At 65.4% G+C, this 57,409-nt stretch carries 45 protein-coding genes and 1 pseudogene (1 of these 46 running past the window's edge); 25 read left to right on the forward strand and 21 right to left on the reverse strand.

Going from position 1 to position 57,409, the window contains the following annotated elements; translation table 11 throughout:
• Window positions 1–29: 29 nt before the first annotated feature.
• Together ACODRW_RS14255 and ACODRW_RS14260 are read left to right on the forward strand one after the other, a co-directional pair.
• Window positions 30–314 (forward strand): annotated as a pseudogene (locus ACODRW_RS14255) (DUF3579 domain-containing protein); the annotation flags it as partial.
• A gap of 210 nt (window positions 315–524) precedes the next feature.
• Window positions 525–1,694: a porin gene (locus ACODRW_RS14260; RefSeq protein ID WP_107799426.1), complete on the forward strand. Its 1,170-nt coding sequence runs from the start codon at window positions 525–527 to the stop codon at window positions 1,692–1,694.
• A gap of 52 nt (window positions 1,695–1,746) precedes the next feature.
• Here the strand turns inward: ACODRW_RS14260 and ACODRW_RS14265 are convergent, their stop codons facing one another.
• The gene (locus ACODRW_RS14265) at window positions 1,747–2,631 is read right to left on the reverse strand and encodes a LysR family transcriptional regulator (protein WP_048412147.1); all 885 of its coding nucleotides are present in this window, start codon (window positions 2,629–2,631) and stop codon (window positions 1,747–1,749) included.
• 114 nt (window positions 2,632–2,745) lie between these two features.
• On the opposite strand from ACODRW_RS14265, the gene ACODRW_RS14270 reads away from it, so the two are divergent.
• From ACODRW_RS14270 to ACODRW_RS14280, 3 genes are all read left to right on the forward strand, one after another.
• Window positions 2,746–3,390, forward strand: coding sequence for an NAD(P)-dependent oxidoreductase (locus ACODRW_RS14270; protein ID WP_486637032.1), 645 nt, complete (start codon window positions 2,746–2,748; stop codon window positions 3,388–3,390).
• A 476-nt stretch (window positions 3,391–3,866) separates the two neighbouring features.
• Window positions 3,867–5,267, forward strand: coding sequence for an L-serine ammonia-lyase (locus ACODRW_RS14275; protein WP_488906017.1), 1,401 nt, complete (start codon window positions 3,867–3,869; stop codon window positions 5,265–5,267).
• Between the two features lie 85 nt (window positions 5,268–5,352).
• Window positions 5,353–5,883, forward strand: a complete 531-nt coding sequence (locus tag ACODRW_RS14280) for a GNAT family N-acetyltransferase (RefSeq protein WP_488906018.1) — start codon at window positions 5,353–5,355, stop codon at window positions 5,881–5,883.
• On the opposite strand, the gene ACODRW_RS14285 is transcribed toward ACODRW_RS14280, so the two are convergent.
• From ACODRW_RS14285 to ACODRW_RS14295, 3 genes are all read right to left on the reverse strand, one after another.
• Entirely contained in the window at window positions 5,871–7,043 is a 1,173-nt protein-coding gene (locus tag ACODRW_RS14285; protein WP_488906019.1) for an MFS transporter, read from the reverse strand. The genes ACODRW_RS14280 and ACODRW_RS14285 overlap by 13 nt on opposite strands.
• A gap of 160 nt (window positions 7,044–7,203) precedes the next feature.
• Window positions 7,204–7,605, reverse strand: a complete 402-nt coding sequence (locus ACODRW_RS14290) for an RNA-binding S4 domain-containing protein (RefSeq protein WP_488906020.1) — start codon at window positions 7,603–7,605, stop codon at window positions 7,204–7,206.
• Window positions 7,605–8,261: a fumarylacetoacetate hydrolase family protein gene (locus ACODRW_RS14295; RefSeq protein WP_488906021.1), complete on the reverse strand. Its 657-nt coding sequence runs from the start codon at window positions 8,259–8,261 to the stop codon at window positions 7,605–7,607. Before ACODRW_RS14295 ends, ACODRW_RS14290 begins: the two co-directional genes overlap by 1 nt.
• A 345-nt stretch (window positions 8,262–8,606) precedes the next feature.
• Here ACODRW_RS14295 and ACODRW_RS14300 point away from each other — a divergent pair, with 345 nt between their 5' ends.
• Both ACODRW_RS14300 and ACODRW_RS14305 read left to right on the forward strand, forming a co-directional pair.
• Window positions 8,607–10,304 (forward strand): PHA/PHB synthase family protein, encoded by a 1,698-nt coding sequence (locus ACODRW_RS14300; RefSeq protein WP_488906062.1) that lies wholly within the window; start codon window positions 8,607–8,609, stop codon window positions 10,302–10,304.
• Between the two features lie 313 nt (window positions 10,305–10,617).
• Window positions 10,618–11,796 (forward strand): acetyl-CoA C-acetyltransferase, encoded by a 1,179-nt coding sequence (locus tag ACODRW_RS14305; protein ID WP_488906022.1) that lies wholly within the window; start codon window positions 10,618–10,620, stop codon window positions 11,794–11,796.
• A gap of 72 nt (window positions 11,797–11,868) precedes the next feature.
• Here ACODRW_RS14305 and ACODRW_RS14310 read toward each other — a convergent pair whose 3' ends face one another.
• From ACODRW_RS14310 to ACODRW_RS14320, 3 genes are all read right to left on the reverse strand, one after another.
• Window positions 11,869–12,234 carry a DOPA 4,5-dioxygenase family protein gene (locus ACODRW_RS14310; protein ID WP_488906023.1) on the reverse strand — a complete coding sequence of 122 codons (366 nt, stop codon included), beginning with the start codon at window positions 12,232–12,234 and terminating at the stop codon, window positions 11,869–11,871.
• A gap of 299 nt (window positions 12,235–12,533) precedes the next feature.
• Window positions 12,534–12,662, reverse strand: a complete 129-nt coding sequence (locus tag ACODRW_RS14315; protein ID WP_254894653.1) for a hypothetical protein — start codon at window positions 12,660–12,662, stop codon at window positions 12,534–12,536.
• 145 nt (window positions 12,663–12,807) lie between these two features.
• Window positions 12,808–13,764, reverse strand: a complete 957-nt coding sequence (locus ACODRW_RS14320; RefSeq protein ID WP_235088985.1) for a LysR family transcriptional regulator — start codon at window positions 13,762–13,764, stop codon at window positions 12,808–12,810.
• Between the two features lie 303 nt (window positions 13,765–14,067).
• Here ACODRW_RS14320 and ACODRW_RS14325 point away from each other — a divergent pair, with 303 nt between their 5' ends.
• The 6 genes from ACODRW_RS14325 (at window position 14,068) to ACODRW_RS14350 (ending at window position 22,857) form a co-directional block, all read left to right on the forward strand.
• Complete coding sequence (locus ACODRW_RS14325) at window positions 14,068–15,498, forward strand: amidase (protein WP_488906024.1); 1,431 nt, start codon at window positions 14,068–14,070, stop codon at window positions 15,496–15,498.
• Window positions 15,488–17,002 (forward strand): aldehyde dehydrogenase, encoded by a 1,515-nt coding sequence (locus ACODRW_RS14330; RefSeq protein WP_488906025.1) that lies wholly within the window; start codon window positions 15,488–15,490, stop codon window positions 17,000–17,002. Before ACODRW_RS14325 ends, ACODRW_RS14330 begins: the two co-directional genes overlap by 11 nt.
• A gap of 64 nt (window positions 17,003–17,066) precedes the next feature.
• Window positions 17,067–18,440 (forward strand): aminotransferase class III-fold pyridoxal phosphate-dependent enzyme, encoded by a 1,374-nt coding sequence (locus tag ACODRW_RS14335; RefSeq protein WP_488877887.1) that lies wholly within the window; start codon window positions 17,067–17,069, stop codon window positions 18,438–18,440.
• A 121-nt stretch (window positions 18,441–18,561) separates the two neighbouring features.
• Complete coding sequence (locus ACODRW_RS14340) at window positions 18,562–19,944, forward strand: APC family permease (RefSeq protein WP_488906026.1); 1,383 nt, start codon at window positions 18,562–18,564, stop codon at window positions 19,942–19,944.
• A gap of 151 nt (window positions 19,945–20,095) precedes the next feature.
• Complete coding sequence (locus ACODRW_RS14345) at window positions 20,096–21,883, forward strand: aminopeptidase P family protein (protein WP_488906063.1); 1,788 nt, start codon at window positions 20,096–20,098, stop codon at window positions 21,881–21,883.
• 41 nt (window positions 21,884–21,924) lie between these two features.
• The gene (locus ACODRW_RS14350) at window positions 21,925–22,857 is read left to right on the forward strand and encodes a LysR family transcriptional regulator (protein WP_227103577.1); all 933 of its coding nucleotides are present in this window, start codon (window positions 21,925–21,927) and stop codon (window positions 22,855–22,857) included.
• 207 nt (window positions 22,858–23,064) lie between these two features.
• Here ACODRW_RS14350 and ACODRW_RS14355 read toward each other — a convergent pair whose 3' ends face one another.
• The 6 genes from ACODRW_RS14355 to ACODRW_RS14380 all read right to left on the reverse strand — a co-directional run bounded on the left by ACODRW_RS14355 (window position 23,065) and on the right by ACODRW_RS14380 (window position 31,756).
• The gene (locus tag ACODRW_RS14355) at window positions 23,065–24,036 is read right to left on the reverse strand and encodes a polysaccharide deacetylase family protein (protein ID WP_253314931.1); all 972 of its coding nucleotides are present in this window, start codon (window positions 24,034–24,036) and stop codon (window positions 23,065–23,067) included.
• A gap of 27 nt (window positions 24,037–24,063) precedes the next feature.
• On the reverse strand, window positions 24,064–24,771 hold the full coding sequence (locus tag ACODRW_RS14360) for an SDR family oxidoreductase (protein WP_488906027.1): 708 nt from the start codon (window positions 24,769–24,771) through the stop codon (window positions 24,064–24,066).
• Entirely contained in the window at window positions 24,768–25,292 is a 525-nt protein-coding gene (locus tag ACODRW_RS14365; protein ID WP_488906028.1) for an ester cyclase, read from the reverse strand. The genes ACODRW_RS14360 and ACODRW_RS14365 overlap by 4 nt, the downstream gene beginning before the upstream one ends.
• Before the next feature lie 328 nt (window positions 25,293–25,620).
• The gene (gene tldD, locus ACODRW_RS14370; protein ID WP_107798766.1) at window positions 25,621–27,063 is read right to left on the reverse strand and encodes a metalloprotease TldD; all 1,443 of its coding nucleotides are present in this window, start codon (window positions 27,061–27,063) and stop codon (window positions 25,621–25,623) included.
• 14 nt (window positions 27,064–27,077) lie between these two features.
• Complete coding sequence (locus ACODRW_RS14375; protein ID WP_488906029.1) at window positions 27,078–27,887, reverse strand: carbon-nitrogen hydrolase family protein; 810 nt, start codon at window positions 27,885–27,887, stop codon at window positions 27,078–27,080.
• On the reverse strand, window positions 27,884–31,756 hold the full coding sequence (locus ACODRW_RS14380; protein WP_488906030.1) for a YhdP family protein: 3,873 nt from the start codon (window positions 31,754–31,756) through the stop codon (window positions 27,884–27,886). The genes ACODRW_RS14375 and ACODRW_RS14380 overlap by 4 nt, the downstream gene beginning before the upstream one ends.
• 57 nt (window positions 31,757–31,813) lie before the next feature.
• On the opposite strand from ACODRW_RS14380, the gene glnE reads away from it, so the two are divergent.
• The 6 genes from glnE to ACODRW_RS14410 all read left to right on the forward strand — a co-directional run bounded on the left by glnE (window position 31,814) and on the right by ACODRW_RS14410 (window position 38,266).
• Window positions 31,814–34,504: a bifunctional [glutamate--ammonia ligase]-adenylyl-L-tyrosine phosphorylase/[glutamate--ammonia-ligase] adenylyltransferase gene (glnE, locus tag ACODRW_RS14385; protein WP_488906031.1), complete on the forward strand. Its 2,691-nt coding sequence runs from the start codon at window positions 31,814–31,816 to the stop codon at window positions 34,502–34,504.
• A gap of 101 nt (window positions 34,505–34,605) precedes the next feature.
• Window positions 34,606–35,529 carry a branched-chain amino acid transaminase gene (locus ACODRW_RS14390; protein ID WP_107798762.1) on the forward strand — a complete coding sequence of 308 codons (924 nt, stop codon included), beginning with the start codon at window positions 34,606–34,608 and terminating at the stop codon, window positions 35,527–35,529.
• Window positions 35,530–35,572: 43 nt separating this feature from the next.
• Window positions 35,573–35,773: a zinc-finger domain-containing protein gene (locus tag ACODRW_RS14395; protein ID WP_019104039.1), complete on the forward strand. Its 201-nt coding sequence runs from the start codon at window positions 35,573–35,575 to the stop codon at window positions 35,771–35,773.
• A 130-nt stretch (window positions 35,774–35,903) separates the two neighbouring features.
• The gene (waaF, locus tag ACODRW_RS14400; protein ID WP_107798761.1) at window positions 35,904–36,941 is read left to right on the forward strand and encodes a lipopolysaccharide heptosyltransferase II; all 1,038 of its coding nucleotides are present in this window, start codon (window positions 35,904–35,906) and stop codon (window positions 36,939–36,941) included.
• Complete coding sequence (locus tag ACODRW_RS14405; RefSeq protein ID WP_107798760.1) at window positions 36,941–37,534, forward strand: TetR/AcrR family transcriptional regulator; 594 nt, start codon at window positions 36,941–36,943, stop codon at window positions 37,532–37,534. Before waaF ends, ACODRW_RS14405 begins: the two co-directional genes overlap by 1 nt.
• Window positions 37,535–37,657: 123 nt before the next feature.
• Window positions 37,658–38,266 (forward strand): hypothetical protein, encoded by a 609-nt coding sequence (locus ACODRW_RS14410; protein WP_107798759.1) that lies wholly within the window; start codon window positions 37,658–37,660, stop codon window positions 38,264–38,266.
• A 106-nt stretch (window positions 38,267–38,372) separates the two neighbouring features.
• Here the strand turns inward: ACODRW_RS14410 and ACODRW_RS14415 are convergent, their stop codons facing one another.
• The 4 genes from ACODRW_RS14415 to ACODRW_RS14430 are packed head-to-tail and all read right to left on the reverse strand — an operon-like array spanning window position 38,373 to window position 43,947.
• Complete coding sequence (locus ACODRW_RS14415; protein WP_488906032.1) at window positions 38,373–38,933, reverse strand: cob(I)yrinic acid a,c-diamide adenosyltransferase; 561 nt, start codon at window positions 38,931–38,933, stop codon at window positions 38,373–38,375.
• Window positions 38,926–41,970, reverse strand: a complete 3,045-nt coding sequence (locus ACODRW_RS14420) for a hypothetical protein (protein ID WP_488906033.1) — start codon at window positions 41,968–41,970, stop codon at window positions 38,926–38,928. Before ACODRW_RS14420 ends, ACODRW_RS14415 begins: the two co-directional genes overlap by 8 nt.
• 2 nt (window positions 41,971–41,972) lie before the next feature.
• The gene (locus ACODRW_RS14425) at window positions 41,973–42,395 is read right to left on the reverse strand and encodes a DNA polymerase III subunit chi (protein ID WP_048412222.1); all 423 of its coding nucleotides are present in this window, start codon (window positions 42,393–42,395) and stop codon (window positions 41,973–41,975) included.
• Window positions 42,382–43,947: a leucyl aminopeptidase gene (locus ACODRW_RS14430; protein ID WP_107798756.1), complete on the reverse strand. Its 1,566-nt coding sequence runs from the start codon at window positions 43,945–43,947 to the stop codon at window positions 42,382–42,384. Before ACODRW_RS14430 ends, ACODRW_RS14425 begins: the two co-directional genes overlap by 14 nt.
• Window positions 43,948–44,148: 201 nt before the next feature.
• Here ACODRW_RS14430 and lptF point away from each other — a divergent pair, with 201 nt between their 5' ends.
• The 5 genes from lptF to ACODRW_RS14455 all read left to right on the forward strand — a co-directional run bounded on the left by lptF (window position 44,149) and on the right by ACODRW_RS14455 (window position 51,710).
• Window positions 44,149–45,249: an LPS export ABC transporter permease LptF gene (gene lptF / locus ACODRW_RS14435; protein WP_488906034.1), complete on the forward strand. Its 1,101-nt coding sequence runs from the start codon at window positions 44,149–44,151 to the stop codon at window positions 45,247–45,249.
• 7 nt (window positions 45,250–45,256) lie between these two features.
• A complete protein-coding gene (lptG, locus tag ACODRW_RS14440; RefSeq protein ID WP_227103594.1) occupies window positions 45,257–46,333 on the forward strand; it encodes an LPS export ABC transporter permease LptG in 1,077 nt (358 codons plus the stop codon).
• 1 nt (window position 46,334) lies between these two features.
• Window positions 46,335–48,908, forward strand: a complete 2,574-nt coding sequence (locus tag ACODRW_RS14445) for a [protein-PII] uridylyltransferase (protein ID WP_227103596.1) — start codon at window positions 46,335–46,337, stop codon at window positions 48,906–48,908.
• A 429-nt stretch (window positions 48,909–49,337) separates the two neighbouring features.
• Entirely contained in the window at window positions 49,338–50,966 is a 1,629-nt protein-coding gene (locus tag ACODRW_RS14450) for a S53 family peptidase (RefSeq protein WP_488906035.1), read from the forward strand.
• Window positions 50,967–51,065: 99 nt separating this feature from the next.
• Entirely contained in the window at window positions 51,066–51,710 is a 645-nt protein-coding gene (locus ACODRW_RS14455) for a HugZ family pyridoxamine 5'-phosphate oxidase (protein ID WP_488906036.1), read from the forward strand.
• Window positions 51,711–51,774: 64 nt separating this feature from the next.
• Here the strand turns inward: ACODRW_RS14455 and ribA are convergent, their stop codons facing one another.
• Window positions 51,775–52,356, reverse strand: coding sequence for a GTP cyclohydrolase II (ribA, locus tag ACODRW_RS14460; protein ID WP_107798750.1), 582 nt, complete (start codon window positions 52,354–52,356; stop codon window positions 51,775–51,777).
• A 96-nt stretch (window positions 52,357–52,452) separates the two neighbouring features.
• Window positions 52,453–53,178, reverse strand: a complete 726-nt coding sequence (locus ACODRW_RS14465; protein WP_488906037.1) for a GAF domain-containing protein — start codon at window positions 53,176–53,178, stop codon at window positions 52,453–52,455.
• A 110-nt stretch (window positions 53,179–53,288) separates the two neighbouring features.
• Between ACODRW_RS14465 and ACODRW_RS14470 the strand changes: the two genes are divergently transcribed.
• Window positions 53,289–54,365: a hypothetical protein gene (locus tag ACODRW_RS14470; protein WP_488906038.1), complete on the forward strand. Its 1,077-nt coding sequence runs from the start codon at window positions 53,289–53,291 to the stop codon at window positions 54,363–54,365.
• Window positions 54,366–54,419: 54 nt separating this feature from the next.
• On the opposite strand, the gene ACODRW_RS14475 is transcribed toward ACODRW_RS14470, so the two are convergent.
• Window positions 54,420–57,086: a collagenase gene (locus tag ACODRW_RS14475; RefSeq protein WP_488906039.1), complete on the reverse strand. Its 2,667-nt coding sequence runs from the start codon at window positions 57,084–57,086 to the stop codon at window positions 54,420–54,422.
• A gap of 224 nt (window positions 57,087–57,310) precedes the next feature.
• Window positions 57,311–57,409: the end of an Hsp33 family molecular chaperone HslO gene (hslO, locus tag ACODRW_RS14480; protein WP_107798746.1), read on the reverse strand. The gene runs 783 nt beyond the window's last position; 99 of the gene's 882 nt are visible here — the last part of the coding sequence; its start codon lies beyond the right edge, outside the window — the gene reads right to left on this strand; it ends in the stop codon at window positions 57,311–57,313.

Consider the following 57,409-nt stretch of genomic DNA (forward strand, 5'->3'; position numbering starts at 1 on the left):
ACCAAAAGCAAATACTCCGGTCCACCGCCATGATCTGCAATCCATACGAAATAGTCATCCAGGGCATCACTTCCGAGGGGCGCACCTTCCGCCCCAGCGACTGGGCCGAACGCCTGGCCGGCATCCTAGCCTCCTTCGACGATCAGAAACTGCACTACCACGCCCATGTCCGCCCGATGATGCTGGACGGCGTGCGCTGCGTGGCGGTGGACAAGAAACTGGAGAAAATCAGCCCGCAGGTGTTTTGCTTTCTGATGGACTTCGCCAAGGACAACGATCTGCGCATCGTCGATTGCCGCACCCTGCTGGACGAGGTCTACCCCAATCAATTCTTGGCGTAATTGCAACACTACCCCTGTCCGAATTGTCTTGATGCAACAACATTGCAACACCCACGTCATATTTTGTGGCTAAACTAAGACATGTGTTGTGGCGATACCGCACTTATCTACTATAGATATTGCAGGTCCGCCAGCTTCGGCACCTGACTTTAGTAAAGCAAAAACTGACTTGGAGCATTCAAGATGCAAAAGAAAAATCTGGCAGCCCTGCTTGCCGCAATGTTCGCCTTGCCCGTTGTCGCCCACGCTGACGTAACCATCTACGGTTTCCTCAGCGGCGGCATCGAATCGAGCAAAGCCACCGGTTCCGGCGGCAGCGAATACAGCAGCCGCACCCGCATCGTCGACCACAACTCCCGCATCGGCTTCAAGGGCTTTGAAGACATCGGCGGCGGCACCAAGGCGATCTGGCAGGTGGAAAACAGCCTGCGCAACTTCGAACAAGGCGGCACCAACGACAAAGGTCAGAGCGCGACCTTCGCCACCCGCAACACCTTCATCGGCCTCGACAACGGCGATTTCGGCCGCGTGCTGCTGGGCCAACACGACTCCGCCTACAAGATGTTCACCGGCAGCAGCAACAGCGCGCTGGGCACCGACCTGATGGTCAACACCACCGCCGACAACTTCGGCAGCAGCTCGGTCAACAGCCGCGGCGAAGCGCGTATGGCCAACTCGGTTCACTACTTCTCCCCGAGCTGGGCCGGCTTCAAGCTGGGCGCGTCCTGGGGCGTGGACGAGAGCCGCGTATCCGGCAACGACTCCAAACGCATCTCCCTGGGCCTGGGCTACACCTGGCAAGGCCTGAACCTGGCCGCCGCCTGGGATCGCCAGTACGATACGGCCGTTATCGCCAACAGCAACTCGTACAACAACTCCAGCCCGGCGGTACTGTCGCTGAACTCCGGCAAGAACGTCACCTTCTACGGCCTGGCCGCCAGCTATAAGTTCGACACCGGCACCTTCGTCGGCGGCAACTACGAGTGGGGCACCTACGACCAGGTAGGCGGCGGCCAAGTTAAGCAAGACGACTGGCTGATCGCTCTGGGTCAGGACTTCGGCGCGGCTTCGGTCAAGCTGTCCTACGGCCAACTGGGCACGCTGAAGAACACTTCCGCCGGCGTTAACGGCGACGACTTCAAGGCCAAGCAATGGACTCTGGGCGGCACTTACAACCTGTCCAAAACCACTCAAGTGCTGGCTTACTACACCAAGATCAGCAACAACGCCAAGGCCAAGGCCAACTTCGCCAACAACCCGGTATACGATAGCAATCTGGGCGCCAGCAACGCTTCGTTGACCGCCGGCAACGACCCGCAAGCCTTCGGCGTAGGCTTCAAGATCGCCTTCTGATCCTGAACGACTGCCGTTCCAATCACGCCGCCGGCCCTGCCGGCGGCGTTTTTCATTTGCTCAGGCTGGCGCGCAAGGCCTCGATCGCGTAACGCACTTTGGCCGGCTGAATGTCGCGGCGCGGCGTCACCGCGTAAATCGCCAGCGGCGGCAAGCTCCACTCCGGCAATACTCGCAATAAGCGGCCGTCGGCCAGTTCCTGACGTATCTCCGGCTCCGGCTGCACCGCCACCCCCATGCCGGCCAGCACGAACTGGCGCGCGGCGACGATATTGTTGCTGACCAGGCGCGCGTCCGGCTCGGCGGTGAAGCGGCTGCCGTCCGCATGCTCGAAGGCCAGCCAACCCAGCTTGCGGTCAGACAAAGCCACCCACTGCAGCGCGGACAATTGCTCCGGCCGCGTGATCGCCGGCTGACGCGCGAGATAAGCCGGCGACGCGCACAGCACATTGGGCCAATCCGCGAGGTGGCGCGCCACCAGGCTGGAGTCCTTCAGCACGCCGGCGCGCAAAGCCAGATCGATGCGGTTGTCCACCAGATCTATCATTTCATCGTGGAAGAACAAACGCAGCTTCAGGCCCGAGTGCGCGCTCAGCAACGGCGTCAACGCCTCGCTCAACAGCGCGCCGGCAAAACCGGTGGGCGCGGCGATGCGCAGCTCGCCCACCGGCGCGTCGCGCAGCTCCAGCAAGCGCTGTTCGGCCAGCTGCGCCGCGGCCAGCATATCGGCGCAGCCCTGATAGAACAGACTGCCGGCCTCGGTCAGCGTCAGCTTGCGGGTAGTCCGGTGCAACAGGCTGACGCCATGCTGCTGCTCCAGCTTGCTGATGTGCTGGCTGACCGCCGACGGCGTCATGCCCAGTTCGCGCGCCGCGCCGTTCATCGAGCCCTTGTCCACCACCATGGCGAAGACCGCCATCCGTCTCAACGCATCCATTATTAAGTCCATCTAAACTATCAATCTTATTTTTGCCGGATTATCGCTCTATAATCAAGCTGCTATTCTGAACGCCATCAAACTTCATCACGTTTATCGCGAAAAGGAATCCCCATGAAAATCGCTCTGATCGGCGCCAGCGGCTTTGTCGGCTCGGCCGTCTTGCAAGAACTGCTGGCCCGCAAACATCAAGTCAGCGCCATCGTCACCACTCTGTCCAAGCTGCCGCAACACCCGCAACTGAGCGGCGTGGCCGCCGACGCCTACCAGGCCGGCCAGATCGCCGCCGCCGTGGCCGGCCACGACGCCGTGGTCAGCGCCTTCAATCCCGGCTGGGACAAGGCCGACATCCAGGCGCTGGCCGTCAAGGGCCACGACGCCATCGTCGCCGGCGTCAAGCAGGCGGGCGTCAAGCGCTTCCTGGAAGTGGGCGGCGCCGGCAGCCTGGAAGTGGCGCCCGGCGTGCAATTGGTGGACACCCCGGAATTCCCGGCGGAATGGAAGGAAGGCGCGCTGGGCGTGCGCGAGGCGCTGCGCCGCCTGCGCGAGGAAAGCACGCTGGACTGGACCTTCGTCTCCCCGCCGGCCTTCCTCCACCCGGGCGAGCGCAGCGGCAAATACCGGCTGGGCGGCGATCAGCTGCTGTTCAACGGCGACAAGCCGGCCGATATCAGCGTGGAAGACCTGGCCGTGGCCATCGTCGACGAACTGGAAAAACCGCAGCATCTGCGCCGCCGCTTCACCGCCGCCGCAGTCTAAGAGCGTGTTTACGATCTCGCGAGCTAGGGCGAGACAAGGCGTTGCGGCTGAGAAAGCGGAATGTACGCGTGGTACATGAGCATTTCGAAAGGGTACTCACCGTGTCACGTCTCACGACGCGCAGCAGATCGTAAACAGATTCTAAGCGCCAAGCCCGGCTCGCCCGGGCTTTTTCACGTCCTGTTCCCCTCCCCGTCTTGCCCCAAGGGCCTTCCGCCCGCCCGGTTCATGCCGTCCGAATGCGAAGCGGTTTCAACTCGTCGAATCCCCGACGCAACTTAGTCCTGACTCTATAATTCTAAATTGACAGCCGTCGCCGGCTTGTCTAGATTGCCCGGCTGCCGCAAGATGGCGAGGCGCAGGCCGGCCCTCGCGCCAAAGCCGTGCGAAACCATGACAACGACAATAATAAGGACGGTCCAGGCCGTCCGGACAACAACCCGCTTAGCGGGACACAGCCCTTAAAGAGAAGCATTATGGCCATCAGTGTTTTTGATTTGTTCAAGATAGGCATCGGCCCGTCCAGCTCCCACACGGTTGGACCGATGCGCGCCGCGCGCCAATTCATCGCCCGGCTGGAAAAAGACGAGTTGCTGGCTCAGACCGCCAGCGTGCGCGCCGAAATGTTCGGCTCGCTGGGCGCCACCGGCAAGGGCCACGGCACCGACGTCGCGGTCTTGCTGGGCCTGCAGGGCGAACAGCCCGACCTGGTGGACACCGACGCGGTGGACGGCATGCTGGCCGCCATCCGCGCCGACAAGTCCGTCGCCCTGCTGGGCAAGCAGACCGTGCCCTTCGTCGAAGGCGAACACCTGATTCTGCACAAGAAGAAAACCCTGCCCTACCACCCCAACGGCATGATTTTTGAAGCCTTCGACGCCGCCGGCGCCAGCCTGTCCAAGCGCGCTTATTACTCGGTGGGCGGCGGCTTTGTGGTCGACGAGGCCGCCATCGACGCCGGCTTCGTGCCGCCAGGCGTCACCAAGCTCAAGCACCCGTTCAAGAGCGCGGCGGAATTGCTGGCCTTGTGTCAGCGCCACGGCAAATCCATCAGCCAGATCATGCTGGAGAACGAGCTGGCCTGGCGCAGCGAGGAACAAGTGCGCGCCGAGCTGCTGAAGATCTGGCAAGTGATGCAGGACTGCGTCAAGCGCGGCTGCGAGCGCGAAGGCATCCTGCCCGGCGGCATGAAGGTGAAGCGCCGCGCCGCCGACATGCACCGCAAGCTGCTGGCCTCGCCCGAGGCGGCGCTGCGCGACCCGCTGACGGTGATGGACTGGGTCAATCTGTACGCGCTGGCGGTGAACGAGGAAAACGCCGGCGGCGGCCGCGTGGTCACCGCGCCCACCAACGGCGCGGCCGGCATCATCCCGGCGGTGATGCACTATTACGCCCGCTTCGTGCCCGGCGCCAGCGACGACGGCATTGTGCGCTTCCTGCTCACCGCCGGCGCCATCGGCGTGCTGTTCAAGCTCAACGCCTCCATCTCCGGCGCCGAAGTGGGCTGCCAGGGCGAAGTGGGCTCGGCCTGCTCGATGGCCGCGGGCGCCTTGGCCGAAGTGCTGGGCGGCACCCCGGAACAGGTGGAAAACGCCGCCGAGATCGGCATGGAGCACAATCTGGGCCTGACCTGCGATCCGGTGGGCGGCCTGGTGCAAGTGCCCTGCATCGAACGCAACGCCATGGCCTCGGTCAAGGCCATCAACGCGGCGCGCATGGCGCTGCGCGGCGACGGCCAGCACTTCGTGTCGCTGGACCGGGTGATCAAGACCATGCGCGACACCGGCATGGACATGAGCACCAAGTACAAGGAAACCGCGCGCGGCGGCCTGGCCATCAACGTCATCGAAGTGCCGGTGAATATTGTTGAGTGCTGAGCTGCAGGCCTGTTAGCATCAAAGCCGATAGCGCTTGCGCCGTCGGCTTTTTTTACGACCTCATCCCACGAAATCCGAACCAGCCATGCATCACATCGCCACCGCCAGACTGCAACTGCGTCCGCTGCAAGCCAGCGACGCCCCCTTCATGCTCAAGCTGCTGAACGAGCCGGCCTTCATCGCCAATATCGGCGACAAGGACGCCCATGATCTGCTCGGCGCGCTGCGCTATATCGAGGAAGGCCCGCAAACCAGCTATCGCAAGCACGGCCACGGCCTCTTGCTGGTGGAACGGCTGGACGACGGCGCCCCGGTCGGCATCTGCGGCCTGGTCAAGCGCGACGGCCTGGACTACCCGGACATCGGCTACGCCTTCCTGGAGCAATACTGGGGCTGCGGCTACGCCAGCGAAGCCGCGCTGGCCGCCATAGAGCACGGCCGCGAGCAACTGGGCCACGCGGTGGTGGTGGGCATCACCGCGCCGCACAACCTGGCGTCCATCCGCGTGCTGGAGAAAATCGGCCTGCTTTATCAGGGCCGTATCGAACTGCCCGGCATCGACGGCGACAGCTGTTACTTCGTGCCGCCGGCCCTGTTCAAAGATCAGCCCGCCTGAGCAGGCGCCGCCGGCCGCAGCCAGCGCCGGCACAGCAACACCCCCAGCGCGGCGGCGGCCGTCGACATCGCGAACGTCGTCGCCATGCCGCCGTGCGGCCACACCAGCCCGCCGATCAGGCCGCCGGCGCTGCCGCCAACCCCAAACGAGGCGATGATGTACAGACCCTGGGCGCGGCCGTGGTGATGTGGGTCGAACATGCGGTGGATCAAGCCCACCGAGGCGGCGTGGTGCAGGCCGAAAGTCAGCGCGTGCAATAGCTGCGCGCCTATCGCCACCCAGGCCAGCTCGGCCGCGGCGGCGATCAAGGCGAAACGCAGCGCCGCCGCCAATAGCGACGCCAGCATCAGCGTTTCCAAACGCGCGCGCGCCATGATCTTGGGCATCAACAGGAATACCGCCACCTCGCTGACCACGCCCAGCCCCCACAGCATGCCGATCGCGCCTTGCTCATAACCCGCCTGCTTCAGGCCGATGGAGAAAAAAGTGTAGTAAGGGCCGTGGGCGAAGGCCATCAGGAAGCAGCAGCCGAACAAGGCCATCACCTCCGGCCGCCGCAGCGTGGCCGCTATCGGCGCCGACGGTCCGCTCTTGCGCTCGGCGGCCACCTCCGGCACCCGCCAGGCCGCCGCGGCCACCAGGGCCAGCAGCGCGCACAGCGCCCAGGGCAGATTGCCAATGCCGATGCCGTCCAGCAGCAGGCCGCCGCTCATCGCCAGACAGACGAAGCCTATCGAGCCCCAGACCCGCACCCGGCTGTAACGCCCCGGCTGCGCGCGCGTCAGATGGGCGGTGCTGGCCTCCACCAGCGGCAGCGCCGCCGCCCAGAAGAAGTGGGACACCGCCAGGCTGACGAACACCCACCAGAAAGCGCGGTCCAGACCCACCAGCAGGAAGGCCGCCGCCGACAGCAGCGACGTCGTCAGGATGATGGCGCGCCGGCGGCCGCGGCGGTCCGCCAGCCAGCCCCAGAAGCCGGGCGCCACGATGCGCGCCAGCGTGGACAAGGCCATCAGCACCGAGATCTGCCAGGCGGAGAAGGACAGCGATTGCAGATAGAGCCCCCAGAACGGACTGAACAGGCCCTGGAAGGCGAAATAACTGAAATAGAACAGGCTGAACGGCAGCAGGGATACGGCGGGTGACACGGAAGACGACATGATCTGAAGCTCGGCCCTTGACGGGTTTCTGGTTGAAAATGGCGCGCAGACTTTGAGCGGCTTCTTAGAGCCTGTTCAAAGTCTCGCCAGCTAGAGCGAGACAAGGCGAAAACGTTTTCAACGCCGTATCGCCGACGCGCAGCGGACTGTGAACCGCCTCTTAAAATTGCCCTTTGAACTTGCCGATATCCCGCCGCGCCTTCTTGGTGGGACGGCCGTCTCCATGCGGGAAACTGGCGCGCTCCGCCTTCAACAGCAGCACCTGCTCTTCACGCGCGCGTTGCGAGGCCTCGTCCTCGCGATAGAGCAGCCGAGCCTCCTGCGCCGGGCGGCGCTGGGTGCTCAGCGCCAGCACCTCGACGCGGTATTCCAGCTGATGGATGCGCATCACTAGCTGGTCGCCCTCCTTGACCACCCGCGACGCCTTGACCTTGTCGCCGTTGACCTGCACCCGCCCCAGCTCCAGCGCTTCGTGCGCCAGTTGCCGGGTCTTGAAGAAACGGGCGGCCCACAGCCATTTGTCGAGACGGACCTTGCCCTCGTCCTCGCCTGAGGCCGCCATCAGAGCACGCTCCATTCGGCGGAGGCCAATCCATCCAGCTTCAAGCTAAGCTTGTCGCCGGAACGCACCGCCGCCACGCCCTCCGGCGTGCCGGTATAGATCAGATCGCCGGCCTGCAGGCCGTAGGTCCGCGACAGATAGGCGATAATGGCCGCCACCGGGAACAACATCAGCCCGGTATCGCCTTGCTGACGCAGCGCCCCGTTAACGCGCAACTCGAAGCTCAGCCGCTGCGGGTCGGCCACCTGGGCCGCCGGCGCCAGCCGCGACAGGCAGGCGGCGGAGGGAAAGCCCTTGGCCTTGGTCCAGGGCTGCCCCTTGCTCTTGGCCGCCGATTGCACATCGCGCGCCGTCATGTCCAGGCCGATGCCGTAGCCGGCCACATGGCCGAGCGCTTCGGACTCCGCAATGTCGCGGCCGCCCTTGCCGATCAGCAGCACCAGTTCGCACTCGTGGTGAACGTCGCGGGAATAGTCGGGCAAACGCAGGGGCTCGCCCTCTCCGGCCAGCGCCGACGTCGGTTTCAGGAACACCAGCGGCTCGTCCTCCAGCGGGTTGTTCAATTCCGCCGCATGGGCGGCGTAATTGCGCCCGATGCAGAAGATATTGCCCACCGCGACCTCCTGATCACCCAAGCGCGCCTTGAATGCCGTCATGACCATCCTTTCCCGTTCTGTTCAACGCCAAGCTTACCAGCTCGCGATTATCCCATAATTTCCACCCCCCCGGCATGCCAGGCCGAAAGGACAGCTAGGCAGATTGTGCACTGCGGCAACAAGATGCGGCTTTCGACGCGCCTTATCGTCCTCCTCCCGGTGAAAATGTCATGCAACCCTGTTACAGTCATGGCGTACCTTGCGACCGCACACTTTGTTACACGGTCCAATGCAGGAAAGCTTCGATAACGCTTCGGCACGTTTCAGGAGACAGCTTTGACCCAAGAAAGTACAAACCCGCTGGATAGTTTCTTCGCCAGCCTATCCGAGGCCAACCAACAATGGATGCAGCAGTTCGTCAACAACCTGCCGCTGCCGCCGCAACCTGGAAATGCTGAACTGCCGCTGGCCAACGCCTGGGGCGCCATGCTCAGCAACGCCGGCCAGCTGTTCGCCTGGCAAAGCAGCTTGTATCAGCAGCAGATGAATCTGTGGTCGCAATTCCTGGGCCAGGCACCCGCCAACGGCGACGCCTCGGCGAAAAAGGGCGATCGCCGCTTCGCCTCGCCGGAATGGGATGAACACCCGTTCTACCATTTCCTCAAGCAAGGCTATCTGCTCACCAGCAAATGGATGACCGAGCTGGTGGACAACGCCCAGCTGGAGGAAGAAGCCAAGGACAAGCTGGCCTTCGCCACCCGCCAATACCTGGACGCGGTCTCCCCCAGCAACTTCATGCTGACCAACCCGGACGTGATGAAACGGGCAATAGAGACCAAGGGCGAAAGCCTGGTCGACGGCATGAAGAACATGCTGGAGGATTTCCAGAAGGGCCATATCTCGATGTCGGACGAGAGCCAGTTCGAGATCGGCAAAAACATCGTGGTCACCCCGGGCGAGGTGGTGTTCCGCAATGAATTGATCGAACTGATCCAGTACACCCCCACCACCGGCCAGGTCTATGAAAAACCGCTGCTGATCGTGCCCCCCTGCATCAACAAGTACTACTTGATGGATTTGCAGCCGGACAACTCCATGGTCCGTCACTTCGTCGCCCAGGGTTACCGCGTATTCCTGATCAGCTGGCGCTCGGCGGAACCGGAGATGAAGCACTTCACCTGGGAAAGCTATATCGAGAAAGGCGTGATCGCCGCGGCGGAAACCGTGCGCAAGATCAGCAAGCAGGACAGCATGAACGCGCTGGGCTTCTGTGTCGGCGGCGTGATCCTGACCACCACCCAGTGCGTGCTGCAGGCGCGCGGACTCAAATACTTCGATTCCACCACCTTCATGACCTCGCTGATAGATCACGCCGAACCGGGCGAGATCTCCTACTTCATCGACGAGAATCTGGTGGCCAGCCGCGAAGCCAAGATCGCCGCCGGCGGCATCATCAGCGGCAAGGAGATAGGCCGCACCTTCGCCAGCCTGCGCGCCAACGATCTGGTGTGGAACTACGTGGTCAACAACTATCTGCTGGGCAAGACGCCGGCGCCGTTCGACCTGCTCTACTGGAACAACGACGCGGTGGACCTGCCGCTGCCGATGCACACCTTCATGCTGCGCCAGTTCTACATGAACAACGCGCTGACCAAGCCGGGTTCCATCACCCTGTGCGGCGTGCCCATCGACGTTTCCAAGATCGACATCCCTGTCTACATCTTCGCCGCGCGCGAAGATCACATCGTGTTGTGGAGCTCCGCCTACTCCGGCATCCACTACCTGACCGGCGCGCCGTCGCGGCGCTTCGTGCTGGGCGCCTCCGGCCATATCGCCGGTTCGATCAACCCGGTGACCAAGGACAAGCGCAATTACTGGGTCAACGACAAGCTGCCCCAGCACGCGGACGCCTGGCTGGAAACCGCGGAAAGCCGCCCCGGCAGCTGGTGGAAGGACTGGGACGCCTGGCTGGCCCCTCAATCCGGCAAGAAAGTCGCCGCGCCCAAGAGCCTGGGCAGCAAAGACTTCCCGCCGCTGCAAGCGGCGCCGGGCAGCTATGTGTTGGCCAAGGCCATGCCCAGCGTGGTGGCCAGCCTGCAATAAGAACCTGTTTACGATCCGCTGCGCGTCGGCGGGATGGATAGACATGGGCATTGAAACCGAGCTCAAAATGCTCATGTACCACGTGCACATTCCGCTTTTTCGCTCGTTTTCGCCTTGTCTCGCCTTAGCTCGCGAGATCATAAACAGGCTCTAAGAAAAACTGTTCAAAGTCTGCCGCGCCTCGGCGGGATAGTTGGGCAAGGGCGTTGAAAGCCGCTTCGAAACGCTTTAGCGGCTTCCCCGCCCCGCCGCCGGCGCGCTGGCCGACACACCGACCTTCGCGGTCACATTGAAGAGAGAGACGGAGAAAAACATGGAAGTCGTGATTGTCGCAGCAACCCGCACCGCCATCGGCAGTTTCGGCGGCGCGCTGGCCAAGATCCCGGCCCCGGAACTGGGCGCCACCGTCATCAAATCCCTGCTGGCCAAAACCGGCCTGAAACCGGAAGACGTCAGTGAAGTCATTCTCGGCCAGGTGCTGACCGCCGGCAGCGGCCAGAACCCGGCGCGCCAGGCGCTGATCAAGGCCGGCCTGCCGGTCACCACCCCGGCCACCACCCTCAACGTGGTCTGCGGCTCCGGCCTGCGCGCCGTGCACCTGGGCGCCCAGGCCATCGCCAACGGCGACGCCGACATCGTCATCGCCGGCGGCCAGGAAAGCATGTCCCTGTCGCCGCACATCCTGCCCGGCTCGCGCGACGGCTTCCGCATGGGCAACGCCCAGCTGATCGACACCATGGTCAACGACGGCCTGACCGACGCCTACAACGCCTACCACATGGGCATCACCGCTGAAAACGTGGCGGAAAAGTACGGCATCGGCCGCGAAGAGCAGGACGCGCTGGCGCTGGCCTCGCAGCAACGCGCCGCCGCCGCTCAGAAAGCCGGCAAGTTCAAGGACGAAATCACCCCGGTGCTGGTGCCGCAGCGCAAGGGCGATCCGCTGGCCTTCGACAACGACGAGTTCATCAAGCACGACGCCAGCGCCGAAGGCCTGGCCAAGCTGCGCGCCGCCTTCAAGAAGGAAGGCACCGTCACCGCCGGCAACGCTTCCGGCATCAATGACGGCGCCGCCGCGGTGCTGCTGATGTCGGCCCAAAAGGCGGACCAGCTGGGCCTGAAGCCGCTGGCCGCGATCAAGGGCTACGCGCTGACCGGCTGCGCGCCGGAAATCATGGGCATAGGCCCGGTGGCCGCCACCCGCAAGGCGCTGGACAAGGCCGGCTGGACCGTGGAAGAGCTGGATCTGGTGGAAGCCAACGAAGCCTTCGCCGCCCAGGCGCTGGGCGTGGCGCGCGAACTGGGCTGGGGCCCGGACAAGGTCAACGTCAACGGCGGCGCCATCGCGCTGGGCCACCCGATTGGCGCTTCCGGCTGCCGCGTGCTGGTCACCCTGCTGCATGAAATGCAGCGCCGCGACGCCAAGAAGGGCCTGGCCACGCTGTGCATAGGCGGCGGCATGGGCGTGGCGCTGGCGGTGGAACGGCGCTAAAACCGGTACCCGTCAATCACAAAACCCACCGGCTCCGGCCGGTGGGTTTTGTTTTGGCCGCGCCCTCCGCGGCTAGCCCGAGCGCCCGTTGTCGCCGTGCTGGCGCAGAAAGTCCATGTTCAACTCCAGCGGCACGCCCAGCCACATGGCGAAGTCGCTGTGGTCCTCGACATCGTCGCCGGTCAGCGGATGCAGCAGCACGCTCAGCCCTTCCCTGTTCAGCATCAGCCACGGCACGATCTCGCCGAACAAGGCCGGCGCGAAGGCGATCTGATACGCGCCCACCGGATGCGGCCCGTAAGCCTGCTCTCGCCAGCGCCCCAATTCCACGGCGAAGCGCTGCGCCACCACCTCGCGCAGCCGCCGCGCCGCGGCTTGCTGCGCCGCGTCGAAATACACATGGGCGTGATAGCCCGTCGCCTCGATGGCCTGTTGCATCGCCTGTCCCCCGCCCCCGCCGCGTTCACGGCGGCCGGCCCCGAATAAAGCCGGTAAAGCTATCGTCTCCGCCGAAAAAAATCAACAAGCATATTTTGGCCGCGCGCGCCTGCCCTTGATCCGCATTCAATCCGCGCCAAACAAAAACCTCCTGGCCGCAAAGGCAGGAGGTTTGGGCGATTGGCCGGCCCGCTGGCCGGCGTAGACGGTCGGATGGACCGTGAAGGGAAACAGCGCACGGATCAAAACCAGCGAGGCGCTCAGCACATCAAGGCAGCCGCATCGCCGCGGCGCTCGCCTTAGTGAGGGACAATGATGGGCGCCCCGTCCGGCCCATGCTTCTTCTGATGTTTGGCCGCCCGCTTCTCCTTGGGCGTCATCAACGGCTGTTTTTTGGCTTCCTTGCTGCTGTGTCTTGATTTACTCATGATCAGCTCCTTGGCGTGCATCGGCGGTGCCAATGCCGGCTCCAGTATAGACCTCATCCGGGCTTGCCATGGCGATAAAATACCCACCCGGGCGTCAAGGCCAGAGCGGCGGTTCCAATCGCCTTTTAAATGGTTCAATCTATACTTACACCTGAAACAAAGTCGCCGCCAAGGCCGGGATCGCCACGGCGAAACCCTCCGGCCCCAGTTGGCGAAAATGCTGCTGCGTCGCGCTAATAAAATCCTGGATGAAAGCGGGTTTTTCCCGACCATGTTTATCCTGCACGATCAGCGTGGGCGCGGGACTGAAATCGGCGAACGGTCTTCGTATCAACGCAGGTCCGTCCCGAGTGGCGCTGCCGGACGGGCACATATTCAGGATGGAACAGCCGAATCCCGCGGAAACCGCCGCGCGCACGGTTTCATAAGAGCGCGTCCTGAAGCGCACATGAGGCTGACAAGGCGATATGGCGAACAAGGCCAGCAAATACGCCGCCGTCTGCGGCAAATCCAACAATACCAGCGGCCGCAGCGCTAAATCAGCCAAGGAAACCGACTCTTGTTCCGCCAGCGGGTCTTGTCTCGACAGCAAGGCATGACAGGGCACTTTGCAGATACGGCTGACCTCCTCGTCCAAGTGAAAGCCGATATCGTAGGTCACGATCAAATCCACCTCGTCGGCCGCCAGCCAGCCGCGCAATTGCGACTGATCTCCTTCCCGCAGTTGGATGTCGACTTCGCCCTGGCCCTGTATATAGCGCTTCAGCACATCCGGCATGAATAAAGCGCCAAACGGCTCAAAACAGCCAATCCGCAATTGCACGGCGCCCGGCCGCGTCAGATTGGCGATGCTGCGATTAAACGTCGACTTCGCCTCCAACATATCCTGCGCCGCCAGCATGAATTGCTTGCCCGCCGGGGTGATTTTTACGCCTCGCGCCGGGCGGCGTTCAAAAATCCGAAATCCGATTTGGTGTTCCACATGAATGATGGCGCTCAACAAGGCGGATTTGGAAATCGGTATCGACTCCGCCGCCGCCGCGATGCTGCCCGTCAACGCCACCTCATAGACATAACGGATTTGTCTAATCGAAATATTCATGGCCCCGCCCCCTCGCCGGCATTGAGCAGCTTGTTAAAAGTCCGCCGCGCTTCAGCGATACGGCCTTGAAAACAGCTTGAGAATGCTCATGCACCGTATGACCATTCCGCTTCTTCAGCCGCAACGCTTTGTCTCGCTCTCGCTCGCAAGACTTTGAACAGGCTCTTACACATAAAAACAGCGCAACTTGCCGCGAAAAATGCGTTTTTCCGCGCCGCCCCGTTTGCTTACCATCATCGCCAGGCAACACCACCGCCCAGTCATGCCATTGCGGCCACGCCGCTCCTTGCCTTGGAGCTGAGTATGTCATCTATTTCTACAAATCCGCTGGCGGACGCGTCCCCGCTCTGCCGGCTGAACGTGCAAACCATGACCGCCCGCTACGCCGCGGCAAGCCTTTCTCCGCTTGAAGTCGCGGACGCGGCGCTGGCCAGGGCCTCGGCGGTCCAAGACCGATACAACGCCTTCGCTTCCATCGACCGCGCCGGCGCGCTCGCCGCCGCCGCCGCGGCCGATGAGCGTTGGCGGCGGGGCCGTCCCTTGTCGCCCATCGATGGCGTGCCGGTCACGATCAAGGACATCGTCCAGGTGCAAGGCTGGAGCGTGCGCTATGGCAGCCACAGCAGCAGCGCGGCGGTTTGCGACAGCGACGCGCCGTCGGTGGCTCGCTTGCGCGCCGCCGGCGCCGTCTTGCTGGGCATGACGACAACGCCGGAATTCGGCTGGAAAGCCGTCACCGATAATCCGCTGCATGGGATTACGCGCAATCCGTGGCGGCCTGAGCTGACGCCGGGCGGCTCTTCCGGCGGCGCGGCCGCGGCGGCCGCCGCCGGCGCGGGCGTATTGCACCTGGGAACGGACGGCGGCGGCTCCATTCGTATCCCGGCGGCCTTCTGCGGCCTGGTCGGACACAAGCCGAGCTTTGGCCGGGTGCCCGCCTATCCCGGCAGCGCCTTCGGCACCCTGGCGCATCTTGGTCCGATCGCGCGCTGCGTCGGCGACGTCAGCGCCATGCTGGACGCGATGAGCGGCCGCGACCTGCGCGACTGGCATCAGCCCATCGGCAACCCGCCCTCCTTCCCGCCCTTGGCGCTCAGCCGGGCCAGGGTGGCGTACTGGTCCACCCCGGCCTGCGGCCAGCTGCGGCCGGAAGTGGCCGCGGTCATGGAACAGGCCTTGAGTCTGCTGCGCTCCTTGGGGGTGGAGATCCAGCCATTCGAGCTCCCCGATATCGATCTGCTCGATGTTTTCCAAAAGCACTGGTTCAGCGGCGCGGCCAACCGGCTGTCCAGGATGGCGCCGGCCCTGCGCGGACAACTGGACCCGGGCTTTGTCGAGATAGCCGAACGCGGCCTGGCCCTGAGCGCGGCGGACTTGGTCGCGGCACAGACCCGGCGCGCCGAGTTTGGCGCCTTCATGGACCAGACGATGAGCCGGTTCGATCTGCTGCTGGCGCCGGCCACTCCCTTGGCGGCCTTCCCCATCGCCTCGCGACAGCCGGCCGGCGATGGCGCGGCCTGGACGGAGTGGGCGGGCTTCAGCTTCCCGCTCAATCTGAGCCAGCATCCCGCCTGCGTCGTCCCCTGCGGCCTGACTCCGGACGGCAGACCGCTTGGGCTGCAATTCATCGGCGCGCGCGGGGCGGACCGGCAATTGCTGTCGCTGGCCGGCCAGTTTGAAGCGCTGGGCGCCTTTCCCCATCTATTAGACTCAGGAGCCGACGATGAGCGCTGACCCCCTATCCGCCGCCGACTGGCACGCCCTGGCCAAGGAGCCGCCCTTGGAACTGGGGCTGTTCATTGACGGGGACTTTCGCCAGGCGCGTTCCGGCCGGCGCTTCGCCAGCGTCAATCCCAGCAATGACCAAATCCTGGCCGAGCTGCCCAGCGCCGATAGCCAGGATGTGGATCTCGCCGTCAATTCCGCGCGGCGCGCGTTTCAATCCGGCGCCTGGTCCAGACGGCCGCCGCGGGAGCGTATGGCCGTGCTCAATCGGCTCGCCGATTTGATCGAACGACATCAGCGCACCTTCGCCTTGCTGGACTGCCTGGACATGGGCAAGCCGATCAGCGACATGCTGACGGTGGACCTGCCCCTGAGCGTGCAATGCCTGCGCTTTACCGCGGAATCCATCGACAAGGTGCAGGGCACGGTGGGCGCAACCGCCCACCACATCCATAGCTTTGTGCTGCGTCAGCCCTTGGGCGTGGTGGCCTGCGTGGTGCCCTGGAATTACCCCCTGCTGATGAGCTGCTGGAAGATCGCGCCCGCGCTGGCGGCCGGCAACTCCGTGGTGCTCAAGCCGGCGGAGGAGTCTCCGCTCAGCGCTTTATGGCTGGCCAAGCTCTTCGTCGAGGCCGGCGGCCCGCCCGGGGTATTCAATGTGCTGACCGGCGATGGGCCTGGCTGCGGCCGGCCGCTGGCCTTGCATCGGGATGTCGACAAGATAGCCTTCACCGGTTCGGTGGAAGTGGGCAAGCTGATGCTGGGCTACGCGGGCCAGTCCAATATGAAGCAACTGTCCTTGGAGTGCGGCGGCAAGTCCCCCCATGTGATTCTGGCCGATGTCCAGGACCTGGAGGCCGCCGCGCGCTGGGCCGCCATGGGCGTATTCGGCAATCAAGGCCAGGTATGCTGCGCCGGCTCCCGCCTGTTGGTGGAGCAAAGCATTCTTCCCGATTTCCTCGACGCCTTCCTAAGCGCCGCGCGCAGCCATCACCTCCCGGGAGACCCGCTGGACCCGGCCACCAGCATGGGCCCGCTGGTGAGCCGCGGCCAGCAGCGGCGCGTGCTGGATTACATCGCGCTGGGCCGGCAAGCCGGCGCGCAATGCCTGTTGGGCGGCGACGCCCCGCGCCACCTGGAACATGGCGCCTACGTCAACCCCACGGTGTTCGCCGGCGTGGACAACGGCATGCGCATCGCGCGGGAAGAGATCTTTGGCCCGGTGGCCTGCGTGCTGCCGGTATCCGGCTTGGACCAGGCCATCGCCATCGCCAATGACAGCCGCTTTGGCCTGGCGGCGGGCATCTGGACCCAAAACCTCAACCATGCGCATCGCTTCGCGCTCGAGGTCGAAGCCGGCATGGTCTACGTCAACAGCTATATGGACGGCGATATGCAACTGCCGTTCGGCGGCTGGAAAGAGTCCGGCAATGGCCGCGACAAATGCTTTGACGCGTTGCTGGCCTACACCCAGACCAAGGGGGTGTGGATGACGCTGAATCAGGAGCAGTAGGACAGCAGAACGCCGGCCATCGAAACCAACCGGCGCCGCATCGTAAAACCGAGGAGAGAACATCATGAGCAGCACGGCCAATCGCCATCCCACCGGCCATCTCTTGTACCCCTTCGCCAATGCCAGCCATATTGCCGCGCATCCGCCGTTGCGGATCGATCGCGCTTCGGGTTGCCATGTCTTCGATCAAACCGGGAAACGCTATCTTGATGGGCAAGGCGGCTTGTGGAATGTGAACGTCGGGCACGACCATCCGGAAATCAAGGAGGCGATCACCCAACAATTGAACCAGCTGGGTTTTTATTCGATTTTTGGCGGCACCACCACGCAGCCGGCCCAGGCGCTGGCCGAACGCTTATGCCGGATGACGGAGCCGGAAGGCATGAGCGCCGCCTTTTTCTCCTCCGGCGGCTCGGAAGCCAATGAGGCGGCGTTTAAACTGGCCCGCCAGTACTGGCGGCAAAGCGGCGAGCCGGAGCGCCATAAAATCATCTCGCTGAAGCAGGCTTACCACGGCGTCACCCTGGGAGCCTTGTCGGCGAACGGCAGCACCGCTTATCGCCAGGCTTACGAGCCCTTACTGGCGGGCTTCAGCCAAGTGGACACCCCCCATCTATACCGCAACCCCTACACCGACGATTCAGACACCCTAGGCCGCTTATGCGCGCAATTGCTGGAGCGGGAAATCCTGCATCAGGGCCCCGGCAGCGTGGCGGCCTTCATTGCCGAACCGGTGCAAGGCGCCGGCGGCGTCATCGTCCCGCCCGCCAATTACTGGCCCTTGGTGCGCGAGGTGTGCGACCGCCATCGCGTGCTCCTGATCGCGGACGAAGTGGTCACCGGTTTCGGCCGCATTGGCAAGCTGTTCGGCAGCCGGCATTGGGGGGTGAAGCCGGACATCATGGTATTCGCCAAAGGGATTAACAGCGGCTACATCCCGCTGGGCGCGACTTTGATCAACCAGCGGGTGGAGTCGGCGTTTCACTCCAGCGACGCCCGCCAGTTCAGCCCAACCGCCTTCTATCACGGCAACACCTATGCCGGCCATCCGCTGGCCTGCGCGGCGGCGCTGGCTAATCTGGAGATCATCGAAAGGGACAAGCTGACGGCAAACGCGGCCAAGGTGGGCGGTCATTTATTGCAGCGCCTGACAAGGATAAAGAGCACGCATCCCCATATGGGCGATGTCCGCGGCCTGGGCCTGATGATAGGCGTGGAACTGGTGGCCGACCCCGTCGGCAAACAGCCTTTTGATCTGGATCTGGGCTTCGGCGCCTATATCTCCGACTACTGCCGTCAACATGGGGTGTTGATACGCAATCTGGCGGACACCTTCATCATTTCGCCGCCGTTGACCCTGAGCCTGGAGCAGGCCGACCTCATCGCGGACACTTTCGAGCAAGCCGTCGAGGCCGCGGAGAAAGCCTTGCTACGATAAGCGCCATGGATAGCAAGCGGCTTGAATCGACAACAATAGCCGGTCCCAAGAGACGGTTAACGACACGCAGCGGACTTTGGACAGGCGCCAAAGCGCTGACCGACAATAGAGGAGCATCATGATGCCAGGATCCCCCCCGTTCCCCATGACGGCGCCCGCGCAGCCCCTGCCCTACGCCGGATCGCTGCGCCGAGTCTTATCGCTGCCGGCGCTGACCTTGTTTGGTCTGGTCTATATGGTGCCCTTGACCGTATTCACTACCTATGGCGTGGTCACTCAAGTCACCGGCGGCCGCACCGCTTTGGCTTATCTGCTCACCTTGCTGTCCATTTTTTTCACCGCGCTGTCTTACAGCCGCATGGTCGGCCGTTACCCGGTTGCAGGCTCGGCCTATTCTTACGCCCGTAAAAGCTTTGGTCCGATGGCGGGCTTTCTGGCCGGCTGGTCTTTATTGCTCGATTACCTATTTTTACCGATGATCAATTATCTGGTGATCGGCATCTACCTGCATCAAAGCTTTCCTCAAGTGCCGGCCTGGGGCTTTATCGTGACCATGATCGCGCTGGTCACGGTGTTTAATGTGCTGGGCATTCAATCGGTGTCGCGTTTCGGCAATGTGCTGGTGGCCGCTCAACTCGTCTTTGTTCTGGTGTTTGTCGCGCTGGCCGCCCGGCAGATCATGACTCAGACCAGCGTGGATCTGCTGGCCCCGTGGCAGGGGGACGGCAGCGCCATCGGCATGGCTCCGGTGCTGGCCGGCGCGGCCATTCTGTGTTTGTCCTTTCTGGGCTTTGACGCGGTGTCCACTTTGGCGGAAGAGGCGCGGGAACCGCATCGCGACATCCCGCGGGCTATCATCATCACGACAATAGGAGCGGGGCTGCTGTTCATCCTGCTGGCGGCCATCAGCCAGCTGGCTTTCCCCGGCAGCCGGTTCCAGCATGCGGACTCCGCCGCCAATGAGGTGATGCAGCGCATCGCCGGCCCCTATTTCGTCAGTTTTTTCACCGCCAGCTATGTGGCCGGGGCTTTTGGATCGGCGCTGGCCTCCCAAGCCTCGGTCTCGCGCATTCTGTACAGCATGGGCAGGGATCGCGTCTTGCCGCACCGGGTCTTCGCCGGCCTGTCGCAACGCTTCAACACCCCGATCTGGTCGATACTGGTGGTATCCCTTTGTTCCCTGCTGGCGCTGGTGATGGATTTGGCCACCCTGGCCTCCCTGATCAGTTTCGGCGCGCTGGTGGCGTTCTCGGTGGTGAATCTGGCGGTGATCAAAACCTATCTGCTGGACGGCAAGCCGCATCCGTTCAGCTCCTGGCTGCGTTATGGCTTGCCGGCGGCGATTGGATTTGCCCTGACGCTATGGCTATGGACCAGCCTATCGGCGCTCACCCTGCAAATCGGCCTGGCCTGGCTCGCCGCGGGCGTGGCGTATCTGTTGTGCCTGACGCGCGGCCTGCGCAAAGCCGTGCCCACGGTTCAATTCGACGACAGCGGGTCTTGAACGGGGGCGGGCGTCCCGCGCCCGCGCCTCCAGCCAAAATGACATGGCAATCATCAGCTATGCTCATACTCTTGCGCCCCGGTTTCATTAGCCACAGAATGCATGGCATACATCCCCCGGAGCCGGCATGAACACCCTCGCAACCCCGCAATTGGACACCATTCCGCAACGCATCGCCTCCTTGCGCGCCGCCATGAAGAACGCCGGCGTCGACGCCTGTCTGGTGCCTTCCTCGGACCCGCATCTGTCGGAATACCTGCCGGCGCGCTGGCAGGCTCGCCAATGGCTGTCCGGCTTCACCGGCTCCATGGGCACGCTGATCGTCACCCGCGACTTCGCCGGCGTCTGGGCCGACAGCCGCTACTGGGTGCAGGCCGAGGCCGAATTGGCCGGCAGCGGCATCCAGCTGGTCAAAATCGTCAGCGCCGCCAGCGCCGACCACCTGGGCTGGATCGCCAAGACCCTGAGCGCCGGCCAAACGCTGGCGGTGGACGGCGACTCGCTGGGCCTGGCCGCGGCCAAGGCGCTGCAAGCCGCGCTGGAACAGGCCGGCGCCCGGCTGCGCACCGATCTGGACCTGATAGACGCCATCGACCCGCAGCGCCCGCCGCTGCCGGACGCGCCGGTCTATCAACATGAATCGGCCTTCGCGCCGCAAAGCCGCGCCGACAAGCTGGCGCGCTTGCGCGCCGCCATGGACGAGGCCGGCGCCGACTGGCACTTCCTGTCCACGCTGGACGACATCGCCTGGAGCTTCAATCTGCGCGGCAGCGACGTCAACTACAATCCGGTCTTCATCAGCCACGCGCTGCTGAGCCGTCGGCAGGCCACCCTCTTCGTCGGCGAAGGCAAGGTTTCCGCCGAGCTGCGCGCCCAACTGGCGGCCGACGGCGTCGAAGTTCAGCCCTACGCCCATACCAAGCCGGCGCTCGCCGCCTTGCCGGCCGGCGCCAGCCTGCTGCTGGACCCGCGCCGCGTGACCCTGGGCCTGCGCCAGGCGGTCAACCCGGCCGCCCGCGTGATCGAGGCGATCAATCCCAGCACCCTGTTCAAGTCCTGCAAGACGGAGGAAGAGGCCGCCCACATCCGCGGCGCAATGGAACAGGACGGCGCGGCCCTGTGCGAGTTCTTCGCCTGGTTTGAAGGCGAGGTCAACCGCAGCCGCGTCACCGAGCTGACCATAGACAAAGAAATCACCGCCGCGCGCGCGCGCCGACCCGGCTTCGTGTCGCCCAGCTTCGGCACCATCGCCGGCTTCAACGCCAACGGCGCGCTGCCGCACTACCACGCTACCGAAGCCGCCCACAGCGAGATCAAGGGCGACGGACTGCTGCTGATAGACTCCGGCGGCCAATACCTGGGCGGCACCACCGACATCACCCGCGTAGTGGCGGTCGGCGCGCCGTCCGCCGAGCAGAAGCGCGACTTCACCCTGGTGCTGAAAGGCACCATAGGCCTGTCCATGGCCCATTTCCCGCGCGGCACCCTGTCGCCGATGCTGGACGCGCTGGCGCGCGCGCCGCTGTGGCAGCAGGACATCGACTTCGGCCACGGCACCGGCCACGGCGTCGGCTATTTCCTCAATGTGCACGAAGGCCCGCAGAGCATTTCCCGCGCGGTGCCGGACGCCAATATGGCGATGCAGGAAGGCATGGTCACCTCGATCGAGCCCGGCGTCTACCGCCCAGGCCGCTGGGGCGTGCGCATCGAGAACCTGGTGCTGAACGTGGCCTCGTCGCAGAACGAATTCGGCGACTTCCTGCGCTTCGAAACCCTGACCCTGTGCCCCATCGACACCCGCTGCCTGGACTTCAACCTGCTGTCCCGCGCCGAGGTGGACTGGCTGAACCAGTACCACGCCGGGGTGCGCGCGCGCTTGCTGCCGCTGGTGGACGGCGCGGCGCGCGAATGGCTGCTGGCCAATACCGAAACCATTTAAACCCCTCCCCGCCCGGGCGCTGCCGCGCCCGGGCCACGTTCATGCTCGATCGACTCAACGACCTACGCCTCTTCCTCGACGCCGCCCAGCTGGGCAGCTTCTCCGCCGCCGGCCGCAAGCAAGGCCTGTCCCCCGCCGCCGCCAGCGCCTGCATCCAGCGGCTGGAGGCCGCGCTGGACAGCCGGCTATTCCAGCGCACCACCCGCCAGCTGCGGCTGACCGAGGCCGGCGAAGTCTTCCGCGACCACTGCCAGCGCGCGCTGGACACCCTTCAGCAAGGCCAGGACCGGCTGCAGCGCGAGCAGCGCGAACTCAGCGGCCTGATCCGGCTGTCGGCGCCGTCGGACCTGGGCCGCCACGCCTTGCTGGACTGCCTGGACGAATTCCGCCGCCTGCACCCGGCGGTGCATTTCGCCTTGCAGCTGGACGACACCCCGGCCGATTTGATCGGCGAGGACATCGACATCGCCATCCGCTACGGCCAGCCGGCGGACAGCAGCCTGATCGCGCGCGAACTGGCCGCCAGCCGCCGCGTGGTTTGCGCCGCGCCGGCGCTGCTGGCGCGCACCGGCATGCCCAGCCATCCGCGGCAGCTGGCCGAGCTGCCGACGCTGACCCTGGTCACCGGCGACGGCCCGATGCACGAGTGGCCTTACCGCGAGCACGGCCAGCGCCGCGCGCTGCGGCTGGAGCGCGCGCAGCAGAGCAACGACGGCGAGGTGATCCGCCGCTGGGCGCTGCAAGGCCAGGGCTTCGCCTACAAATCGCTGCTGGACATCGCCGACGATCTGCGCCAGGGCCGCCTGCTCACGGTGCTGGACGAATACTTCACCGACAGCGCGCCGCTGCACCTGCTCTACCCCGGCCAGCGCGGCCAGCCGCTGCGCATTCGTCGGCTGATCGATTTCCTGCGCGAGCGGCTGTCGACGCTGCCGGCCACCGCCCTGCTGCCGGAGGCCGGCGCCCAATTGTAAGAACCTGTTTACGATCTGCTGCGCGTCGGCGATACGGCGTTGAAAACGCTTTCAGAATGCTCATGTAACACCTGTACATTCCGCTTCTTCAACCGTTTTCGCCTTGTCTCGCCTTAGCTCGCGAGATCGTAAACAGGCTCTAAGAAAACCGCGGCGCGGCCAATGGCCGTCCCGCGGTTGTGGAACGCGACTCAAGACCCAAGGCTCTCAGTCCGCCGGCACCTTGTCCGCCTGCAAGGCGTAGCGCGCGATCTCGTCCTTGCGCATGAAGGCGACGCCGGCATGGCTCTGCGCATAGCGGATGAACTGCTCCAGCGCCTTGACCCGCGCCGGCGAGCCGGAAATGCGGTCGTGGGTGCTGATCGACATCATCCGCCGCCGCGAACCCGCCTCGGCGTAGAGCACGTCGAACTCAGCCTTCAGATCCGACAGATAAGCCTCATTGCTCAGCGCCGGCGAATCGAAACGCACGATGTCGTTGTTGCGCAAGGTATAGGGCACCACCACGAACGGCTTGCCCTTGACCGCCACCGTGAACGGCTCGTCGCGGCTGACGTTGTCGATGTGATAGAGAAAGCCCAGTTGCTGCAGAATGCTCAGGGTATTGGGCGTGCCGCGCAGCCAGAAGGCGTTGAAGCCCACCGGCCGCGTGCCGGTGGCGCGCTCGATGCTGGCGATATTGGCGCTGTAGGCCGCCAGTTCCTGCTCCGGCGTCATCGGGTATTGCGGCTCCCAGGTTTGGCCGTGCGCCGCCGCCTCGTGGCCGCGCGCCACGATCTCGCGCGCCAGCCGCGGGCTGCGGTCCACCGCCTGCCCCACCATGTGCGAAGTCACCTTGACCCCGGTGCGGTCCCACAAGTCCAGCAGCCGCGGAATGCCCTCCTTCACGCCGTAGTCGTACCAGCTTTGCATCGGCAGATCCGCGTACTTGGGGTCCAGTGGCGGAAACGGCCCGCTGGCGCCGCGCTCCGGCTGCGCGCCGGCCTCGAACTGCATGGAAATCGAAATCGCCAGGCGGGCGCCGTTCGGCCAGAAGGCGCCGCCGCTTGTTGAAATTGCCGTCATTTTGCTTGCTCCTGTCGCCGCCAGCGCCGCGCCGTGCGCCAGCATCAGCGCGGTGCCGCCCGCGGCCGCGCCGGCCAGGAACTGGCGACGATTAATGGGTAGGGTATCGGACATCTCGAGTCCTCTCTCTTGGGCCAGGGCCTACAACAAGGCCCCGCCCTCCACGTCCAGCACCGCGCCGGAGATGAAGCCGTTGGCCATCGCCAGCAGATAGGCTTGCGCCAATTCCCGCGGCTGGCCGACGCGGCCGACGGGCAGGCCCTGGCCGATGCGCGCCAGCGTCGCCTGGCGCGCGACCGAGCCGGCCTCGCCCCATAGCTCGGTGTCCACCACGCCGGGGCTGACCACGTTGACGCGGCGCGGCGCCAGTTCCTTGGCCAGATTCTTGGCCGCCGCCTCCAGCGCGGCGTTGACCGTGCTTTTCAGCAGGCCGCCGCTGGAGAATTTGCGCGCCAGCAGGCCGGAGGTGAAGGTCACCGACGCCCGCTCCGTCAGATAGGGCAAGGCCTCGCGCACCGCCAGCAGGCTGCCGAACAGCTTGACGTCGAAAGTCTGCCGCAAGGCCTCCTCGCTCAACTCGGCCAAGGCCGGCGCGCCGACCCGGGCGCCGGCGGTCAGCACCAGATGATCGATGCGGCCGATGTCGGCGAAGGCCCGGGCCAATGCCCGGCTGTCCGTCATGTCCGCCTGGATGCCTTCGCGATCCGCCTCGGATTGGGCGCTGCGTCCCAGCACATAGACCCGCGCGCCGGCCGCCGCGGCCGCGTCCGCCACCGCCCGGCCGATGCCGGAGCCGCCGCCCAGCACCGCCACGGTCTGGCCGTGGAAAGCAAAATCCCCCGCGCTCATGGCTTCACCACGCCCAGTTGCTGCATCAGGGTCAGATTGTCTTCCAGATGCCAGTTCTCGGCGATGCGGCCGTTCTTGACGCGGTACAGGTCGAAGGCCTGGAACTCCACCGGCTGGCCCTGGCCTTGCACGTCGCCGAAGCGGCCGCTGAAATGGCCCTGGAAATGCAGGCGCAGCGCGACGCGGTCGCCGGCCAGCACCATGTCGGTGACGTCCACCTTCAAATCCGGCACCGCGGCGCGGAACTGGCGCGAGGCCTGCAAGGGCCCGGCCAAGCCCTGCTGACGGCCGGCGGGCAGGGTGCGGTCGATGAAGTCGGGGTCCAAGGCCAGTTCGGCGTAACGCGGATCGCCGCTGTTCCAGAACGCCGCGTAGCGCAGCGCGGCCAGCTTCACCGCCGCCGTGCTGCCGGCCGGACGGTCCGCCCACACCCGCGCCGGTTGCGGCAGGTTTTCCGCCGCGCCGGCGAAGGCCGCGGTCAAGGCCAGGCCGAAGCCCAGCGCCAAGGTCAAAGCTTTCATCATCGTCTCCCGATTGCGGCGCCGCCAACACGGCGACACCGGACCAGCGCATTGTGTCGCCGCCGAAGGGATTTGATAATTGGCTTTAAATTTGGATGATCTGCTTGTTCAATTTGAAAATAGGCGTAAAAAAAGGCGAAGCTCCAGCGCTTCGCCTTTCTCAAAGAACCTGTTTACGCAGGTTCTTAGAGCCTGTTCACAATCTCGCGAGCAAGAGCGAGACAAGGCGAAAACGAGCGAAAAAGCGGAATGTACAAGTGGTACATGAGCATTTTGAGCTTGTTTTCAACGCTGTATCGCCGCAGCGCAGTAGATCGTGAACAGGTTCTTAGCCGCCGGTGCCGCCCACGGTCAGGCCGCCGTCTATGCGCAGCGTGGGCTGGCCCACGCCCACCGGCACGCTCTGGCCTTCCTTGCCGCAGACGCCGACGCCCTGATCCAGCTGCAAATCATTGCCTATCATGCTGACGTAGTTGAGCACGTCCGGCCCGTTGCCTATCAGGGTGGCGCCCTTGACCGGATAGCTGAGCTTGCCGTTTTCGATGCGCCAGGCTTCCGACGCGGAGAATACGAACTTGCCGCTGGTGATGTCTACCTGGCCGCCGCCGAAATTGACCGCGTACAGGCCGTCCTTGACCGAGGCGATGATTTCCTGCGGATCGTGCTGACCGGCCAGCATATAGGTATTGGTCATCCGCGGCATCGGGATGTGGGCGTAGGACTCGCGGCGGCCGTTGCCGGTGGCGCCCACCTGCATCAGGCGCGAATTCATCGCGTCCTGCATATAGCCCTTGAGCACGCCGTCCTCGATCAGCACGGTGCGCTGAGTGGGATTGCCCTCGTCGTCTATCGCCAGCGAGCCGCGACGCTCTTCCATCACCCCGTCGTCCACCACCGTGACGCCCGGCGCCGCCACCCGCTGGCCGATCTTGCCGGAAAAGGCCGAAGTGCCCTTGCGGTTGAAATCGCCTTCCAGGCCATGGCCTATCGCCTCGTGCAAGAGCACGCCGGGCCAGCCCGGCCCCAGCACCACGGTCATCTGGCCCGCCGGCGCCGGCCGCGAATCCAGATTGGTCAGCGCCTGATGCACCGCCTGGCGCGCGTAGCGCTCCAGCACCTCGTCGTCGAAGTAGGCCAGGTCGAAGCGGCCGCCGCCGCCGCTGGATCCCTGCTCGCGGCGGCCGTTCTGCTCGGCGATCACCATCACCGACAGCCGCACCAGCGGCCGCACGTCGGCGGCGCGCACGCCGTCGTGGCGCGCCACGTAGACCACGTCGTATTCGCTGGCCATGCCGGCCATCACCTGGATCACCCGCGGGTCCTGCGCCCGCGCCATCCGCTCCACTTTTTCCAGCAAGGCCACCTTGGCCGCCGCCTCCAGGCTGTGGCAGGGGTCCAGCGCCGGGTACAGCGGCTTGGGCGCGCGCCGGGTCTGCGCGCCGGCGGAACCGTCCCCGCCCGCCTGACCGATGGCGCGCACCGCGTCGGCGGAGCGGCTCAGCGCTTCCAGGCTGATGGCGTCGGAATAGGCGAAGGCGGTCTTGTCGCCGGCCACCGCGCGCACGCCCACGCCTTGGTCAATGCTGAAACTGCCGGACTTGACGATGCCCTCTTCCAGGCTCCAGGCCTCGCTGCGGGTGTATTGAAAATAGAGATCGGCGTAGTCGATGGCGTGGTGGCGCATGCGCGCCAGCGTGGCTTCCAAAGCCGCCTCGTCCAGACCGTAAGGCTTGAGCAGCAGGCTGTCTGCCGCGGAGAAAGCATCTTGCATAGTGTCGGGTTCTTTCACGCGAGTACGCGGTGCGCCAGCGCCGGCAGGCGGGTGCGCACCGACTGGATCAATGTCGGGTCGATTTCGGCGAGGATCACGCCCTCGCCCTTGTCTATTTCGGCCAGCACGCGGCCCCAGGGATCGATGATCATCGAATGCCCGTGGGTCTTGCGGCCGTTGTCGTGTTCTCCGCCCTGCGCCGAGGCCAGCACATAGCTCTGATTCTCTATCGCGCGCGCGCGCAGCAAGGGCTCCCAATGCGCCTCGCCGGTGGTGGCGGTGAAGGCCGCCGGCAAAATCATCAGATCATAGGGCGACAACTGGCGGAACAGTTCAGGGAAACGCAGATCGTAGCAGATGCCGAAGGCCATCTCGGCGAAGCCCAGATCCGCCTTGACCGGCTGTTCGCCCGGACGGATGGTGTTGGATTCGCAATAAGTCTCGCCCAGGCCGGAGAAGCCGAACAAATGGATTTTGTCGTAGCGGGCGCGCACTTCGCCGTCCGGGTCGAACAGCAAGGTGGTGTTCAACACCCGCTGCGGTTCCGGGCTGCGCAAGGGCACGGTGCCGGCCGCCAGCCACACGCCGTTCTCCTGCGCCATCCGCGCCAGCGCGCTCTGGATGGGGCCGTCGCCGTAGGCTTCGCACACGGCCACCTTATCGGTTTCCTGCCGCCCCATCAGGCAAAAATACTCGGGCAAGACCACCAGCCGCGCGCCCTTGCCGGCGGCTTCCGCCACCCAATGCGCGGCGCGCTGCAAATTGGCGTCCACGTCGGAGCCGGACACCATTTGCACCGCCGCCGCCAGGAATTTTTGCTTCATGGTTTCCCCCCTTTGTTCTGCTGTATCGGACCGATCGCCGTGCGCACCACCTTGGGGTCGCGCAAGGAGCCGCTCACTTCGTAATCCACCGACAGGATGCGGCCCACCGGATCGCGCAGCACTTTCTGCGCCGCCAGCGTGGCGATGCCCACCACCGGATTGAGCAGGGCCGCCCCCGCCGCCAGCGCCACGCTTTCCGCCAGCCGCGGCACCACGTGCACTTTCAAGGCCTGGCTTTCCTTGCCCAGGTCCAGTTCTCCGGAAATCGTCACGTCCGCGCCCGGCCCCTTCATCTCCACCTTGGACGAAGTGAACAGACCGTTGCGCGCCTGCGCCTCGCCTTTCAGGCTGTCGAAGGCGAAGCCGTCGCTGAACACGTCGGTGAAGTCCAAACGAATGCGACGCGGCAACGATTGCAGGCTGAGCGCGCCCAGGAGCTTGACCACGCCCGGGTCCACCTTGGCGAAGCGTCCGTCCTTGAAGTCTAGCGCCAATTCGCCGGATACCTTGGCCAAATCCAGATCGCCCAGGCCGCCGGGCCAATTCAAGCGGCCGTTGAGCGTGCCCTGGCCATTGCGGAAAATCTCGCCCTGACCCAGCCGCGTCAGCAGCTTGCCGGCGTCGCCGACGAGCAATTCGAAGCGGGCGTCGACATTGCCGGCGCCGCGCGCGTCCGAACGCACCGTGGCCTTCAGCGTGCCGTCGTTGGTGGTCAGCCGCAAGGGCGCCATCTGCCAGACGCTGCCGTCGCGGCGCGCCTCCAGCTCCAGCCGGCCCACCGAGCGCCCCTGCAACACCAGTTCGCCGACACGCACCTTCATCTCCGGCAGCCGGCGGTTCAGCACCGAGGCTTCGCCGCCGGGCGCGGCCTTGGCCTCCGCCGCGCCCTCCTTCTTCTCCGCCGGCAGGCTCAAGGCCAGACGGCTGAGGTTGGCCTGCAACAGACCGTTGCCTTCCGGCCGATAGCTGGCGTCGCCGCTCATCTCATTGGAGCGCAGCTGTACGGTCCAGGCCTTGGACAACTCGCGGTTGCCCAAGCGGGCGTTGACCTTGTGCAGGCTCAGGCCCGGCAACACCAGTTCCGGCGTTTCCAGTTCCAGCTGCAAGGCCGGCAGGGCCGCAGGCTCTCCGCCGCCGCTGGACTGCGCGGCGCCGTCGGCCAGTTTCAGCCAATCGTCCAGCACCACCTTGGGCTGCGCCACCCGCACCGCCAGGCCGGACGCCGCCGGCTCGCCCGGCGCGCGGCCCACGCCCAGCGCGCCGGCCTGCAAATCGCCGTGTTCGTTCAAACGCAGGCGGCCGGCTATCATGCCGTCCAGACTGAAGTCCAGCCGCTGGGTCTGGACGCCGCGCATCTGCTGCGGCCGCAGCTGCAGTTGCAGCGGCAAGGCCGCGCCGGCGCTCTTGGCCAGCGGCGGCGGCAAATCGAAGGCGGTGCCCTGCAAGTCCGAACTCACCGCCAGGCTTTCCAAGCCCTGCTTGACGACGAACTGCGCGCGGTAGCCGGACTTGCCCGACACCTGCTCCGCCAGCGCCGGCAGATACTGCTTCAGCACTTGACGCGAATCGGCCTGGCCGGCCAGTTCGAAACGCATGCGCTTGTCTGCGCCGGTGTTGGCCTTCAACTGGAACGGACCGCCGAAGCCGACGAACTGCAGGCCCGGGCTGTCCACGCCGCGTTCGGTAAAGGTCAGCCGGCCGCGCGCCTTGCTCAGCGGCGGAATCGGCAGGGATTTGAAGCGCAGCGCGTTGTCGGCGAAGCGGATGTCGCCGCGCACCGTCACGCCCTGTTCGCCGGCCAGCGGTATCCCCAGTTTCAAATCCAGGCTGGCGTCGCCGCCGGCTTCGATCTGGCCGGTGAAACCGTCCAGCCAGCCGTCTACCGGGCTTTGCGTGGTGAAGGCCAGCATGCGCTGCAGACGGTCGGCCGCGCGGCCCTCCACCGTCAGCATGGGCACGTTGGCGCCCAGATTGTCTATCACCGCCTTGACGCCGCTCAGCGGCACGCCCACGGTGACGGCGCGGCGCGCGTTCACCTCCATCCGTTCGTTGCGGAACAGCAATTGGGCGTCGATGTCGTCGATGCGCGGCCAGCCGGACTGATAGCTGAGACGCGCGCGCTCCACCTCGGCCTCCACCAGGAACTCGCCGCCCTTGCCGCCCACGAAGGGGAACTGCTCCAGATCGCCGCGCAGCTTCATCGTCGCCTGGCGCAGCTGCCCGCCCTGCAAGGCCTGGCGCAGCCAGCGCAAAGTGTGCTCGCCCACCTCGTGCGGCAGATACTCCGCCACCCTGGCCGCCGGCACTCCGGCGATGCTGGCGCGCAGATCGGCTACGCCGGCCCCGGCGCCCTGATGCCGATAACTGCCTTGCAGGCTGCCGGACAAATCGGCGTTGGAGAAGGCGGCCTGGCGGAAGTCCAAGACCACCGCCTGCCCTTCCCGCCGCCAGCCCACGTCGGCGGTCAGCTTGTCGAAATTCAACGGCGCGACGAACACCGAGGGATAGCTGACCTGGGACTTGCCGGTGTCCAGCTGCAGGCGGCCGCCTTTTTCGTCGAAGCTGATCGCGCCGCTGACGCCGGACACGCCGGGCAGCTCCCCGAACGGCTGCCAGGCCAGCTTTTCAAAACGGGATTTGAGTTTGAAGGCCTTGGGCGCTTCCAGCGCGCCCTTCCAGCTGACGGTCAGGTCGCGCAGCGCGCCGCTGGGGGAAAAACGCGCGAACAGCGGGTTGCGGTCGGCGCCCAGCGCGTGGATGAAGGGGGTCAGGTGGCTGAGGTCCACATTGTCCAGCGTCAGTTGGCCGAAGCCTTGCTCGCCGTAACGCCACTCGCCGTCGATATTGGAATTGTCGAAAGCCAGGCCGCTGGCGCTGGCCAGGCTCAGCCGGCTGGCCTTGACCTTATAGCTGCCGCTGAGCTGACGCGTCAGCTGCAACTCGCCCTGCAGCCGCGGCAGCACCAGTTCGTGGGAATCCGGCGGCGTGTAGGCGGCGTCGTGGACGTTGACGCTGGCTTTCAAGGCGTCGATGGCGCCGTCGGAGAAGGACATCTCCACCGTGCCGCTGCCCTCGCCGCTGCGCAGCATGCCCAGTTGTTGCAGATAACGCGTCCACGACCCCACCTTGGCGCCGTCCAGCGCCACCTTGAGCGAGCCCGACCACTGCTGCCAGGCGGCAATGTCGTCGCCGCGCCAGGACGCCGTCAGATCGAAGCCCTTGCCCAAGGACGCCGCCGGCTGGCCGGACAGCTTCAGGCCGTGGCCGAACAGGCCGGCGCTCAGCTTGAGCTGGCCCTGGCTCAGGTCCAGCCGCGGCAGGCCCAGCAATTCATCCTGCCAGCTCAGCCGCGCGTCGCTGATCTCCAAGCTGGGCTGGCGCAGCAGCCAATTGCCCAGACCGCTGTCGGCGGAGCCGGAACTCAGATCGAAGCCGTTCAGATAGATCACGCCCTGGCGCGAGCGCAGCAGCTCCACCGTCGGGCCCTTGACCACCACGCTGGCCAGCCGCGGTTCCAGCGCCAGCAAGGAACGCCACGAAGGCTCCAGCGACACCTGGCGCAAGGTCAGCGCCTTGCCGTCCTGCGGATTGGCGATGGTGACGCCGCCCAGCTCGAAACGCGGCCCCACGGTCAGCCATTCGCCGGACAAGGCCGCCACCTGCACCGGCCGCCCCAGCGACTGGCTCAGATAACGCTCCAGCGGCTGGCGAAACTGGTTCAGATTGGGCAGCACCCAGAAAGTGAACGCGCAAAAAGCCGCCAGCAGCAGCGTCAAGGCGGCGGCGGCGGCCATTCCCAACAGCGCACAGGTCCGTTTCAGGACCTTGATCACATGGATATGGGACAGAACGGAGAAGAGCTTTTCCAAATGCGGCAAACCGTTACAATGTGGCCATCAAGAATTGACATGCCGTAGAGGCCTATTATGCCAGCAAACACGGCCGCTGCCATTGCCCGCAGCCGCGAGTTCTCTCACTATCTGCAGCGTCTGCTGACCGCCCGCCCCGAAGAATTGGAGCGGCTGCAAGCCAGGCTAGGCCGGCCTTTCGACGCGGCGGAGATGGAAGCCTTCGCCGACTGGCGGGCGCTGAGCGACGCCGAGGGGCTGGCGCCGGCGCTGCGGCGGCTGCGCCAGGCGGTGGTGGCGCGGCTGATCTGCCGCGATCTCAACGGCCTGGCGGATCTGGACGAGGTGGTGTCCACCGTCAGCGCGCTGGCCGATTTCGCCGTCGAACGGGCGCTGGCCTGCGCCCGCGCCGGCCTCGCCCACTACGGCCAGCCGATAGGCGAGGACAGCGGCGAGGTCCAGCAATTGATCGTCATCGGCATGGGCAAGCTGGGCGGCGGCGAACTCAACGTCAGTTCCGACATCGACCTGATCTTCGTCTACCCGGAAAGCGGCGACACCGACGGCGCCGCCCATGGCGGCCGCGCCATCAGCAACCACGAATACTTCACCCAGGTGGGCAAGAAGCTGATCGCCCTGCTCAACGACGTCACCGCCGACGGCCAGGTGTTCCGCGTCGACATGCGGCTGCGGCCCTACGGCGACTCCGGCCCGCTGGCGATGAGCTTCGCCGCCTTGGAAAACTATCTGCTGAGCCAGGGCCGGGAATGGGAGCGCTACGCCTGGATCAAGGCCAGGCCGCTCAGCGGCGACGCGGCGGCGCTGGCCGACACGGCGCGCCCCTTCGTCTACCGCAAATACCTGGACTACAGCGCCTACGGCGCGATGCGCGAACTGCACGCGCAGATCCGCCGCGAAGTGGCCCGCCGCGACATGGCCGACAACATCAAGCTGGGCCCCGGCGGCATCCGCGAAGTGGAATTCATCGCCCAGGTCTTCCAGCTGATACGCGGCGGCCGCGACCGCAGCCTGCAACTGCGCGGCACCCGCGAAACCTTGCGCCGGCTGGGCGAATTGCGGCTGCTGGAACCCGCCGCCGTCGCCGAGCTGCAGGAAGCCTACGCCTTCCTGCGCAATCTGGAACACCGGCTGCAATATCTGGACGATCAACAGACCCAGACCCTGCCCGCCGCCGCGGACAACCGCGCCCGCATCGCCGCCGCCATGGGCTGCGCCGACTGGGAGCAGTTCATGAACCGGCTCAACCAGCAGCGCCGCAAAGTCACCCGCCACTTCGAACAAGTGTTCATCCTGCCCACCGAGGGCGCCGCCGATCATCCGCTCACCGAACTCTGGAGCGACATCGCCGAAGAATTGCCGGTGGAGAAGCTGCGCCAGCTGGGCTTCGCCGAACCGGAACAAGTGGCTCGCCAGCTGCAAAGCCTGGCCCAGGGGCAGCGCTACCAGCAGATGCCGCTGAACGGCCGCAAGCAGTTCGATCAATTGATGCCGGCGCTGATCGAAGTCGCCTCCCGCTTCGACAACGCCGACGCCACGCTGACCCGCATCATCGCCTTGATGGAAGCGATCAGCCGCCGCGCCTCCTACCTGGCGCTGCTGACCGAATACCCGCAGACCCTGCAACGGCTGGCCTCGCTCTACTCGTCCAGCGCCTGGGTTTCTGGCTATCTGACCCGCCACCCGATACTGCTGGACGAGCTATTGGACGCGCGCGTGCTCTACGCCACGCCGGACTGGCCGCAACTGGCGGAACAACTGGAACAGCAGCTGAGCCAGGCCGACGGCGACGTGGAGGCCAAGATGGACGCGCTGCGCCACTTCCAGCACGCGCAATCCTTCCGCCTGGTGGCGCAGGACCTGGCCGGCATGTGGACGGTGGAGGCGCTGTCCGATCAACTGTCGCTGCTGGCCGACATCGTGCTGGCGGCCACGCTGCGCCACGCCTGGCTGGACATCCCCAGCCGCCACTGCGACACGCCGCGTTTCGCCATCATCGGCTACGGCAAGCTGGGCGGCAAAGAGCTGGGCTACGCCTCGGACCTGGACCTGATCTTCCTCTACGACGACGAGCACCCGGACGCCGCCGAACTCTATTCGCGGCTGGCGCGCAAGATGTCCACCTGGCTGACCAGCGCCACCGCCGCCGGCGTGCTCTACGACATCGACCTGCGGCTGCGCCCCAACGGCGCCAGCGGCCTGCTGGTCAGCTCGGTCAACGCCTTCCGCCAATACCAGGAGCAACAGGCCTGGGTCTGGGAACACCAGGCGCTGACCCGCGCCCGCTACGTGGCCGGCGACGCCGAAGTCGGCGTCCAGTTCGAACAGGAACGCCACGCCATCCTGACCCGTCGGCGCGAGCCGGCCGTGTTGCGAGACGAGGTGCTGGCGATGCGCCAGCGCATGCTGGACAGCCACCCCGCCCGCGACGAAGACCCCAAAAACGCGCGCGGCGGCATCATAGACATCGAATTCCTGGTCCAATACCTGATCCTGGCCCACGCCCACGCGCTGCCGGCGCTGACCGCCAACGCCGGCAATATCGCGCTGCTGGCCACCGCCGCCGAGGCCGGGCTGATCCCCGCCTCCGACGCCGAAGCCGCGCGCAACGCCTACCGCCACTACCGCCGGCTGCAACACGCCGCCCGGCTCAACGAAAAGCAGACCGTGACGCCGGACGCCGCCTTGCTGGAGGACTACGGCCTCTGCCGATCCTTGTGGCGGCAAGTATTCGAGCAAGCGCTCAAATAAACGGTTCACAGCGTCATGGGGGCGAGATAAACTCATTGGATACGGTCGGACAAGATCCGGCCCCATCCCAAAGCGAAAACACAATATTGGAGAACACCAAGATGTCGATGGCTGATCGTGACGGAAAAATCTGGTATGACGGCGAAATGGTGGACTGGCGCGACGCCACCACCCACGTGCTGACCCACACCCTGCACTACGGCATGGGCGTGTTCGAAGGCGTGCGCGCTTACGAAACCCCCAAGGGTCCGGCCATCTTCCGTCTGGAAGACCATACCGCGCGGCTGTTCCGCTCCGCCAAGATCCTGGGCATGGCGCTGCCGTTCACGCCGGAACAGATCAGCCAGGCCCATCTGGACGTGGTCAAGGCCAACGGCCTGAAATCCTGCTATTTCCGCCCGATGGCCTTCTACGGCTCCGGCAAGCTGGGCGTGGCGCCGCTGAAGAACGACGTGCGCGTGATCGTGGCCGCCTGGCCCTGGGGCGCCTATCTGGGCGACGAAGGCCTGGAAAAAGGCATACGCGTGAAGACCTCCTCCTTCACCCGCCACCACGTCAACATCACCATGTGCAAGGCCAAGGCCAACGGCAACTACATGAACTCCATCCTGGCCAACAACGAAGCCACCGCCGACGGCTACGACGAGGCGCTGCTGCTGGACGTGGACGGTTTCGTGGCGGAAGGTTCCGGCGAAAACATTTTCATCATCCGCAAGGGCAAGCTGTACACTCCGGACCTGACCAGCGCGCTGGAAGGCATCACCCGCGACACCGTGGTGCAGATCTCCAAGGAAATGGGCCTGGAACTGATAGAAAAGCGCATCACCCGCGACGAGGTCTACAGCGCGGACGAAGCCTTCTTCACCGGCACCGCCGCCGAAGTGACCCCGATCCGCGAACTCGACAGACGCGCGATCGGCGACGGCAATCGTGGTACCATCACCGCCGAAATCCAGAAGCGCTACTTCGACATCGTCAAAGGACTGGATGCCGAACACCAGCACTGGCTGACCTACGTCAACTAAGCAAGACGAGCCGCCCGCGCGGCGGCTCCGCAAGGAATACAGAATGGCTGAACAGAAAGAAAACACTCAACGCGTGATCGAAGTCACCCAGCACGACCTGCCGCTGCATTGCCCGATGCCGGACATGGTGTCCTGGAACTCCCACCCGCGCGTGTTCCTGCCCGTGCACAAGACCGGCGAAGCGCTGTGCCCCTATTGCGGCACCCGCTACAAGCTGAACGGCCCGGCAGGCGGCCACCACTGAGACCGGCTCCGCGCCGGCAACGCAGCTAAGGTGTGGCGCGAGCCGCACCTTTTTTGCTTGCCGGCCCGCCTCGTCTGCAAACCCAAGCCGGGCCGCGCCCCGGTTTCGGTTTGCAATCGGAACATCTGCAATGAAGAAGAAAATCCTCGTCATCGGCCCTTCCTGGGTCGGCGACAGCGTCATGGCGCAACCGCTGTACCAAAGACTGCACCAACGCCACCCCGATCTGGAGCTGCACGTGTTCGCGCCGGCCTGGACCCTGCCCTTGCTGGCGCGGATGCCGGAAGTGGCCAAGGCTCATCTCAACCCCTTCGGCCACGGCGCGCTGCGCCTGGGCGAGCGCTGGAAAGTGGCGCGCCAGCTGGCCGCCGAACGCTTCGATCAAGCCATCGTGCTGCCCAACTCGCTGAAATCCGCCTTGATTCCGCTGTTCGCCGGCATCCCGCTGCGCACCGGCTTTCTCGGCGAATCGCGCTACTGGATTCTCAACGACGCGCGCGAACTGGACGAGCAGGCGCTGCCCATGATGGTGGAACGCTTTTGCGCGCTGGCGGAAGACAAGGGCGAGCCGCTGCCGCGGCCGCTCAGCCATCCGCGGCTGGCCCTCACCGACGCCAGCCAGCGGGCGGCGCTGGACAAGCTGCAACTGGACGCCGGTCGGCCCGCGGTCGCCTTCTGCCCCGGCGCCGAGTACGGCCCGGCCAAGCGCTGGCCGGCCCGGCACTTCGCCGAACTGGCCCGCCGCTTCGACGCCGCCGGCTACGCGGTGTGGCTGTTCGGCTCCGGCAAGGACCGCGAAGTGGGCGACGACATCAGCCGCCTGTCCGGCGGCCTGGCCGTCAACCTCTGCGGCGCCACCGGCCTGGAAGAAGCGATAGACCTGATAGGCCTGACCCGGCTCGCCGTCTGCAACGATTCCGGCCTGATGCACGTGGCCGCGGCGCTGGACAAGCCGCTGGTGGCGCTGTACGGCTCCTCCAGCCCCGACTTCACGCCGCCCTTGTCGACGCGGGCCGCCATCGTCTCCCTCAACCTGGATTGCAGCCCCTGTTTCGAACGGACCTGTCCGTACGGCCATACCGATTGCCTGGAAAAAATGGAGCCGGAACGGGTCTGGCAAGCCGCGCTTCCGCTGCTGCCCGCCCACTCCCAAGAAAAAACACAATAATGAGCACAGACAACACCGCACCCGTCGAAGAAAACAGCCGCCGCATGGAGCTGATCCGCGCCGCGGCGATACTGTTCCGCGACCAGGGCTACGAGCGCACCACGGTGCGCGACCTGGGCAACGCGGTCGGCATGCAGTCCGGCAGCCTGTTCTACCACTTCCGCACCAAGGAGGAGATCCTGGTCGCGGTGATGGCGCTGGGCATCACCAGCACCACCGAACAGCTGAAGCGCGCGCTGGACGCGGCCGGATCGCCGCGGGCCAAGCTGGCCGCGCTGTTCCGCGTCCACCTCAATTCGCTGCTGGGAGACAATCAGGCGGCGCTGGAAGTGATGCTCTACGAATGGCGCAGCGTGTCCGCCGCCGCCCGGCCCGGCCTGATCGTGTTGCGCGACCGCTACGAAGCGCTGTGGCAGCAAGCGCTGGACGAAGCCGCCGCCGCCGGCCTGGTCAAGCCCGACACCGCGCTGCTGCGCCGCACCCTGCTGGGCAGCCTGCACTGGTCGGTACAGTGGTACCGCTCCCAAGGGCCGCTGAGCGTGGATCAATTGGCCGAACGCATGCTGGAATTGGTATTACTGCCACAAATCTGACCTTTAGGCCTGAAAAAATTCGGCAATCCGGTAAAAAAGATTCTAGAATCAGCGATATAGGGCAACTGGGCTCTATACCGTCCTGCGCGACGGCAACGGCACCCACGGTTTGGAGAGAGCGATATGGCAAGCACCGGCAGCATAGGCAGCCTCAACTCTCTGCAGCAATTGCAATCGCTGCAGAACACGCGGCCTGAGCAAAAGACGCTGGAAGAACCGCGGTCCGCCACTCCTGCGGTTTCCCAGCAAAACGTCAGCCAGGCCGCGGTCCGGCAGAACCCCGACACCGCGCGGGTCGAACAGCAGCTGCAACGCCAGCTGAACACCGCGCAGACCAATGCCGCGCAAACCCGCAACGGCGAGCAGCAAAGGGTCAGCCAGGAACAGGCGCAAACCGCCGCCCTGGCCAGCTCCGCCGCGCCGGCCGCCGCGGCCAACGACACCCCGCGGGCTCAGCAGCGCGCGGCGGAAGCGGCCAGCGCCAATCGCGCCGCCAGCGCCCCGCCGGCGACGCCGCCGCGCCCGAACACGGTGCCGGCGGCCAATGAGCAGCAAGCCGCCAACAATCAGGCGGAACAGCAGACCAATCAGACCAACAACAACGCGAACAACGCGGTGGCCCGTTCCCAACAGCAGAACGCCAGCGGCCAGCTGGCGGTCACCCAGTACCAGACCACCCAGTCCCTGCTGCAGAACAGCACCTACCGTCCGCGGGTTTCGGAAGTGGCCTGAGGCCTCCTCACTGAAAAAAAACGGCAATCCATGCGGATTGCCGTTTTTCTTGCCGGATCGCCGCTCGGACCATCCCGCCGACGCGCAGCAGACATCGAACAGCCTCTCAGGCCTCTCCGGTTTTGCGCCCCGGTCGCCACAGCACGTCCGGCTCGCCGGCCTGACGGTTCAGATAGCGCGACAGCACGAACAGCAGATCGGACAGACGGTTCAGATAACGGCGCGCGGCGTCGGACACCGTCTCCCGCTGCGCCAGCGCCACCACCGCGCGCTCGGCGCGGCGGCATGCCGAACGCGCCTGGTGCGCCAGCGCCGCCGCCCGGCAGCCGCCGGGCAGGATGAACTCCTTCAGCGGCGGCAAATCCTCGTTGAGGAAGGCGACCACAGCCTCCAGCGCCTGCACATGCTCGGCGCCCAAGGCGCTGTAGCCGGGCACCGCCAGCTCCGAGCCCAGATCGAACAAATCGTGCTGCGCCTCAGACAGCCAGGTCCTGACCTCGTCCGGCAAGGTCTCCGCCAGCAACACGCCCAGCACCGAGTTCAGCTCGTCCACCTCGCCCAGCGCGCAAATGCGCAAGCTGTCCTTGCCCACCCTGCTGCCGTCGCCCAGGCCGGTGCTGCCATCGTCGCCGGTGCGGGTGACGATATGCGATAACCTATCACTCATCGCGTTTCCCATCCTTTTCAATCTTGCCCAAAGAATTGATGGTCTGGCGCAAGCTCTCCTTCAAGGCCTCGCCGAACAACATCTCGTAATCCTCCTTGAGCTGATGCATCACGCCGGACAACATCTGCTTGGCCTGCAACTCCAAAGCGTCCTGCAACCACAAGGACAGCTCCACCTTCATCCGCGGCAGCATTTTCTCGTACATGGACTGCAACAAGGCCTGCTCGTCTATCACCGCCACCGTGCCCGGCGGCGCATTCACCGCCTGAGGCGCCATCATCGCGGCGGCCGCGGCGGCCGAAGCCACCTCGGACACTTTCAAGACTTCCACGCCGCGCGCCGGCGGCGCGTCGGAAACGGCTTCCCGCTCGGGTTCTCCCGACGACGCCGCGCCGGCAGCCAGCGCCAGGCCCGCGGCGGCCAGCGCCCCGGCTCCCGCCGCCAACTCCGCGGCCCCCGTCCCATCCGTCTCGGTCTCGGGTTCGGACTCCAGCACCGTCAGTTCGGGAATCTCGCCCTCGGCCAGGGCCAAGGACTCGGGCTCGGCGTCCGCCAAGGGCATTGTCGGCTCAGCCGCTTGCGGCTCCAGCATTTGATCCAATACAGGTTCGGCTACCGCTTCGACTTCCGCCTGCTCGGCAAACTCAGCGTCCAGTTGCGGGGCTTCCGGCTCGGCGGCTTGCAGCTCCAACGCCTCGTCCAGCACAGGCTCGGCTACCGCTTCGGCTTCCGCCGACTCGGCAAACGCAGCGTCCAGATGCGGGGCTTCCGGTTCGGCAGCTTGCGGCTCCAGCGCCTCGTCCAGCACAGGCTCGGCTACCGTTTCGGCTTCCACCGGCTCGGCAAACTCAGCGTCCAGATGCGGGACGTCCAACTCGGCGGCTTGCGGCTCCAGCGCCTCGTCCAACACAGGCGCGGCTACCGCTTCGGCTTCCGCCGGCTCGGCAAACCCAGCATCCAGATGCGGGACTTCCGGCTCAGCGGCTTGCGACTCCAGCACCTCGTCCAGCACAGGCTCTGCTACCGCTTCGGCTTCCGCCTGCTCAGCAAACTCAGCGTCCAGCTGCGGGACTTCCAACTCGGCGGCTTGCGGCTCCAGCACATCTTCCAGTACAGGTTCTGCCGCCGCTTCGGCTTCCGCCGGCTCGGCAAACCCAGCGTCCAGCTGCGAAACGTCCAACTCGGCGGCTTGCGGTTCCAGCGCCTCGTCCAGCACCGGCTCGGCTACCGCTTCAACTTCCGCCGGCTCGGCAAACGCAGCGTCCAGCTGCGGAACTTCCGGTTCGGCAGCTTGCGGCTCCAGCACTTCGCCCAACTCAGGCTCGGCTACCGCTTCGGCTTCCGCCGGCTCGGCAAACGCCGCGTCCAGATGCGGGGCTTCCGTCTCAGCGGCTTGCGGCTCCAGCGCCTCGTCCAGCACAGGCGCGGCTACCGCTTCGGCTTCCGCCGGCTCGGCAAACGCAGCGTCCAGCTGCGGGACTTCCGACTCGGCGGCTTGCGGCTCCAACGCCTCGTCCAGCACAGGCTCTGCTACCGCTTCGGCTTCCGCCGGCTCGGCAAACCCAGCGTCCAGCTGCGGGGCTTCCAGTTCGGCAGCTTGCGACTCCAGCGCCTCATCCAGCACAGGCTCGGCTACCGCTTCGGCTTCCGCCGGCTCGGCAAATTCAGCGTCCAGATGCGGGACTTCCAACTCGGCGGCTTGCGGCTCCAACGCCTCGTCCAGCACAGGCTCGGCTACCGCTTCGGCCTCCACCGGCTCGGCAAACCCAGCGCCCAGATGCGGGGCTTCCAGCTCGGCCACTTGCGGTTCCAGCGCCTCGTCCAACACCGGCTCTGCCGCCGCTTCGGCAAACGCGGCGTCCATCATTGGCGCTTCCGTCTCAGCCGGAGGCTCATGCGCCTCCGCCTCAACGGCCTCCGGCATCGCCAAGACAGGCTCCGTCTGCAAGCCCGCCAGCGCCTGGTCGATCTCGGCCAGCAAGGGCTCCTCTCCCGGCGCGGCAAGCGCCGCGGCGACGGCGGACTCCGGCGAAATCATCGCATCGGGAAGCGCCACCGCCGGTTCAAACACCGCTTCGGGCGCTACGGCCGGCGCGACGTCAAACGCCGGCACAGGCAGCACATCCATCTCGGGCGGCGCTTCGACGGCGCTCTCGCCCTGGAGCAGCGCAAATTGTTCCAGATCGTCCGCCGGCGCGCCGGCGGACGGGGCCTCGGCGGGTTCCGGCCAGACGGGGGCGGCTTCCTCCGCCGGGCTCTCCGGCCAATTCGGCAGCAAGCTGTCCACCTGGGTTTCCGGCCCGACTCCGCCGCCCAGCACGCCGGTGGGCAGGCTATCCAAGGAAATGGAAGTGAAAGGCGTCGGCGCAGGCGGCTCGATCAGCGTCTCGGCCACGCCGACATCCGGCGCGGGCGGTACGGCGGTCGGCGCCTCCGCGTCCGAAATCTCGATGCCAACAGGCTCCGGTTCGGCGGCCGCAGGCGCGGCGGCCATTGCCGGCTCAGCCTCGGCGACTAGCGGCACGGCATCGAGCGCCGGGGCAGGCGCCGCGGCCGGCGGCTCTTCCGCGATGGACGCGGACTCGTCGGCCAAAGCCTCCGCCGGCTCCTCGCCGGCCGGCTGCAGCGAAAATTCGAAATCGCCGGCTTCCGCCGCCGGCAGCGCCGCCTCCGGCAAGGCCGCGGCGGGGTTCCAGCCGGGCAGCACTTGCTCGATGCCCAGTTCGGAGGCCGGCATGTCGTCCAGATCCAGCGACGGCAGCGAAGCCAGGTCCAGCAAAGGCTCTTCGCCGGGAACGGGAGCGGCGATCAGCTCCTCCAGGCTCAGTTCGGGAATTTCCAGTTCGGCGGGCAGGTCCTGCGGCGGCTCGCCCAACTGGTCGGCCAGCGCGTCCAGTTCGCTGGAGAAATCAAAATCGGGGATGTCGATGACTTCGTCGCCCAAGGTAGGCACTTGCGACTCATCCACCACCTCGGTCAACACCGGCAGGTTGAGGCCGGACCAGTCAGGCTCTTTGGGCTTTGACGGCTCGCTCATGGTCACTTATTGCTCATGTCGTGATGTTCGATTGCATAACCGCGCTCGCGATACGCCTTGAACCGCAGGCGCGCCGTCTCCAGCGACGCTTCGTCGCGTCCGACTATCTCCAGAATACGATCAAAGCGCTCCATCCGCTCCGGCAAATTCGAACCCAGGTTCAACAATACCGGGTGCTCCAGCGCGTCCGGCAGGCGGGCGGTCAGCCAGATCGGCGTGTCCGCCGCCTCGTCGGCGCCCAGCCTGCAGTGCGGCACGAAGCGGGTATCGCCGAAGCTCCACAGCTGCCGGCTGAAGGTGTCGAGCTGCTGCTCGCTGTCGAACCAGATCAGCAGCCGCTCCCCCTTGCGCATCACCGTGGCCGCCAGCAGGCAGGCGAAGCCCTGCGGGTCGGCCACTTTGGTGTAAAAATCAATCCTGCTCATCGTCCACCGTTTCAGGGGTTTCGCGGCGCGGACGGCCACGGCGCACCACATTGCCCAGCGCGATGTCGGCGCGGTCTTGCAGGAACTGCACCAGCAAAGGCACCGGACGCGCGGTGGCGCCCTTGTCCTTGCCGCCCTTCCAGGCGGTGCCGGCGATGTCCAGATGCGCCCAGTCGTATGCTTTGGCGTAGCGCGACAGGAAGCAGGCCGCGGTGATGCTGCCGCCCGGACGGCCGCCGATGTTCGCCATATCGGCGAACGGGCTCTTCAACATGTCCTGATACTCGTCCCACAACGGCATATGCCAAGCGCGGTCGGCCACTTCCTCGCCGGCGGCCAGCAGTTCGCGCGCCAGGCTGTCCTGATTGCTGTACAGCGCGGTGGCGATATGGCCCAGCGCGATCACGCAGGCGCCGGTCAGCGTGGCCACGTCGATCACGGTTGCCGGGTCGAAGCGCTCGGCGTAGGTCAGCGCGTCGCACAGGATCAGCCGGCCCTCGGCGTCGGTGTTCAGAATCTCGATGGTCTGGCCGGACATCGAGGTGACGATGTCGCCCGGCTTCAGCGCGTTGCCGTTGGGCATGTTCTCGCAAGTGGGCACGATGGCGACCAGGTTCAGCGGCAGGTTCATTTCCACCGCGGCGCGGAAAGCGCCCAGCACGGTGGCCGCGCCGCACATATCGTACTTCATCTCGTCCATGCCCTCGCCCGGTTTCAGCGAGATGCCGCCGGAATCGAAGGTAATGCCCTTGCCCACCATCACGATGGGCTTGTCGCCCTTGTCCTTGGCGCCGTGATGGCGCAGCACGATCAAGCGAGCCTCTTCCACGCTGCCCTTGGCCACGGACAGGAAGGAGCCCATGCCCAGTTCCGCGATGTCCTTGGGGCCCAGGATTTCAGCGTCGGCGCCGAAGGCCGCGGCCATCTGGCGCGCTTCTTCGCCCAGATAGCTGGGGGTGCAGACATTGCCCGGCAGATTGCCCAGGTCCTTGGCCAGCTTCATGCCGCTGCCGATGGCCAGGCCGCGTTGCAGGCCTTTTTCGCCGTCGGCGAGATCGCTGCGGCGCGGCACCGCCAGCGTCAGTTTGCGCGGCTCGCGCACCGATTCGTCCACCTTGCTCTTGAAGCGGTCGAAACGGTACAAGGCGTCCAGCGTCACCACCGCCGCCTGTTCTATCATCCACTCGACGTCGTGTTTCTTGACTGTCAGTTCGCTCAGGTAGCTGACCGCCTCCACCGCCGAAGTCTGGGTCAAGGCCTTGACCGAGGCGCGCACCGCCTCGCGGTATTCCTTGGCGCGGAACTCCCGCTCCTTGCCCAAGCCCACCAGCATCACCCGGTCGCACAGAGTGTGCGGCACCGAATGCAACACCAGCGTGCTGCCCAGTTTGCCCTCCATATCGCCGTGGCGCAGCACGTCGCTGATGAAGCCGTTGGAGATGCGATCCAGCAGGTCCGCGGCGAAGGTCAGCTTGCGGGATTCGTACACGCCGACGATAACGCAAGCTACCCGTTGCTTTTCCGGACTGCCGCTTTTTATGTTAAATTCCATTGAGAACTCCCGTGTAGAGCGAGTGTCTGTAGCTCCACCTCTTAACCGGCCGTCGATGCGCGGGTAGAATCCTGACGGCCCGGCCTTCCGGTGAAGACGGATTTTGTTGTTGATTCCGAAATCGTCCGTTTTTGACGTTTCTGGATGGTCCCCGGAATTATCACAATGCTTTTCATGAAAAGTCAAAAAGGCACTGAATAAATGGTTTTTCAAAAAAGCCTGACTCGCGAGCTGACTTTGAGCGCTTTAGGCGTTTTCATCGTGCTCCTGGCGATTATCGTTTCCACTCAGGCAGTCAATCTGCTGGGCCGCGCGGCCGAAGGACAGATGGCCAACGAGGCCGTTGCCGCGGTGCTTGGCTTCACTACGCTGGGCTTTTTCCCGGTATTGATGATTTTGACGGTTTTCGCCACCATTTTAGTGGTGTTGACCCGTATTTGGCGCGATCACGAGATGGTGGTCTGGCTCAGTTCCGGCCTGTCTCTGAGCAATTGGGTCTGGCCGGTGATGCGCTTCACCCTGCCGCTGACGGTGCTGATCGCCGGCGTCACCCTGTTCATCGGCCCCTGGGCCGACCAGCGCAGCCAGGACTATGCAGAACAGATCAAACGCCGCGAGGAGGTTTCCGCGATCTCTCCCGGCGTGTTCAAGGAATCGGCCTCGTCCAACAAGGTGTATTTCATCGAGAACTACTCCGGCGAGCACGGCGCGGCCACCAATATTTTCATGCAGGAAATCACCGACGGCAAAGTGGCGACGATTTTCGCCAAATCCGGTTTTATTACCACTAAGCCGGACGGCGAGCGCGTGGTGGTGCTGGAACACGGCCAACGCTACGTCGGCGAACCCGGCAGCGCCAACTACGAGGTGGCGGAATTCCAGCGCTACACCGCCGGCATCGGCGAAAGCCAGCAGATGCCGGGCCCGTCCGGCAATCGCCAGGCCATTCCCACCGCCCAGCTGCTGAGCCAGGACTCCGCCGACTACCGCGCCGAGCTGGCCTGGCGGCTGTCCATGCCGATCAGCTGCGTGATCCTGGCGCTGCTGGCGATTCCGATGTCCTATTTCAACCCGCGCAGCGGCCAGACCTACAATCTCTTGCTGTCGCTGCTGGTTTTCTTCGTTTATCAGAACGGACTGACCGTGGCCCGCAACTGGGTGGCCCAGGGCAAGGCCGGCGTCTGGCTGGTGCTTCTGGTGCATCTGGCCATGCTGGCGCTGGCGCTGGCGCTCTTGAGCTACCGCAACCGCCCGGCCCGTCCCATCGGCCAGGCCTTGTCCCTGCTGTTCCGGAAATCCTGATCCCGTCATGAAACTGATTCATCGCTACATCGTCGCCACCCTGAGCCAGGCGACCTTGTTCACCCTGCTGGCCCTGCTGGGCCTGTACGGCTTCTTCGACCTGCTGGCCGAGGTGCCCAATCTGGGCAAGGGCACTTACACCCTGGGCAAGATGCTGGGCTATGTCGCGCTGCTGATGCCCGGCCACGCCTATGAACTGATGCCGCTGGCGGTCTTGATCGGCGGCATGGTGGCGATGACCCAGCTGGCCACCAACAGCGAATACACGGTGATACGCACCAGCGGCGTGACCCTGCCGCAGATCGCCGCCACGCTGTTGAAATTCGGCCTCGGCTTCGCCCTGCTCACCGTGCTGCTGGGCGAGGTGGTGGCGCCGCGCACCGGCCAGCAGGCGCAGAGCCTGAAGCTGTCCGCCACCCACTCCATGGTGGCGCAGGAGTTCCGTTCCGGCATCTGGGTCAAGGACAATCAGAACTTCATCAACGTCCATGAAATGCTGCCGGACACCTCGCTGCTGGGCGTGCGCATCTACACCTACGACGATAATTTCCGCCTGGTGCGCACCCGTTACGCCGAACGCGGCTCCTTCTCCAAAGACGAGCAGCAATGGCGGCTGATCAATGTGCGCGAAACCACGCTGACCGCGGACCAGGCCGTCAGCCGTCATTACCCCGAGCTGTCCTGGAAATCCATCGTCGAGCCGGAAATCCTGTCCGTGCTGCTGGTGGTGCCGGAACAGATGTCGGCCAGCGCGCTGCTGACCTATCTTGAGCATTTGCGCAGCAATAAACAGCAAACCCAGCGCTACGAGATCGCCTTGTGGAGCAAGCTGTTCTATCCGCTGGCCTGCATCTCGATGGCGCTGGTGGCCCTGGCCTTCACTCCGCAGCAGCGCCGCCACGGCCAGTTGGGCATCCGTCTGTTCGGCGGCATCTGCCTGGGCATCGCCTTTCACTTCGTGAATCGCCTGTTCGGCCATCTGGGCCTGTTGTACGACTGGAACCCCATCCTGTCCGCCACCCTGCCCACCTTGCTGTTCCTGGTGGCCGGCGTCGCCATCATCGCCAGACAGGAAAGGCGCTGACATGAGTTCGCCGGCCGCGGAATCCCTCGCCCGCATGCGCCAGGAACTGGCCGGCAAACGTCAGGCGCTGGCCGAGCAATACCGGCAGCAGCGCAATCCCCAGGAATATCTGAAACGGCACAGCCAGACCGTGGACGCCGCGCTGCAGGCGCTGTGGGCGCAGTCCGGCCTGGACGGCGCCGCCAGCCTGATCGCGGTGGGCGGCTACGGCCGCGGCCAGCTCTTCCCCTATTCCGACATCGACCTGCTGGTGCTGCTGGACCAGCCGCCGTCGCCGGAGCTGGGCGAACGCGTAGGCGCCTTCATCAGCCTGCTGTGGGACGTGGGCCTGGAAATCGGCCACAGCGTGCGCACCGTCGAGGAATGCCTGACCGAGGCCCGCGGCGACATCACCATTGAGACCAATCTGCTGGAAAACCGGCTGATCGCCGGCGACGCCGCGCCCTGGCGGCGCATGAGCGCGCTGCTGGACCGCCAACGCGACCCACTGGCCTTTTTCGAGGGCAAGACCCAAGAACAGCAGCAACGCCACACCCGCCACTTCGGCGTCGGCAACAATCTGGAACCCAATATCAAGGAAAGCCCGGGCGGACTGCGCGATCTGCACACCATTCTGTGGATCAGCAAGGCCATAGGCCTGGGCGACAACTGGGACGCGCTGGTGCGCCGCGGCATCCTGACCCTGGCCGAAGCGCGTCTGATCAAGCACAGCGAACGCCAATTGCTGGGCCTGCGCATCGAACTGCACTTGCTGGCGCGCCGGCGCGAGGACAGGCTGATCTTCGATCTGCAACAACAGCTGGGCCAGGCGCTGGGCCTGCAGGACACGCCGGCCAAACGCGCCAGCGAACAGGCGATGCAGCTGTATTACCGCGCCGCCAAGACCGTCAACCAGCTCAACGGCATCCTGCTGCCCAATCTGCGCGGCCGGATTTATTCGCAAGTGCCGCGCGTCACTCAGAACCTGAACGAACGCTTCTACTCGGTCAACGGCATGCTGGGCATCCGCCAGCCGGACGTGTTCGAAAAATACCCGTCCGCCATCCTGGAAGCTTTTCTGATGCTGCAGCGCAACCCGGAACTGAGCGGCTTCGCGCCGCGCATGTTGCGCGCGCTGTGGCACGCGCGCAGCCACATCAACGAGCGCTTCCGCAACAACCCGCGCAACCGCGAGCTGTTCCTGCAACTGTTCCGCGAGCCCAACGGGCTGACGCGCTGCCTGCGGCGGATGAATCTATACGGGGTGCTGGGCCGCTACCTGCCCAATTTCGGCCACATCGTCGGCCAGATGCAGCACGATCTGTTCCACGTCTACACCGTGGACGAACACATTCTGATGGTGGTGCGCAATCTGCGCCGCTTCGCCAGCAGCGCCTTCACCCACGAATACCCGCTGATGTCCCGGCTGATCAACGACTTCGAACGCCCGGAAACCCTGTATCTGGCCGGCTTGTTCCACGACATCGCCAAAGGCCGCGGCGGCGATCATTCGGCGCTGGGCACGGTGGACGCGGCGGACTTTTGCCGCCAGCATGGCTTGCCGGCCGAGGACGGCGAGCTGGTGGCCTGGCTGGTGGGCCAACATCTGACCATGTCCAGCGTGGCGCAGAAGCAGGATATCTACGACCCGGAAACCGTGCGCCGCTTCGCCGAGCTGGTCGGCACGCCGCGCCGGCTGACCGCACTCTACCTGCTCACCGTGGCCGATATCCGCGGCACCAGCCCCAAAGTCTGGAACGCGTGGAAAGCCAAGCTGCTGGAAGACCTTTACCACGCGGCGATGCGCCAACTGGTGCGCGGCGGCCAGCTGGACGTCGCCTCGGAGCTGGAGGAACGCAAACACCAGGCCCAGGCGCTGCTGCGCTTGCACGCGGTGCCCGGCGGCGTGGAGGCCGCGCTGTGGCAGGAGCTGGACACTGTTTACTTCCTGCGCCACGAGGCCAAGGAGATCGCCTGGCACGCGCGCCTGCTCAACCGCTTCGTCCACGCCGAGCAGCCCCTGGTCCGCGCCCGGCTGTCCGACGACCACGAGGGCATCCAGGTGCTGATCTACACCCGGGACCGGCCGGAACTGTTCGCCCGCGCCTGCGCCTTCTTCGGCCGCACCCACTACAGCATCGCCGACGCCAAGGTCTACACCACCCGCCACGGCTACGCGCTGGACACCTTCCACGTCTTCGTGCCCGAGCATCATGACGGCGATTACCGCGACATGATCAATTTCATCGAGTTCGAACTGGCCGAATGCCTGCGCCAGGAGGGCGAACTGAGCTTGCCCGCCTCCGGCCGCATCAGCCGCCACCTCAAACACTTCCCGATCACGCCGCAAATCCTGATCCGCCCGGACGACAAGGCCAGCTTCTACGTGCTGTCCATCGTCGCCGGCGACCGCCCCGGCCTGCTGGCCCGCATCGCCAAGGTGCTGTCCGACTACCGGATGAATGTGCAATCCGCCAAGATCATGACCTTGGGCAGCCGCGCCGAGGACTCCTTCCTGATCTCCGGCCCCGGTCTTAGCGACGACAAAACCGTGCTGGCGCTGGAAAACGCCTTGCTGGCCGCGCTGCGGTTGTAAGCGCCCGTTTAACGCCAGGCGGGCAGGCGCCAGACAAAGCGTTTGCGACCATGGCGGCGACTCTTCGAAATACTCATGCCGCTCATGAGCAAAGCGCTTCCCCGCTGACCCCTATCTTGCGCGCCAGGTCTTGAATAGACCCAAAACGCAAGCCGCAAACCATCAGGCATACTCATTAGATCAATCAGAAAAAAGCATTGCTATTGTCATTTTTTTGCGTTTTGCATACAGATTTGACGCTGATCAATAATTTACTTGTCATCGATTGAGATTTGGGATTACACATTCAGCGTTCCCCATCGGGAGCAGCCCTTCCGCACCAAGGGCAACCAACCTGGACCAAAGGCGCGCCGTCGAGCGACTACAAGCCCGGTCCAAGGGCCCTGCCCAAGCGCAGGCCCGCGCGGTACTTCTTCAGAGGAGAAGTGAATGTTTGCCAAGCAATACACGGCCGCACTGGTGTCCGCCGCTTTCTTCAGCATCGCGGCGCAAGCAGCAAACCTCAACTGGCAATCCACCAACACCCTGGCTCACCCGGTACAGACGCTGACCCCGCAGGCGCAAGACAGCGGCGAAGTCGCCGCCGGCCAGAGCGTCCACGTCGCGGTGGCGCTGAAAGTGCGCAACAAGGCGCAGCTGGACGCGCTGACCCAGGACATCCTTCAAGGCCGCAGCAAGCGCTACCTGAGCAAGGCCGAGTTTCTGAGCCAGTTCTCCCCCACCGAGGCCCAGACGCAAACCGTGGTCAAACACTTGCAGGCCAGCGGCTTCCGCAACATCAAGGTGGCGCCCAACCGGCTGCTGATCACCGCCGACGGCAGCGCCGCCACGGTCAAGGCCGGCTTCCAGACCTCGCTGCACCGCTACGACATCAATGGCCGCCAGGCCTTCGCCAATGTCGCCAACGCCCAGGTGCCCGGCGCGCTGGCCGACATCGTGCTGGCGGTGCACGGCCTGCAGAACGTGCATCAATTCCACACCGCGCTGCGCCATCCGACGCCGCAGGCCTTCAAGACGACCAGCGTCAGCGGCCACGCTCCCACCGACTTCCCGTCCATCTACAACGCGAACAGCCTGCCGCCGGCCAGCAACACCACCGTCGGCATCATCGCCGAAGGCGACCTGAGCCAGACGCTGAGCGATCTGCAGGACTTCGCCAGCGGCGCAGGCTACGGCGCGGTGGCCACCTCGGTGATTAATAGCGGCACACCCAGCAGCGACACCTCCGGCACCGAGGAATGGAACCTGGACAGCCAGGACATCCTCGCCGCCGCCGGCGGCGCGGTGCAGCAGATGAACTTCTACGTGGCGCCGTCGATGACCAACGCCGACATCACCGCCGCCTTCAACGCCGCAGTCAGCGACGGCACGGCCAAGGTGGTCAACGTTTCGCTGGGCGAATGCGAGACCAGCGCCCAGAGCGACGGCATGACCGCCAGCGCCGACCAGATCTTCCAGGCGGCGGTGGCCCAGGGCCAGACCTTCTCGGTGTCCACCGGCGACTCCGGCTCCTACGAGTGCGGCGGCCGCACCGCGCGCCAGAGCTACCCGGCGGTGTCGCCGTACGTGATCGCGGTGGGCGGCACCACCCTGTCCACCAGCGGCAAGACCGCGTATCTGTCGGAAAGCACCTGGAACGGCGGCGGCGGCGGCCCCAGCTACACCGAGAACGCTCCGGCCTGGCAAAGCAGCGCCGGCGTGCTGACCATTTCCAAGACCAAGCGCGGCGTGCCCGACGTCTCCTTCGACGCCGACCCCAATAGCGGCGCGCTGGTCCTGGTCAACGGCGGCACCTCGCAGATCGGCGGCACCAGTCTGGCGGCGCCCTTGTTCACCGGCTTCTGGGCGCGGATAGAGTCGGCCAACGGCAACAACATCCACTCGCCGGCACCGTCGATCTACAAATACTTTAAGGCCAACCCCGCGCTGTACCACGACGTCACCAGCGGCAGCAACGGCGCTTACAGCGCCGCCAAGGGCTGGGACTACACCACCGGCTGGGGCAGCCTGAACATCGCCAATCTGAACGCCTTCATCGCGCGGACCCCCGGTTTTTAAAGCAGCGCTCTCTCGCCTTGAGCCCCGGTCCTCCGGGGCTTTTTTGCGCCCGGCGGCGGCGCCGGCTAAGATGGGCCCACCTCGCGCCGGAAACCAAACATGAAAATCCCGCCCTCAGCCGCCGTCCATCTGCTGCACCGCTGCGTCCACGCCAGCCTGGCCACCCACAGCACTCAACTGGCCGGCTATCCCTACGCCACGCCGATACCCTGCGTGCCCGACCTGCGCCACCGCCCCACGCTCTGCCTCAGCGCGCTGGCCGAGCACAGCAAGAACCTGCAAGCCGATCCGCGCTGCAGCGTGGCCTTGCTGGACCCGGCGGCGGCGTCCAGCCAGAGCGGCGCGCGCCTGACCCTGCTGGGCGATATGGAAGCCTTCCAACCCACGCCGCTGGAACTGGCGCGCCATCTGCGCTACCAGCCGGAGGCCGAAGACTGGCTGCAGCTGGACTTCGCCTTCTACCGGCTGCGGCCGCAACGGCTGCGCTATATCGAAGGCTTCGGCCGCATGGGCTGGCTGGAGGCCGAGCAGTGGCTGGACGGCCCGACGCTGGAGCCGGAACAAGAGGCTGAGCTGCTGACGCAGAGCGCCGCCTTGCCCGCCGGCATCCGCTTGCTGGGGGCAGACTGCCACGGCATCGATTACGAGACCGCCGCCGCGCGCCGCCGGCTGGCCTTTCCCGCCGCGTTGGCGGCGGACGAGCTATCCGCCCGCTGGACAGCGCTCTGCGCGGCGCTGGCATGAAAAACGGGAGCCTGTCGGCTCCCGTTCGCACATCCCCCCGACTGCGCCGTTCCGGCGCAGCCGCTCACTTGAACAACATATGGCCCAACTTGCTGGCCTTGGTGTCCAGATAACGGTCGTTGTGCGGATTGCGTCCCACTTCCAGCGGCACCCGTTCCACCACGTCGATGCCGGCATTGCGCAGGGTTTCGATCTTGCGCGGATTATTGGTCATCACCCGCACCCGCGACACGCCCAGCTGGTCCAGCATGTGGCGGGCGATGCGGAAGTCGCGCATGTCGGCGGGAAAGCCCAGCCGCTCGTTGGCTTCCACGGTATCCGCACCGCCGTCCTGCAGCTGGTAGGCGCGGATCTTGTTGATCAGGCCGATGCCGCGGCCTTCCTGACGCAGATACAGCAAGGCGCCGCGGCCTTCGGCGGCGATGGCGGACAAGGCTGCCTCCAGTTGGAAGCCGCAGTCGCAGCGCAGCGAAAACAGCGCGTCGCCGGTCAGACACTCCGAATGCAGGCGCGACAGCACCGGCTCGCCGTCGTCTATCGTGCCCAGGGTCAGCGCGACGTGCTCGCGCCCCCCCACTTCCTCAAAACCATGCATGGTGAACTCACCCCAGGGGGTGGGCAGCTTGCAACTGGCGATGTACTCCATCCTCGGCTCATCAGCGCTGAGCTCGACAGCAGGCAATGACATTGTTTCTCCGCTAAACCTGATGAACGCGCCTGAATCCGCGCGCGATAATCTTTATTAACTGTGGTCGGCTTCCGGATTTTCAAGCGCCAGCGGCAAGGTGGCGAAAGGCTCGGCCAGCACAATGGCCAACGCGGCCAGCCACACCAGCCGCTCCGGCGTGAAGAAACCGGCGCTGGACGCCTCGGCGTCCAGAATGCCCAGCACATTGTCGTCCTGACCCAGCACCGGCAGGCAAACCTCGCTCATCACCTTGGGGTCGCACTCGTAATAGCCGCCGCCCTCGGCGCGCCAGGCTTTGACGTCCTCGATCAGCACCGCCCAGCCGGTCAGGCCCACCCGGCTGTTGTTGCTGTACTCGGCGAAGGCCTCGGTCAAAGGAAACTCCGCGCGGCTGGGCACGCCCTGATAAGCCAGCTTGACCAGCTTGGCCTGCTGGCCCTTGCCTATCTTGCGATACACGCCCAGCCAGTCCGCGCCCACCTTGAGGTTCACCGACTCCACCAGCGCCAGCAGATTGCGCAGCGCCGCCGTCGCCTCCGGACTTTCGCCGCCGAACAGCGGCGCCAGGTCGTAAGGCTCGTCGGCCAGTTCCTCGAACAAGGAGCAACTGCCGTCCTCGCTCAATTTGGGCACCCGATAGCGGTACAAATCCTGCCGCGCAGCCGGCTTGTCCGCGTTCAACACCGCGGACAGGGTCAGCACCGCGATCTGCAGCTCGGTGCGATCCAGATCCAGGCTCTGCTCGCGCAGATAGTCGGCCAGTTGGCTTACGGGTATCATGACAGTGCTCCTGAAGGCGGCCGCGCCGCCCGATGCGAATGAATATCGAAACCCAGCAGGATACCAAAAACCGCCCCGCGCTGGCCAACCCCAGCCCAGAATAAAACACCATGCCCGCCATTCATATTCCCTACCCGCCTCTCGTGATCAAGGCCGGCGCGCACGCCCGCAAGCTGCTGGCACGCCAGGGCCTGCCCGCCGCCAGCGTGGCCACCCTGCCCGGCGCCGCCGGCGGCCCCAAGGCGATAGGCATCACCGGCCTGGACCAGGCGGTGTTCGAATGGCTGAACCGCAGCCCGCGCCGGCGCGAGCTGGTCGGCGCCTCCATCGGCGGCTGGCGCTTCGCCTGCGCGATGCAGGCCGAACCTCGTCAGGCGCTGGCCCAGCTGGCGGAGCGCTACACCGCTGAAACCTACGCGGCCAAGATCGGCGTGGCCGACATCACCCGCCAGACCCGCCTGATGCTGGACGAGCTGCTGCCGCCCGAGGCGCGCGGCGCGCTGATCGATCACCCTCACTATCAGCTTAGCCTGTTGCTGGTGCGTTCCCACGGCCTGCTCGCCAGCGAGGCGCGCGCGGCGCTGCTGGGCGGCCTGGCGCTGAGCGCCGCGCTCAACGCCGTGTCCCGCGGCCTGCTGCGCCACGCCTTCAGCCGGGTGATCTGCCACGACCCGCGCAGCGACTTGCGCTTCAAGCCCGCGGACGACATCCCTACGCTGTGCCAACCGCTGGGAGCGGACAATCTGGACGCCGCGCTGATGGGCACCATCGCCATTCCCGGCGTGCTCAACGGCGTACAGTTGCCGGGCGCGCCGGCGGCCACTTATCGCGACGGCGGCCTGACCGACTACCACCTGGATTTCCCCTTCGCCCAGGGCGACGACATCGTGCTCTACCCTCATTTCACCGAGCGCATCGTGCCCGGCTGGTTCGACAAATTCCTGCCCTGGCGCCGGCCCAATCCGGCCCACCACGCCAACACTGTGCTGATCGCGCCGTCGCGCGACTACTTGGCGCATCTGCCCGGCGGCAAACTACCGGACCGCAACGACTTCCACCGCTACCTGGGCCGGGACGCGCAGCGCCAGCAGGTCTGGCGCCAGGCCACCGCCGAGAGCCAAAGGCTGGGCGACGCCTTCATGGCGTGGCTGGAGCGGCCGGACCTGGGCCAGGTTCAAGCGCTCTAAAACAAAAAGAGCCGGGAATCTCCCGGCTCTTTTCATTCATGCCTCAGACAGGCCTCAACCGGCGCGGGCCCAGCACGCCTCGTCCGACATATTCACCGGCGTCGCCAGCAACTGCACCACCACATCCCGCGTTTGCGCGCCCTTGCGCACGCGCACGGTGATCTGGTCGGCCACGCCCGGCTGGTCCTGATCGCGGCGGTAGTTGAAGGCGCCGTGGTCGGCCATGACAGCGCGGCCCAGCTTGGGACCGCTCACCAAGCTATAGCCGTCCGGCTCGCCCACGCCTTGCAGCTGGCCGCGCAGGCAGCGCACCGGGCTGGAATAGCTGAGCTTGGCCAAACCCAGCTGGGCGTCGCCGCCGCCCGGCTGCGACGGCTGCGACGCGGCCGGACCCAACGGGCCTTCGCAGCGCAGCGCCGCGCGCTTGGCCTTGAAGTCGTAGTCGGTGGCCGCGCAGTTGAGCGCCATCATATTGTTGATGCCGCTGCCGCGCAGCAGGTTCTGCAGGGCGGAGTCCAGGGTCTTGTCCAGCTCCTGGCGCGCCATGGTGGCGGTGCCGGAACGCAAGGGCAAGACGCCGTCGCATTCGAAGCGGCGCAGAGCGCTGCGTTCGCCGTCGGCCCAGACGCGGCACGCCACCGGCAGATGACGGCGCATCGCGCCCTCGATCGCGCCGATCTCGCCGGCCTGCCACTCCGCCTGTTTCAGCCAGTCCACGCCCCGCTCGGTCGAGGTATTGCCCAGTTGACCGGCGCGCTGCGCCTCCACCTGGCGGCCCACATAATCGTGGAAGCCCTGCACCAGACCGGCGTCGCGGCCCATTTCCGCCACCAGGGCGTCGAAGCGCTTGACGTCGTCGGCGCGCAGCGAGGCCAGGATCTCGGCGATGCGGCCCGGCTGTTGCTGGTTCAGGTAGTAGAACCACAAGGCGGAATGGCTGTAGAAGTCCCAACCGTCGCTATAGCTGGAACGCATGATGCGGGACGGTTCCAGATAGCTTTGCGGCCAGCCGTTGGCCACCACGTCCACCACGTGGCCGCGTACCTTGATGCCGTCGCGCGACGTGCTCCAGGCCATGAATTCGGCGAAGCCCTCGTCGTACCAGGCCATGCGGCGGTCGTCGCGGTAGAAGTCCGAGCTGCCCCACATGCCCGGCTGGATGAAGCGGCCGGACAGATAGTGCACGTACTCGTGGCGCACCAGTTCTTCCAGGCTCAGATAGCTCTCGCGCGGCACTTCGCGCTGGAAGGTGTAGAAGGTGCCGTCCTTTTCGATGTAAATGCCGCCGTTGTCGGTGGACAACTCATTGAGCAGGCCCTGGAAGCGCTGGTAGGCGGTCTTGCTGCCGTAGATCACCATGCGCAATTTGGCGTTGGTGTCGCCGTTCACCGGCTGGCTGATGCCGCTGACCCGGCCCAATTGCGCCTGCACCTGCTTCATCGCGTAGTACAGCGGCTCCACTTCGGCCAGCGCCAGCGGGGTTTCGAACACCAGATTGCCGTTGTCGAAGCTCCAGCTATGCGGGAACAGATGCGTTTTCAGCTCCTGTTCCGCCTGGCAGATGCCGTAGCGCTCGCACGGCACCTTGCCCAGTTTCTTCAAGGCGTACACCGCTTCCGCCCACGAAGCGCCGAACTTCTCGCCGCCCAGCAGGCCGGCCACCGCGTCTTCCGCCAGTTTGGCGGTGCGCGGGTATTGCATGAAACGGCCGGTTTCGCGCACGGTGTTCAGATACATCTGTTCGTCGGCGAAGGCCGGCTGTCCGGCGCGGGTCAGCCCTGCCAGGCTGGTCGCCAACGCGTCCAGTTGACCGGCGCCCGCCTTGTCGGCGAAGCCCTCGGTGTAATGCATATTGAACAGGGTGGTCTGCATCGGATGCAGCGCGATGCGCGCCCAGTTGTTCTTAGCCGCGGCGTTGTAGCGGCCGAAGAAGCGCTGCAGCAGCGGCAGCGCGTATTCCTGCTTGCGCACCGAATCCGCCAGAATCATGGTTTCCGCCACCGACTGACGCAGATCGGTCGCCAGATACCAGGCGTCGTGGTCGCCGCTGCCGTCGCGCACCGGCTCGCTCCACAGCGCCGGGTTTTCCGCCAGCGCGCTCACCGCCTGCATCACCGGCTCGTCCACCGGACGGCCGTAATCGCCCACTTCCGCGGCGTGGCTGTACTGGGTGAAGTAGCCGGCTTTCAGGAACACCGCCAGCGGCCACAAGCCGTTGGCGCTCTTGCCGTCCCAGCTTTGCGCGCGGGCGCGGGCCTCGGCCGCCACTTCCCGCATATTCGCCGGCGACACCACTCGGTAGCTGAAGGCGTCCGCCTGGAACAGGCGGTTCATGCACGTGCCCTGCACGCTGGCGACATAGCGCGCCAGCGCCGCGCCGGACAACTGGCCCAGCTTGGCTTCCTCGCAGGCGGCGTACTGCGGCCCGGCCGCGGCCTCCTTGGCGCGGCGCGCGCCGGTCTGCTGCATCGGACCTTGCGGCTTGGCGCCGGGACCGGCGCCGTCGGCCGGCGCGCCGGGCGGCAGGCCGTGCGGATAAGACGGTTTCTCCGACAAAGCCGGAGAATGCGAGGAGTGGCCGGCCTGAGGAAGATTGGCCTGCGGCGCCGGCTGGCTGACCGCTGTTTTTTCGGAATCGCTGACGCAACCGGCCAATAAGGCGGCCGCCATCACGGAAAGACTCAGTGCGCGCACGCCGCTGAGCGAAGCTGTTTTTATCATGACGCTATCCAAGACATTAATAATGTCGCATCAATATTCAGATGCGCATTTCAAATCATATAGAATAGCCATCGTCATGAGAATTCAGTTTAAAATAAAACACCCAATTTAAACCATAATTACAACATTGGTATTTTTACCCTGTTTTTCACCGAAAAAAGGGCGTAAAAAAAGCCGCGCAAGCGGCTTCGATAAAGTTTGTTGCCCAGCCAAAGGGACAGGCGTCAATGCCTGGCCTCGCGCGCGGCGGCGATCACGTCGTAATCAAACAGACGGTTGGCGTCGTCCTCGTCGTAAACGTAATGCTGGTTGCAGTAGTCGCA

Source organism: Chromobacterium sp. FG89, from assembly GCF_057808735.1.

What these genes read in the sequence shown, in the direction of transcription:
- ACODRW_RS14285 (WP_488906019.1), bottom strand. Translation starts at nt 7,043, where the DNA reads ATGTCGTCTTCCGTGTCACCCGCCGTATCCCTGCTGCCGTTCAGCCTG.
- waaF (WP_107798761.1), top strand. Translation starts at nt 35,904, where the DNA reads ATGAAGAAGAAAATCCTCGTCATCGGCCCTTCCTGGGTCGGCGACAGC.
- ACODRW_RS14300 (WP_488906062.1), top strand. Translation starts at nt 8,607, where the DNA reads ATGCAGCAGTTCGTCAACAACCTGCCGCTGCCGCCGCAACCTGGAAAT.
- ACODRW_RS14360 (WP_488906027.1), bottom strand. Translation starts at nt 24,771, where the DNA reads ATGAGCGCGGGGGATTTTGCTTTCCACGGCCAGACCGTGGCGGTGCTG.
- ACODRW_RS14295 (WP_488906021.1), bottom strand. Translation starts at nt 8,261, where the DNA reads ATGACGGCATTCAAGGCGCGCTTGGGTGATCAGGAGGTCGCGGTGGGC.
- ACODRW_RS14450 (WP_488906035.1), top strand. Translation starts at nt 49,338, where the DNA reads ATGTTTGCCAAGCAATACACGGCCGCACTGGTGTCCGCCGCTTTCTTC.
- ACODRW_RS14340 (WP_488906026.1), top strand. Translation starts at nt 18,562, where the DNA reads ATGCCAGGATCCCCCCCGTTCCCCATGACGGCGCCCGCGCAGCCCCTG.
- ACODRW_RS14305 (WP_488906022.1), top strand. Translation starts at nt 10,618, where the DNA reads ATGGAAGTCGTGATTGTCGCAGCAACCCGCACCGCCATCGGCAGTTTC.
- ACODRW_RS14260 (WP_107799426.1), top strand. Translation starts at nt 525, where the DNA reads ATGCAAAAGAAAAATCTGGCAGCCCTGCTTGCCGCAATGTTCGCCTTG.
- ACODRW_RS14395 (WP_019104039.1), top strand. Translation starts at nt 35,573, where the DNA reads ATGGCTGAACAGAAAGAAAACACTCAACGCGTGATCGAAGTCACCCAG.
- ACODRW_RS14355 (WP_253314931.1), bottom strand. Translation starts at nt 24,036, where the DNA reads ATGTCCGATACCCTACCCATTAATCGTCGCCAGTTCCTGGCCGGCGCG.
- ACODRW_RS14280 (WP_488906018.1), top strand. Translation starts at nt 5,353, where the DNA reads ATGCATCACATCGCCACCGCCAGACTGCAACTGCGTCCGCTGCAAGCC.
- lptF (WP_488906034.1), top strand. Translation starts at nt 44,149, where the DNA reads ATGGTTTTTCAAAAAAGCCTGACTCGCGAGCTGACTTTGAGCGCTTTA.
- ACODRW_RS14415 (WP_488906032.1), bottom strand. Translation starts at nt 38,933, where the DNA reads ATGAGTGATAGGTTATCGCATATCGTCACCCGCACCGGCGACGATGGC.
- ACODRW_RS14310 (WP_488906023.1), bottom strand. Translation starts at nt 12,234, where the DNA reads ATGCAACAGGCCATCGAGGCGACGGGCTATCACGCCCATGTGTATTTC.
- ACODRW_RS14330 (WP_488906025.1), top strand. Translation starts at nt 15,488, where the DNA reads ATGAGCGCTGACCCCCTATCCGCCGCCGACTGGCACGCCCTGGCCAAG.
- ACODRW_RS14390 (WP_107798762.1), top strand. Translation starts at nt 34,606, where the DNA reads ATGTCGATGGCTGATCGTGACGGAAAAATCTGGTATGACGGCGAAATG.
- ACODRW_RS14420 (WP_488906033.1), bottom strand. Translation starts at nt 41,970, where the DNA reads ATGAGCGAGCCGTCAAAGCCCAAAGAGCCTGACTGGTCCGGCCTCAAC.
- ACODRW_RS14275 (WP_488906017.1), top strand. Translation starts at nt 3,867, where the DNA reads ATGGCCATCAGTGTTTTTGATTTGTTCAAGATAGGCATCGGCCCGTCC.
- ACODRW_RS14425 (WP_048412222.1), bottom strand. Translation starts at nt 42,395, where the DNA reads ATGAGCAGGATTGATTTTTACACCAAAGTGGCCGACCCGCAGGGCTTC.
- ACODRW_RS14410 (WP_107798759.1), top strand. Translation starts at nt 37,658, where the DNA reads ATGGCAAGCACCGGCAGCATAGGCAGCCTCAACTCTCTGCAGCAATTG.
- ACODRW_RS14465 (WP_488906037.1), bottom strand. Translation starts at nt 53,178, where the DNA reads ATGATACCCGTAAGCCAACTGGCCGACTATCTGCGCGAGCAGAGCCTG.
- glnE (WP_488906031.1), top strand. Translation starts at nt 31,814, where the DNA reads ATGCCAGCAAACACGGCCGCTGCCATTGCCCGCAGCCGCGAGTTCTCT.
- ACODRW_RS14375 (WP_488906029.1), bottom strand. Translation starts at nt 27,887, where the DNA reads ATGAAGCAAAAATTCCTGGCGGCGGCGGTGCAAATGGTGTCCGGCTCC.
- lptG (WP_227103594.1), top strand. Translation starts at nt 45,257, where the DNA reads ATGAAACTGATTCATCGCTACATCGTCGCCACCCTGAGCCAGGCGACC.
- ACODRW_RS14335 (WP_488877887.1), top strand. Translation starts at nt 17,067, where the DNA reads ATGAGCAGCACGGCCAATCGCCATCCCACCGGCCATCTCTTGTACCCC.
- ACODRW_RS14455 (WP_488906036.1), top strand. Translation starts at nt 51,066, where the DNA reads ATGAAAATCCCGCCCTCAGCCGCCGTCCATCTGCTGCACCGCTGCGTC.
- ACODRW_RS14405 (WP_107798760.1), top strand. Translation starts at nt 36,941, where the DNA reads ATGAGCACAGACAACACCGCACCCGTCGAAGAAAACAGCCGCCGCATG.
- ACODRW_RS14365 (WP_488906028.1), bottom strand. Translation starts at nt 25,292, where the DNA reads ATGAAAGCTTTGACCTTGGCGCTGGGCTTCGGCCTGGCCTTGACCGCG.
- ACODRW_RS14470 (WP_488906038.1), top strand. Translation starts at nt 53,289, where the DNA reads ATGCCCGCCATTCATATTCCCTACCCGCCTCTCGTGATCAAGGCCGGC.
- ACODRW_RS14350 (WP_227103577.1), top strand. Translation starts at nt 21,925, where the DNA reads ATGCTCGATCGACTCAACGACCTACGCCTCTTCCTCGACGCCGCCCAG.
- ACODRW_RS14265 (WP_048412147.1), bottom strand. Translation starts at nt 2,631, where the DNA reads ATGGATGCGTTGAGACGGATGGCGGTCTTCGCCATGGTGGTGGACAAG.
- ACODRW_RS14445 (WP_227103596.1), top strand. Translation starts at nt 46,335, where the DNA reads ATGAGTTCGCCGGCCGCGGAATCCCTCGCCCGCATGCGCCAGGAACTG.
- ACODRW_RS14475 (WP_488906039.1), bottom strand. Translation starts at nt 57,086, where the DNA reads ATGATAAAAACAGCTTCGCTCAGCGGCGTGCGCGCACTGAGTCTTTCC.
- ribA (WP_107798750.1), bottom strand. Translation starts at nt 52,356, where the DNA reads ATGGAGTACATCGCCAGTTGCAAGCTGCCCACCCCCTGGGGTGAGTTC.
- ACODRW_RS14320 (WP_235088985.1), bottom strand. Translation starts at nt 13,764, where the DNA reads ATGAATATTTCGATTAGACAAATCCGTTATGTCTATGAGGTGGCGTTG.
- ACODRW_RS14290 (WP_488906020.1), bottom strand. Translation starts at nt 7,605, where the DNA reads ATGGCGGCCTCAGGCGAGGACGAGGGCAAGGTCCGTCTCGACAAATGG.
- ACODRW_RS14430 (WP_107798756.1), bottom strand. Translation starts at nt 43,947, where the DNA reads ATGGAATTTAACATAAAAAGCGGCAGTCCGGAAAAGCAACGGGTAGCT.
- tldD (WP_107798766.1), bottom strand. Translation starts at nt 27,063, where the DNA reads ATGCAAGATGCTTTCTCCGCGGCAGACAGCCTGCTGCTCAAGCCTTAC.
- ACODRW_RS14315 (WP_254894653.1), bottom strand. Translation starts at nt 12,662, where the DNA reads ATGAGTAAATCAAGACACAGCAGCAAGGAAGCCAAAAAACAGCCGTTG.
- ACODRW_RS14270 (WP_486637032.1), top strand. Translation starts at nt 2,746, where the DNA reads ATGAAAATCGCTCTGATCGGCGCCAGCGGCTTTGTCGGCTCGGCCGTC.
- ACODRW_RS14325 (WP_488906024.1), top strand. Translation starts at nt 14,068, where the DNA reads ATGTCATCTATTTCTACAAATCCGCTGGCGGACGCGTCCCCGCTCTGC.